57 protein-coding genes (1 of these 57 cut by a window edge) are annotated in these 57,535 nt (G+C 52.7%); 20 read left to right on the forward strand and 37 right to left on the reverse strand.

Annotated features, from left to right (window positions below):
* On the reverse strand, window positions 1-3,320 hold a 3,320-nt coding region (locus PBA01S_RS10985), incomplete at its 3' end, for a DNA polymerase III subunit alpha (protein ID WP_127575993.1).
* Window positions 3,321-3,431: 111 nt separating this feature from the next.
* On the opposite strand from PBA01S_RS10985, the gene PBA01S_RS10990 reads away from it, so the two are divergent.
* The 3 genes from PBA01S_RS10990 to PBA01S_RS11000 all read left to right on the forward strand — a co-directional run bounded on the left by PBA01S_RS10990 (window position 3,432) and on the right by PBA01S_RS11000 (window position 4,678).
* Complete coding sequence (locus tag PBA01S_RS10990) at window positions 3,432-3,761, forward strand: YtrH family sporulation protein (RefSeq protein ID WP_009226738.1); 330 nt, start codon at window positions 3,432-3,434, stop codon at window positions 3,759-3,761.
* Window positions 3,762-4,262 (forward strand): sporulation membrane protein YtrI, encoded by a 501-nt coding sequence (locus PBA01S_RS10995; RefSeq protein ID WP_016312850.1) that lies wholly within the window; start codon window positions 3,762-3,764, stop codon window positions 4,260-4,262. It abuts the gene before it with no gap.
* Window positions 4,263-4,378: 116 nt separating this feature from the next.
* Entirely contained in the window at window positions 4,379-4,678 is a 300-nt protein-coding gene (locus tag PBA01S_RS11000; RefSeq protein ID WP_016312851.1) for a YtpI family protein, read from the forward strand.
* Between the two features lie 62 nt (window positions 4,679-4,740).
* Here PBA01S_RS11000 and PBA01S_RS11005 read toward each other — a convergent pair whose 3' ends face one another.
* Both PBA01S_RS11005 and PBA01S_RS11010 read right to left on the reverse strand, forming a co-directional pair.
* A complete protein-coding gene (locus PBA01S_RS11005) occupies window positions 4,741-6,075 on the reverse strand; it encodes a DRTGG domain-containing protein (RefSeq protein ID WP_016312852.1) in 1,335 nt (444 codons plus the stop codon).
* Window positions 6,076-6,127: 52 nt separating this feature from the next.
* Window positions 6,128-6,868 (reverse strand): YwiC-like family protein, encoded by a 741-nt coding sequence (locus tag PBA01S_RS11010; RefSeq protein ID WP_127575994.1) that lies wholly within the window; start codon window positions 6,866-6,868, stop codon window positions 6,128-6,130.
* Between the two features lie 233 nt (window positions 6,869-7,101).
* Between PBA01S_RS11010 and PBA01S_RS11015 the strand changes: the two genes are divergently transcribed.
* From PBA01S_RS11015 to PBA01S_RS11025, 3 genes are read left to right on the forward strand one after another with little or no spacing between them, the layout of a single operon-like run.
* On the forward strand, window positions 7,102-7,335 hold the full coding sequence (locus PBA01S_RS11015; protein WP_009226733.1) for a DUF2249 domain-containing protein: 234 nt from the start codon (window positions 7,102-7,104) through the stop codon (window positions 7,333-7,335).
* A 16-nt stretch (window positions 7,336-7,351) separates the two neighbouring features.
* Window positions 7,352-7,711, forward strand: a complete 360-nt coding sequence (locus PBA01S_RS11020) for a hypothetical protein (protein ID WP_016312854.1) — start codon at window positions 7,352-7,354, stop codon at window positions 7,709-7,711.
* Entirely contained in the window at window positions 7,711-7,947 is a 237-nt protein-coding gene (locus tag PBA01S_RS11025; protein WP_016312855.1) for a DUF2249 domain-containing protein, read from the forward strand. Before PBA01S_RS11020 ends, PBA01S_RS11025 begins: the two co-directional genes overlap by 1 nt.
* A gap of 41 nt (window positions 7,948-7,988) precedes the next feature.
* Here PBA01S_RS11025 and PBA01S_RS11030 read toward each other — a convergent pair whose 3' ends face one another.
* On the reverse strand, window positions 7,989-9,092 hold the full coding sequence (locus PBA01S_RS11030; protein WP_085279272.1) for a TIGR04053 family radical SAM/SPASM domain-containing protein: 1,104 nt from the start codon (window positions 9,090-9,092) through the stop codon (window positions 7,989-7,991).
* Window positions 9,093-10,523, reverse strand: coding sequence for a protoporphyrinogen oxidase (hemG, locus tag PBA01S_RS11035; RefSeq protein WP_255315341.1), 1,431 nt, complete (start codon window positions 10,521-10,523; stop codon window positions 9,093-9,095).
* 170 nt (window positions 10,524-10,693) lie between these two features.
* Here hemG and ilvB point away from each other — a divergent pair, with 170 nt between their 5' ends.
* Window positions 10,694-12,415, forward strand: coding sequence for a biosynthetic-type acetolactate synthase large subunit (ilvB, locus tag PBA01S_RS11040; protein WP_051416859.1), 1,722 nt, complete (start codon window positions 10,694-10,696; stop codon window positions 12,413-12,415).
* 92 nt (window positions 12,416-12,507) lie between these two features.
* Here the strand turns inward: ilvB and PBA01S_RS11045 are convergent, their stop codons facing one another.
* The 3 genes from PBA01S_RS11045 to PBA01S_RS11055 all read right to left on the reverse strand — a co-directional run bounded on the left by PBA01S_RS11045 (window position 12,508) and on the right by PBA01S_RS11055 (window position 15,181).
* Complete coding sequence (locus tag PBA01S_RS11045) at window positions 12,508-12,801, reverse strand: hypothetical protein (protein ID WP_016312857.1); 294 nt, start codon at window positions 12,799-12,801, stop codon at window positions 12,508-12,510.
* A 140-nt stretch (window positions 12,802-12,941) separates the two neighbouring features.
* Entirely contained in the window at window positions 12,942-13,286 is a 345-nt protein-coding gene (locus tag PBA01S_RS11050; protein WP_016312858.1) for a YlbF/YmcA family competence regulator, read from the reverse strand.
* A gap of 725 nt (window positions 13,287-14,011) precedes the next feature.
* A complete protein-coding gene (locus tag PBA01S_RS11055; protein ID WP_127575996.1) occupies window positions 14,012-15,181 on the reverse strand; it encodes a DUF445 family protein in 1,170 nt (389 codons plus the stop codon).
* Between the two features lie 241 nt (window positions 15,182-15,422).
* On the opposite strand from PBA01S_RS11055, the gene PBA01S_RS11060 reads away from it, so the two are divergent.
* From PBA01S_RS11060 to PBA01S_RS11085, 6 genes are read left to right on the forward strand one after another with little or no spacing between them, the layout of a single operon-like run.
* Window positions 15,423-16,790: a YheC/YheD family endospore coat-associated protein gene (locus PBA01S_RS11060; protein WP_127575997.1), complete on the forward strand. Its 1,368-nt coding sequence runs from the start codon at window positions 15,423-15,425 to the stop codon at window positions 16,788-16,790.
* 41 nt (window positions 16,791-16,831) lie between these two features.
* Complete coding sequence (locus tag PBA01S_RS11065) at window positions 16,832-17,944, forward strand: YheC/YheD family endospore coat-associated protein (RefSeq protein ID WP_127575998.1); 1,113 nt, start codon at window positions 16,832-16,834, stop codon at window positions 17,942-17,944.
* A 23-nt stretch (window positions 17,945-17,967) separates the two neighbouring features.
* Window positions 17,968-19,344: a YheC/YheD family endospore coat-associated protein gene (locus PBA01S_RS11070; protein WP_016312861.1), complete on the forward strand. Its 1,377-nt coding sequence runs from the start codon at window positions 17,968-17,970 to the stop codon at window positions 19,342-19,344.
* A complete protein-coding gene (locus PBA01S_RS11075; protein WP_127575999.1) occupies window positions 19,341-20,465 on the forward strand; it encodes a YheC/YheD family endospore coat-associated protein in 1,125 nt (374 codons plus the stop codon). The genes PBA01S_RS11070 and PBA01S_RS11075 overlap by 4 nt, the downstream gene beginning before the upstream one ends.
* Window positions 20,466-20,502: 37 nt before the next feature.
* Window positions 20,503-21,057: a GNAT family N-acetyltransferase gene (locus PBA01S_RS11080; protein ID WP_164744146.1), complete on the forward strand. Its 555-nt coding sequence runs from the start codon at window positions 20,503-20,505 to the stop codon at window positions 21,055-21,057.
* Complete coding sequence (locus tag PBA01S_RS11085; RefSeq protein WP_016312864.1) at window positions 21,014-22,123, forward strand: YheC/YheD family endospore coat-associated protein; 1,110 nt, start codon at window positions 21,014-21,016, stop codon at window positions 22,121-22,123. Before PBA01S_RS11080 ends, PBA01S_RS11085 begins: the two co-directional genes overlap by 44 nt.
* 39 nt (window positions 22,124-22,162) lie before the next feature.
* On the opposite strand, the gene PBA01S_RS11090 is transcribed toward PBA01S_RS11085, so the two are convergent.
* The 8 genes from PBA01S_RS11090 to yfcE form a co-directional block, all read right to left on the reverse strand.
* On the reverse strand, window positions 22,163-22,861 hold the full coding sequence (locus tag PBA01S_RS11090; protein ID WP_127576001.1) for an HAD family hydrolase: 699 nt from the start codon (window positions 22,859-22,861) through the stop codon (window positions 22,163-22,165).
* A gap of 71 nt (window positions 22,862-22,932) precedes the next feature.
* Window positions 22,933-24,030, reverse strand: coding sequence for a GerAB/ArcD/ProY family transporter (locus PBA01S_RS11095; RefSeq protein ID WP_028538252.1), 1,098 nt, complete (start codon window positions 24,028-24,030; stop codon window positions 22,933-22,935).
* Between the two features lie 18 nt (window positions 24,031-24,048).
* The gene (locus PBA01S_RS11100) at window positions 24,049-24,258 is read right to left on the reverse strand and encodes a hypothetical protein (protein ID WP_016312867.1); all 210 of its coding nucleotides are present in this window, start codon (window positions 24,256-24,258) and stop codon (window positions 24,049-24,051) included.
* Window positions 24,255-25,427 carry a Ger(x)C family spore germination protein gene (locus tag PBA01S_RS11105; protein ID WP_028538251.1) on the reverse strand — a complete coding sequence of 391 codons (1,173 nt, stop codon included), beginning with the start codon at window positions 25,425-25,427 and terminating at the stop codon, window positions 24,255-24,257. The genes PBA01S_RS11100 and PBA01S_RS11105 overlap by 4 nt, the downstream gene beginning before the upstream one ends.
* Before the next feature lie 5 nt (window positions 25,428-25,432).
* Entirely contained in the window at window positions 25,433-26,911 is a 1,479-nt protein-coding gene (locus tag PBA01S_RS11110; protein WP_127576002.1) for a spore germination protein, read from the reverse strand.
* 147 nt (window positions 26,912-27,058) lie between these two features.
* Window positions 27,059-28,762, reverse strand: a complete 1,704-nt coding sequence (locus PBA01S_RS11115; protein ID WP_255315342.1) for a cellulase family glycosylhydrolase — start codon at window positions 28,760-28,762, stop codon at window positions 27,059-27,061.
* A gap of 100 nt (window positions 28,763-28,862) precedes the next feature.
* The gene (locus tag PBA01S_RS11120; RefSeq protein WP_127576004.1) at window positions 28,863-29,951 is read right to left on the reverse strand and encodes a GIY-YIG nuclease family protein; all 1,089 of its coding nucleotides are present in this window, start codon (window positions 29,949-29,951) and stop codon (window positions 28,863-28,865) included.
* A complete protein-coding gene (gene yfcE, locus PBA01S_RS11125; RefSeq protein ID WP_016312872.1) occupies window positions 29,948-30,496 on the reverse strand; it encodes a phosphodiesterase in 549 nt (182 codons plus the stop codon). Before yfcE ends, PBA01S_RS11120 begins: the two co-directional genes overlap by 4 nt.
* A 93-nt stretch (window positions 30,497-30,589) precedes the next feature.
* Between yfcE and PBA01S_RS11130 the strand changes: the two genes are divergently transcribed.
* Entirely contained in the window at window positions 30,590-30,796 is a 207-nt protein-coding gene (locus tag PBA01S_RS11130; protein WP_016312873.1) for a hypothetical protein, read from the forward strand.
* Window positions 30,797-30,844: 48 nt separating this feature from the next.
* Here the strand turns inward: PBA01S_RS11130 and PBA01S_RS11135 are convergent, their stop codons facing one another.
* Window positions 30,845-31,927 carry an FAD:protein FMN transferase gene (locus PBA01S_RS11135; protein ID WP_016312874.1) on the reverse strand — a complete coding sequence of 361 codons (1,083 nt, stop codon included), beginning with the start codon at window positions 31,925-31,927 and terminating at the stop codon, window positions 30,845-30,847.
* A 200-nt stretch (window positions 31,928-32,127) separates the two neighbouring features.
* The gene (locus PBA01S_RS11140; protein ID WP_036625371.1) at window positions 32,128-32,361 is read right to left on the reverse strand and encodes a hypothetical protein; all 234 of its coding nucleotides are present in this window, start codon (window positions 32,359-32,361) and stop codon (window positions 32,128-32,130) included.
* Window positions 32,362-32,617: 256 nt separating this feature from the next.
* Between PBA01S_RS11140 and hcp the strand changes: the two genes are divergently transcribed.
* On the forward strand, window positions 32,618-34,312 hold the full coding sequence (gene hcp / locus PBA01S_RS11145; protein WP_255315343.1) for a hydroxylamine reductase: 1,695 nt from the start codon (window positions 32,618-32,620) through the stop codon (window positions 34,310-34,312).
* A gap of 74 nt (window positions 34,313-34,386) precedes the next feature.
* Here the strand turns inward: hcp and PBA01S_RS11150 are convergent, their stop codons facing one another.
* Together PBA01S_RS11150 and PBA01S_RS11155 are read right to left on the reverse strand one after the other, a co-directional pair.
* Window positions 34,387-35,748 carry an alpha-L-fucosidase gene (locus tag PBA01S_RS11150; protein WP_232228297.1) on the reverse strand — a complete coding sequence of 454 codons (1,362 nt, stop codon included), beginning with the start codon at window positions 35,746-35,748 and terminating at the stop codon, window positions 34,387-34,389.
* A 159-nt stretch (window positions 35,749-35,907) separates the two neighbouring features.
* Entirely contained in the window at window positions 35,908-36,813 is a 906-nt protein-coding gene (locus tag PBA01S_RS11155; protein ID WP_028538246.1) for a LysR family transcriptional regulator, read from the reverse strand.
* Between the two features lie 124 nt (window positions 36,814-36,937).
* On the opposite strand from PBA01S_RS11155, the gene PBA01S_RS11160 reads away from it, so the two are divergent.
* Entirely contained in the window at window positions 36,938-38,422 is a 1,485-nt protein-coding gene (locus PBA01S_RS11160) for a carboxylesterase/lipase family protein (RefSeq protein ID WP_028538245.1), read from the forward strand.
* 26 nt (window positions 38,423-38,448) lie between these two features.
* Window positions 38,449-39,192: a sulfite exporter TauE/SafE family protein gene (locus tag PBA01S_RS11165; protein WP_036699534.1), complete on the forward strand. Its 744-nt coding sequence runs from the start codon at window positions 38,449-38,451 to the stop codon at window positions 39,190-39,192.
* A gap of 61 nt (window positions 39,193-39,253) precedes the next feature.
* On the opposite strand, the gene PBA01S_RS11170 is transcribed toward PBA01S_RS11165, so the two are convergent.
* From PBA01S_RS11170 to PBA01S_RS11220, 11 genes are all read right to left on the reverse strand, one after another.
* On the reverse strand, window positions 39,254-39,802 hold the full coding sequence (locus PBA01S_RS11170) for a CueP family metal-binding protein (protein WP_127576005.1): 549 nt from the start codon (window positions 39,800-39,802) through the stop codon (window positions 39,254-39,256).
* 73 nt (window positions 39,803-39,875) lie between these two features.
* Window positions 39,876-40,955, reverse strand: a complete 1,080-nt coding sequence (locus tag PBA01S_RS11175) for an AI-2E family transporter (RefSeq protein ID WP_028538242.1) — start codon at window positions 40,953-40,955, stop codon at window positions 39,876-39,878.
* Window positions 40,956-41,223: 268 nt separating this feature from the next.
* Window positions 41,224-42,195, reverse strand: coding sequence for a quinone oxidoreductase family protein (locus PBA01S_RS11180; protein ID WP_127576006.1), 972 nt, complete (start codon window positions 42,193-42,195; stop codon window positions 41,224-41,226).
* Between the two features lie 352 nt (window positions 42,196-42,547).
* On the reverse strand, window positions 42,548-42,745 hold the full coding sequence (locus PBA01S_RS23125; protein ID WP_036625379.1) for a hypothetical protein: 198 nt from the start codon (window positions 42,743-42,745) through the stop codon (window positions 42,548-42,550).
* A 42-nt stretch (window positions 42,746-42,787) separates the two neighbouring features.
* Window positions 42,788-43,357 carry a manganese catalase family protein gene (locus tag PBA01S_RS11190; protein ID WP_028538240.1) on the reverse strand — a complete coding sequence of 190 codons (570 nt, stop codon included), beginning with the start codon at window positions 43,355-43,357 and terminating at the stop codon, window positions 42,788-42,790.
* A 51-nt stretch (window positions 43,358-43,408) separates the two neighbouring features.
* Window positions 43,409-43,687, reverse strand: coding sequence for a spore coat protein CotJB (locus PBA01S_RS11195; RefSeq protein ID WP_016312893.1), 279 nt, complete (start codon window positions 43,685-43,687; stop codon window positions 43,409-43,411).
* A gap of 4 nt (window positions 43,688-43,691) precedes the next feature.
* Window positions 43,692-43,910, reverse strand: a complete 219-nt coding sequence (locus PBA01S_RS11200) for a spore coat associated protein CotJA (RefSeq protein ID WP_085279223.1) — start codon at window positions 43,908-43,910, stop codon at window positions 43,692-43,694.
* A gap of 182 nt (window positions 43,911-44,092) precedes the next feature.
* Entirely contained in the window at window positions 44,093-45,445 is a 1,353-nt protein-coding gene (locus PBA01S_RS11205) for a hemolysin family protein (RefSeq protein ID WP_036625381.1), read from the reverse strand.
* Between the two features lie 44 nt (window positions 45,446-45,489).
* Window positions 45,490-46,629 carry a radical SAM/CxCxxxxC motif protein YfkAB gene (yfkAB, locus tag PBA01S_RS11210; protein WP_127576007.1) on the reverse strand — a complete coding sequence of 380 codons (1,140 nt, stop codon included), beginning with the start codon at window positions 46,627-46,629 and terminating at the stop codon, window positions 45,490-45,492.
* Between the two features lie 160 nt (window positions 46,630-46,789).
* Window positions 46,790-47,617, reverse strand: coding sequence for an undecaprenyl-diphosphate phosphatase (locus tag PBA01S_RS11215; RefSeq protein ID WP_127576008.1), 828 nt, complete (start codon window positions 47,615-47,617; stop codon window positions 46,790-46,792).
* A 36-nt stretch (window positions 47,618-47,653) separates the two neighbouring features.
* Window positions 47,654-49,087: a bifunctional metallophosphatase/5'-nucleotidase gene (locus tag PBA01S_RS11220; protein ID WP_127576009.1), complete on the reverse strand. Its 1,434-nt coding sequence runs from the start codon at window positions 49,085-49,087 to the stop codon at window positions 47,654-47,656.
* 136 nt (window positions 49,088-49,223) lie between these two features.
* Between PBA01S_RS11220 and PBA01S_RS11225 the strand changes: the two genes are divergently transcribed.
* The 3 genes from PBA01S_RS11225 to PBA01S_RS11235 all read left to right on the forward strand — a co-directional run bounded on the left by PBA01S_RS11225 (window position 49,224) and on the right by PBA01S_RS11235 (window position 51,571).
* Window positions 49,224-49,976: a molybdenum cofactor biosynthesis protein gene (locus PBA01S_RS11225; protein ID WP_009227092.1), complete on the forward strand. Its 753-nt coding sequence runs from the start codon at window positions 49,224-49,226 to the stop codon at window positions 49,974-49,976.
* Window positions 49,977-50,058: 82 nt separating this feature from the next.
* A complete protein-coding gene (locus PBA01S_RS11230) occupies window positions 50,059-51,090 on the forward strand; it encodes an HD-GYP domain-containing protein (RefSeq protein ID WP_028538233.1) in 1,032 nt (343 codons plus the stop codon).
* Window positions 51,091-51,232: 142 nt separating this feature from the next.
* A complete protein-coding gene (locus tag PBA01S_RS11235; RefSeq protein ID WP_085170202.1) occupies window positions 51,233-51,571 on the forward strand; it encodes a L,D-transpeptidase in 339 nt (112 codons plus the stop codon).
* Window positions 51,572-51,722: 151 nt separating this feature from the next.
* On the opposite strand, the gene sufB is transcribed toward PBA01S_RS11235, so the two are convergent.
* From sufB to PBA01S_RS11265, 6 genes are all read right to left on the reverse strand, one after another.
* Entirely contained in the window at window positions 51,723-53,120 is a 1,398-nt protein-coding gene (gene sufB, locus PBA01S_RS11240; RefSeq protein ID WP_127576010.1) for a Fe-S cluster assembly protein SufB, read from the reverse strand.
* Window positions 53,121-53,142: 22 nt separating this feature from the next.
* Entirely contained in the window at window positions 53,143-53,565 is a 423-nt protein-coding gene (sufU, locus tag PBA01S_RS11245; protein ID WP_036646693.1) for a Fe-S cluster assembly sulfur transfer protein SufU, read from the reverse strand.
* The gene (locus PBA01S_RS11250) at window positions 53,565-54,785 is read right to left on the reverse strand and encodes a cysteine desulfurase (protein ID WP_127576011.1); all 1,221 of its coding nucleotides are present in this window, start codon (window positions 54,783-54,785) and stop codon (window positions 53,565-53,567) included. The genes sufU and PBA01S_RS11250 overlap by 1 nt, the downstream gene beginning before the upstream one ends.
* Complete coding sequence (gene sufD / locus PBA01S_RS11255) at window positions 54,782-56,083, reverse strand: Fe-S cluster assembly protein SufD (RefSeq protein ID WP_127576012.1); 1,302 nt, start codon at window positions 56,081-56,083, stop codon at window positions 54,782-54,784. Before sufD ends, PBA01S_RS11250 begins: the two co-directional genes overlap by 4 nt.
* A gap of 19 nt (window positions 56,084-56,102) precedes the next feature.
* Window positions 56,103-56,885, reverse strand: coding sequence for a Fe-S cluster assembly ATPase SufC (gene sufC / locus PBA01S_RS11260; RefSeq protein ID WP_016312906.1), 783 nt, complete (start codon window positions 56,883-56,885; stop codon window positions 56,103-56,105).
* Window positions 56,886-57,163: 278 nt separating this feature from the next.
* Window positions 57,164-57,535: the 3' portion of a Dps family protein gene (locus PBA01S_RS11265; protein ID WP_009227084.1), read on the reverse strand. Its footprint extends 102 nt past the window's final position; 372 of the gene's 474 nt are visible here — the last part of the coding sequence; its start codon lies off the right edge, out of view; it ends in the stop codon at window positions 57,164-57,166.

Here is a 57,535-nt window from a genome sequence, read left to right on the forward strand (position 1 = left end):
GCAGCGGCGCTGGGCCCGCGCCCGCGCGCAAGGCCGCGGCGCAGCCGGGCCAGGCTTTGCTCGCTCAGCGGAGCCACTTCGTCGGCCAGCAGCTTAAAGCCTTCGTCCTGCTGCTGGACGACGCCGCGCAACGCGAGCAAAGCCCCCTTCTCGACGTGGGCGGCCGAGCGCCGCCACACTTCGGGGAACAGCACAACCTCGCAGCGCTCGATCTGGTCCTCCAGCTCCATGAACGCCATCGCTTTCCCCTGCTTGGTTGTGATCGTCTTCACGGACACGACCATCCCCGCGACAACGGTGCGGGTGTCGTCCGGGGCTTCGGCCAAATCCATCAGCCGATCGACGCCTTCGCCCTCCAGCAAGGCATCGAAATCGTCCAGCGGATGGCCGGACAAATACAGCCCCAGCAGCTCACGCTCCAAATCCAGCTGCTGGGCCGCCGTAAACTTCGGGACATCCGGGTACTCGATGTCCCAGTTCGGCGATTCTACGAAATCAAACAGCTGGATCTGCAGATCATCCCGCTCCTTACGCCACTTCAGCGCCGCATCGACCGTCTCGTCCAGCATCGCCAGCAGCTGCGCCCGATGCCCCGGCAAGGAGTCGAACGCCCCGCCTTGGATCAACGACTCTATCACCCGCTTATTGCACGTCCGCAAATCTACCCGCCGGCAAAAATCGAGCAAGCTGTCGAAAGGACGCTCCTTCCGCTCGCGCAAAATACTCTCAATTGCCTGCGTGCCGACATTTTTGATTGCGGCAAGGCCAAAGCGGATAACCCCAAGGGCTGGCGCCTCCTGTCCAGATCCAGCGTGGCCATCCTTCGCATCGCTCGAAAGGACCGCTTCCGCAGAACCAACCCCAACCTGCGGGGTAAACAGCACGTTGCTCTCGTTCACGTCCGGCGGCAGCACGACGATCCCCATTCGCCGACATTCTACGATGTACTCCGCCACCTTGCGGTGGCTGCCGGTAACCGCAGTCAGCATCGACGCCATAAACTGCACCGGATAATGCGCCTTCAGGTACGCCGTTTGGAACGCCAGCACGCCATAGGCTGCCGCATGCGCCCGCGCAAAACCGTAATCGGCGAACCGAACGATCATGTCATAAACGACGTTCGCTTCGTCCTCGGTATAGCCCTGCTGTACGCTGCCGCTGACGAAATGCCCGCGCTGCTCGTCGAGCACCTCGCGCTTCTTCTTAGAGACGGCACGGCGCAGCAGGTCCGCTTCACCCAGTGAGAAGCCAGCCATGCGAGAAGCGATCTGCATGATCTGCTCCTGGTAGACGATGATGCCATACGTATCTTTCAAAATCGGCTCCAAATCCGGATGCGGATATTCCACGGAGATTTGCCCGTGCTTGCCAGCGATGTACTTCGGAATAAACTCCATCGGCCCCGGGCGATACAATGCCAGCAGAGAGATGATATCCTCGAACACCGACGGCTTCATCTCTTTCAGCACCCGGCGCATGCCCGTAGACTCCAGCTGGAATACGCCGGTCGTCTCCCCGCGCCCCAGCATCTCGTACGTGGTCGGATCGTTGTCCGGAACCAGCCGGAAATCAGGGGCATCCCCCGACTGCTCCTTAATCCAGTTCATGCAGCGCTCGATGATGGATAAGGTGCGAAGGCCGAGGAAGTCCATTTTCAGCAGACCGATCGCTTCCAGGTTCTCCATCGAATATTGCGTTAACGCCGTATGCTCGCTGCCTTCCTGCAGCGGAACGGCATCGGTTAACGGATCGCGGGAGATGACCACCCCGGCCGCGTGGGTCGAGGCGTGCCGCGGCATACCTTCGACTTTCATCGCCATGTCCAGCAGTCGCTTCACCCGCTCAGACCCGTCATACATCGCTTTGAGATCCGGGCTTTCCTTTAACGCGCGTTCGATCGTCATGCCCAGATGTCCGGGAATCAGCTTCGCGACTTTGTCTACTTCGCCAAATGGCACATTCAACGCCCGCCCTACATCGCGGACCGCCGCGCGCGCCGCCATCGTACCAAACGTGATAATTTGCGCGACATGCTCTGCCCCATATTTGTCAACCACATAGGCAATGACTTCATCACGCCGCTCATCGCTGAAGTCGATATCGATATCCGGCATCGTCACCCGTTCCGGGTTCAAAAACCGTTCAAACAGCAGATTATATTTGATCGGATCCACATCGGTAATCCGCAGCACGTAGGCTACCAAGCTGCCCGCTGACGAGCCCCGTCCCGGACCAGTGGCGATCCCGTTCCGGTGAGCGAAGGCGATGAAGTCCCACACGATCAGAAAATAATCCGAGAACCCCATGCTGGCGATGATCTCCAGCTCGTACCGCAACCGTTGCTCCAGCTTCTCCCGCTCCGCCGGGTTACGCCAAACATCCAGCTCGCCATAGCGGTCCACCAATCCTTGTTGACATAGCTCTGCCAAGTAACTGCCTGCGGTATGCCCTTCCGGAATCGGTCGATATGCCGGCAAAATATGTCGGTCGAACTCCAACTCCAGCTCACAGGAATCGGCAATTTTCGCGGTATTGGCATACGCCTCCGGCAAGTGAGGGAACAACTGAGCCATTTCCTCCGCGGTTTTCAGATAGAGCTGATTGGTGTGCATTTTGAGCCGGTCCTCGTCATCCACCGTTTTCCCTGTACCTACACAAATGAGCACGTCCTGAACCTCGGCGTCTTCTTTACTTAGATAATGGGCGTCATTGGTGACAACCAGCTCGGCACCGATTTCTCCCGCCAGTTGGACTAGAAGCGGATTCACCTTCTTCTGCTCCGGGATGCCGTGATCCTGAAGCTCCAGGTAGAAATCCTCGCCAAACGCCGCCTGATAACGCAGCGCCGCTTTCTTCGCTTCCTCATAATGACCGCGCAGCAGATGGAACGGAACTTCCCCGCCCAAGCAAGCGCTGAGGCAGACCAGGCCCTCGCGATGCCGCTGCAGCGCATCCCAGTCGATTCGCGGCTTATAGTGGAAGCCTTCGAGATGACCGATCGAGCACAGCTTCATCAGATTGCGGTAGCCGGTTTCATTCTTAGCCAGCAAAATCAAGTGATGGATCGGCTGATCCTGCCGGCTCCCCCGTTCCTTGCGCGAGCCTGCCGTAAAATAGACCTCACAGCCGATAATCGGCTTGATGCCGTGTTTTTTACACAATTTATAAAAAGGAACCGCGCCGTACATGACCCCATGATCCGTCAGCGCCAGCGCCTTCATGCCGGATGCCGCCGCCTTGGCGACGAGATCCTCAAGCCGGGCTGCTCCGTCCAGCAAGCTGTATTCGCTATGTACGTGCAAATGAACAAAGCTGTCCATGCGATCCCTTCCTTTCCATCGATTTATCTCTAATATTTTATCATACATAGGCATTGCCCGCCCATAGAATGGTAGAAAGACCGGACAAACCTCGGAAAGGGGCAAGCGCGCATGAGCACGTTTTTGACCAAAGCGGTCATGGATTTCTTTATCGCCTTCGGAATTGTGGTGGGAGGCGCCATGGTTGGCGGCATTGGCGCAGTCGTATCCCTGCAGCCTCCGACGCAGACGATGCTGGACATTGCCGACCGCATTAAAATATGGGCGCTGGCGGCCGCAGTTGGCGGAACCATCGACCCGATGCGGGTCATTGAAAGCAATTTTTTTGACGGGAACCTGTCTCCGGCCATCAAGCAGATCTTGTACCTGTTGTTCGCCTTTCTTGGGGCGCATATGGGTTCGGAATTGGTGCGCTGGATGTGCGGGGGAGGACGGGGATGAATGAAGGACGACGCGAAACAACCGAAGCTTACGGGCTTTCGCAGGTTTATGCAACTCACCGCCGTGTTTATTCTTGGCATGGTTACCGGCAGTATCGTATATAACGTCATTTATCAGACCAGCTACAATTTGCTGTGGATCCAGAACAAAGACCTGACGATCCAGCTGCATCAAGCCGAAGAGGATATTCGGACGCTCAAAAAATACAACAACCGTTCCACGGTCATCAAAGAGATCAAGGTGCGTGTGGAGGAACGTGATCCGCCGCTCGATTCGCTGGCAGTAAAGGAGGTCACCGAGCAGCTTCATAACGAGCTGGAGGTGTTGCGGGGGCGGAATATTTTTGACATCGACTCGGATGCCAAAATGGCCCGCACGCTGTTGAACCGGAAAATCTATGTTGTTCGTGACAAGGAATACACCATTCAAATCAAGACGATGCTGGTGAGTGACGGGGTACTTCAGGTTTGGGTGGACATGCGGCCCTATATTCGTCTCTAGTAAATCATGCTAAAATAAGAGAGATTTCACTTGAGACAGCAAGTTTTGCAGGAATCGACGTGTGTTGCTGTCCAAGCACGTATCCACTCTATTGATTAAAGGAGTACGGACCTCTTATGATCCAAACGATCCAAACCATTCTTTACGTGATTTTGATCATCAGCTGTGTAGGCTCGGTCTTCTTCAGCTTTAAGTCCCGGCGTTCGCTTGATCCGAAGACGCGGGGAATGGCGGCTGCCAAAATGAACATCTGCATGGGTTTGATGTTGATCGTCCTGGCCCTCATTCAAATGTTCCTGTTTAGCGGTTCGACGCTGCGGGTTGTCATCGGCGCTGTGTTTATGGTGCTGGGGGCGTTTAACATTTTCGCCGGCATCCGTAACCATGGCTTATATGCCCGACGCAAAGAGGGATAACCTTGCGGCCCAAGCCGTCAGGCTATCCCTCTTTGTACTGCAGGATCCTTCGCTTCTCCTGCTCAGGCATGGTCAATGGACTGCAGCGTCATGACCGCCTTCGAGACCAGCGAATCCTGATAGGTTAATATAATCTCCAGTTTGCAAGCCCGGCGGCTCATCTCCAATAACACAGGGGTGATGACCACCGGGTTTTCAATTTGTACCGGGCGAACGAAATAGGTCGTCAGGTTATCGACCACAAAGTCGCCGCCACTGGCGTCTTTGGCCGCACGAAGTCCGGCTTGCGTCATCAGCGAAGTCAAGACCCCATGCGAGATCGTCCCCAAATCGGTGGCCATCTGTGGTGTAATCATTCCGCGGAAGAACAATTTCCCCTCTTCGTCCCGTTCCTCGGCAAACCCGTTCCACATTAAGTGCTCAAACGTTTCGCCCAGCTGCGGCTGATTTCGTACGTCCCGCATCGCTTGCAGCACCTCGCGGCGCGTCACCGACGAGACCAGCTTCCGGTTACGGTCCACGACAGGCAAGAAGTCGATCCCTTCCCAGACCATGATTTGCGCGGCGGAAGCGAGCGAGGTCTGCAGGCCAACGGTGATCGGATGGCGGGTCATGCATTTCTCAATCGGCTGATCGCCGCTTAGCTCTTCGACGTTCTTGCGGCTGACGATCCCGATAACTCGGTTCCACTCGTCCACCACCGGAAAATGCTGATGTCCCGTCTCCAATGACAACTGGTCAAAATCAGAAATGCTGCTGGTCGCCTTCAGCATACTCACCCGCGGCTTGCGGCTGACGATGTCTTCGACCAGCATAATTTTCTTCTTGATCAAACGGTCGAACAACGCCCGGTTAATCATCGATGCGACGGTAAACGTGTCGTGGCGCGAGGAGATGATCGGTAAGGCCAGCTTGTCCGCCAGCGTCTTCACTTCACGACTCGTTCCGAAGCCACCGGTGATCAATACCCCGGCGCCTTGTTCCAAGGCAAGCGAATGGGCATTGTCGCGGTTCCCGATGATCAGCAGGCTGCCAGCGTCGATGTATCTGGCCATGGCATCGATTTTCATCGCGCCAATGACATATTTGTTCAGCGTTTTGTTGAGTCCTTCTCCGCCGCCCAGCACATGGCCTTCGACGATTTCCACCACATCGCCAAAGGTCAGCTGATCCGAGATGTTGCGCGGCTTCTTCTCCACGCGAACGGTGCCGATCCGTTCCTTCGTGATCACGATCCCGAGATTTTCCGCTTCTTTCACCGCCCGGTAGGCGGTGCCTTCACTTACCCCCAGCGCTTTGGCCAGCTTGCGCACGGAGATTTTCGTTCCAATCTTAAGTCCTTCGATATGTTGGAGCAGCTGTTCGTGCTTTGTTACGCTTTCTTCCGGTCCCTCCAACTGTTATACCCCCCTGCCCGAATCTGTACTATTCTGTATTCATTATACACATTCAGGCGTAGGTCATCCAGAAGGCGGCAAGAACGATAACAGAATAGACAATTTCCAGCATGCCGGACTGCTTGGCGGTAATCCCCGTTCGCGGGAACCAGGCCGCTCTGGCCAGCAGGATCAATGCGGCAATCCACAGCGCCGGTTGGAGCTGCCATACGGCCAAGGCCAACAGCAGAACATGGTAGGCTACGGAGTAAACATAGAATCGCTTATTATTCCGTTCGCGAATGATGGTTTTCACGTAAAAAGCAGTGCCTACAAAATACAACGTGCTGATCAGGAACAGTTCCGTGGCGAGCCTAAGATCGGTACCTCCTCCAAGCTGATACGAGATAAACACCATTAAGCTGAACTGCACAATTGCCGCAATGTCGTTCAATAATGCACGTTCACGCTTTTGCTTGGCATAGATGGCATTCACCACAAACAGCGGCACGAACAGCAGAGCCAATTTCAGCACCTCGGGCCGAAGCAGGATTAATGCGAGCGCCGCAGGGACCAACAGCGCACCATAGAACAGCAAAGGCTTGCGGTATCGGTCGGCTTTGACCTTGGTCTTGGTTGTTCCCATCCGAATCCATTGCAGCAAAGGAAACATAAACAGATAAATGAGCAGCCAGCACACAAACAACAAACTGTGGATCGCCCCGGGGGTAGAGGCGAGCATGCCAAACAGAAACGGAACGATCAGCATAGCCCAGGCACCATGTTGATTCGGGATGTAATCACGGACGCGCATGTTATCAGTTCCTCCTTCTCATCGTGAGCCGTCAACTTCAAATTACGCACATTATAATCGCTGGGCATCAGCACCTAAGTGACAGAAATCACTTGATTCATGGCAGCTTCCGGACAAATCCGCCGAGAAATTTTTGGCGGGTTCTCATCTTGTGACTGATATCACAATCCCGCCTCGGTCCGTTGCTATAATGGGGGCGAATCGTAAAATTTAAACATTTAGGAGGACTTCCCATGAGTCAATTCAAAGCTACTGTCAACGCCACCGAATATCCGCCCCAGCTCAAGCATAAGACCATTTTCGCAACCTTTAATTCTCTGGAGCCGGGGGAAGCGATGCTGCTGATTAATGACCATGACCCGGTACCGCTCCGTTTTCAGTTCGAGGCCATGCATCCCGGCGGCTTTACTTGGGAGTACATTGAGCAAGGACCGGAGATGTTCCAGGTGAAAATCGGCAAAAACTAAACGGGGGGAATGCCCTATGGCAACAATTACGGTTGTCGATGAGAAAACGATTCAGATCGCCGTCGAGCTTGAGGATGCGCTAAGGATGATCGAGGAAGCCGAAAGCAATCTGGAACGCTATGCCAGTGAGATCCTCACCATCGCCGAAAAAATGCCGGAGTTTCAATATACCTATTTCTGTTTCTATGCCTACGACACCTCCGCTTTGTTCGAAAAAATGCTGGGGATCGATCCCAAGCAGTATTTGTCCTTCTCGCTGGATGCGCCGGATTCGTTTTTCTATACGCTGTACGGCGGCATGAAGGGACTTAGCGGCGCAGCTCGGCTCTGCCAAGCGTTTGCCGCAGAACGGACGGACCTGGAGGTGAATCTATAATGGCCAACCAAATCGTTGAACTCGACGTTCGGCCGATTCTTCGCCGCGGCGAGGAGCCGTTCAGCGTCATCATGGACACCGTTGGGAAGCTGCAGGAAGGCGACAGCTTGGTTCTGCACGCCACAATGAAGCCGGTCCCGCTTCTGAAGGTGCTTGAAGGTAAGGGCTACCGTCATGAATGCGAGCAGCTGGCAGAAGATCATTGGAAGGTGACATTTGAACCGATGCAAGCTTAAGTTTTTGCAGAACAAGAAAAGGAGGCCGCTCGGCCTCCTTATTATTTTTGTTGTTGTGAAAATCCTCGTGGAATATATGCGCAATACGGATCGCTCTCCAAATAATCGCCGGTAACCGCATAAGCCCTCGCTCTTGAACCTCCGCACAGCTCCTTAAATTCGCAGACGCCGCATTTTCCCTTCAGCAAGGATTTGTCCCTCAGCTCCCGAAGGATCGGTGAGTTCCGATAAATATCCACCAATGAAGCGTTCCGGACATTCCCGCAGCTAACAGGCAGGAACCCGCTTGGATACACCTCGCCAATGTGACTAATGAAGACGAACCCGTCTCCGTCATTTACACCTTTCGGCGAGCGGCCGAGCAGATCTTTACGTTTGGGCGCTGCCTCCCTGCTTTCTCCAGCCAAGGCGTCCAACTTCCGCTGCTGCATAAAGACTCTGCGGTAGTGAGGCGCTTCCGTCGCTTTGATCCCGTAAGGCATCTCCCGCTGCAATCGGGCCAACCAAATCATCACCTGCTCATGCTCTTCCGCAGTAATCATGTCCTTAACCATCCCTCGGCCTGTCGGGACGAGGAAGAACACACTCCATAGCACGGCGCCCATCTCTTTAACCGTATCCGCGATCCGCGAAAGATCGTCCAGGTTATAGCGCGACACCGTCGTATTGATCTGAATCGGGATGCCTAACTGCTGCAAATATCCAATCCCTTTCATCGTCATCTCATAAGACCCACGCGTCCCGCGAAAATGATCATGGATCTCTGCGGACGAACCGTCGAGGCTAAAAGCCCAGCGGGAAAGACCGACCTCCTTAGCCTTACTTACAGCGGAAAAGGTAACTCTCGGCGTAGCGCTCGGAGTCATGGATACGGGCAGGCCTTTCTCATGGATCGCATATCGCGCCAGATCAAACAAATCTGGACGCATCAAAGGATCGCCGCCGGTAAATACAAACAGCGGATTGTTCATTTTTGCGATATCGTCGATCAGCCGCTTGCCTTCCTCGAAGGTCAGCTGTCTGGGGTCAGGTCGATACTGGGCTTCCGCGCGGCAATGCAGGCATTTTAGTGCGCAAGCTCTCGTGACCTCCCAGATGACAATAAACGGGTTCTCGTTATAGTCCTTGAATTGATTTTGCTGCATTTACCGTTCATCTCCTAACCAGGTTAACATCGCTTCCGCCGCTTCCTTACCTTGACGAATGCAATCCGGAATGCCGACACCGCCGTATCCCGCACCGCATAACAAGACGCCGGGGATCGTTCGTTGCATCTCTGCCCGCAACGCCTCCACACGCTCCACATGACCAACCGGATATTGCGGCATCGAAGCTGGTAACGACGACATTTCGCAAAAGAGCGGCTTGGCCTTGATCCCCATCAACTCCCTCAGTTCAGCAGCCACGCGCCGACGGACTTCCTCTTCGGGCAGCTGGGTCCAAGCTTGATCCCCCAAACGACCGATATACGCCCGAAGCAACACCCGATCTTCCGGCGCTGAATGCAGCCACTTGGAGGACGTCCAAGTGATTGCTGTTATCATCCGCCCTTCGCCGCGAGGGATAAGTACGCCAGACCCGTTCAACGCATGCTGAATTTCCTTGCGCCGGTAAGCAAAAGCTAGGTTGGCCACTGAGACATAACGGATTTGTTCCAGGTAGCCCGCCGCGGAGATCTGATCCTGAAGCAGACGAGCCGCTGCATAAGCCGGTGTCGCTAAGATCACGGCGTCCGCCTCGATCCGCTCATTGCTGCTGAGCTCCAGCTGGTAACGGCGGCCCTGCCGTGTCAGCCCAACCACCGCTTGTCCCGTGATCACCCGCTCTTCCTGTAAGGCAGCGGCCAAAGCGTCCGTCATCACGGTTAACCCGCCTTCCAACGTCAAAAACATGCTGTTGTACGCCGCCTCCGGCAATCCCTCCCGCGGCTTGGGGGCGGGTTGCTTCTTGCTTGCCAGCAGGCCAAGGATCAAGCTGCGATGCTTCCGCTCCATTTCCCTAAATTGCGGGAAAGTCGCCTTCAAGCTAAGCTCCGCCGTATCCCCGGCATAAATGCCGGCGAGCAGCGGCTCCGTCAGGTTCTCCAGAACTTCACGGCCCAGCCGCCGGCGGATAAATCCGCCCAGCGATTCATCCGTTTCGTCACGCTTGGCAGGCAGAAGCAGGTCCAGACCTGCCCGCAGCTTGCCGACAGGCGACAGCAAGCCCGTCTTCACCATCGGCCACATCTGGGTAGGAATGCCCAGCATCAATCCCGGCGGCATCGGATGAAATCGGCCCTGATGCAGGATGAAATTTTGTTTGGCCCGTGGATTCGTTCCCACCAGCAGATGCTCCAGACCTAAGTCCTTCGTTAACTCCAGCACCGCTGTTTTTCGAGCGATAAATGAATCCGGGCCTTGCTCTATCGTAAAACCGTCCCGGCGCAAAGTCCGAATCTTCCCGCCCAGCCGATTCGTTTCCTCAAGGATTGTAATTTCGGCATCGATCCGCCGTTCGCGAAGCCATTTCCGGGCGTAATAAGCCGCGCTTAACCCGGTAATACCTCCGCCGACCACCGCAATGGTTTTTCTCACTCGGATTGCTCCTCCTTTAGGCGGCTTGACTCGCTAGAGAATCAAGCTATTTCTTGTGGATTCCTAGCTAATCGTAACCCCAGCTTCCGGCACGAATTATGACTGGGATCACTCCACAAGCGAATCTCCCGCGATAAAATAGTCAAAATTCCACCGGGAGGTCTGACCTAATGAGAAACATCCAAGAATCCAAGTTAACCTCCGCCCGAAGCGGAGCGGAGTTGTTAATCGATTGCCTGCTTGCGGAACAGGTCGATACGATCTTCGGATACCCGGGCGGGGCAGTGATTCCCATTTACGATGCGCTGTACGATTGCCGAGAGATCCGGCATATTCTGACCCGGCATGAGCAGGCAGCCGTACACGCGGCGGACGGCTACGCCCGCGTGACGGGGAAGGCGGGGGTTGCGCTCGTCACCTCCGGACCAGGGGCAACCAATGCGGTCACAGGGATCGCCAACGCCTACATGGACTCGGTCCCGATGGTCGTGCTGACCGGTCAGGTGTCGACTGATCTGATCGGTCGGGACAGCTTCCAGGAGGTCAACATTTTTGGCATGACGATGGACGTGACCAAGCATAATTATTCCGTAATGGATATCCGCGAGTTGCCTAGAATCATCAAAGAGGCTTTTCATCTCGCTGTTACGGGACGACCGGGGCCGGTCCTGATCGATCTGCCCAAGAACATCATGACCGCTCAAACCAACTTGAGTCCGGCTGCCGAAATCCACATCCGCGGTTACGTGCCTTCAACCCAGATCGATGAGGAGGCCGTACGGCTGATTGCGAGCAAGATCGAAAGCTCCGAGCGCCCGGTGCTCGTTGTCGGGGGCGGCGCCGTGGCATCCGGTGCGGCCGAGCCGCTGTTCCAGCTTGTAGAAACCGCGCAAATTCCGGTGGCGACTACGCTGATGGGCATCGGGGCCTTCCCTGCCCGCCATCCGCTCTATCTCGGGATGCTCGGGATGCATGGCACGTATGCCGCCAACCGGGCGGTGCATCACGCCGATCTGCTGATATGTCTAGGAACGCGGCTCAACGACCGACTTTCCGGGAAGGCTAAGTCGTTCGCTCCCCATGCCTGGAAGATCCATGTGGACATCGATGATGCTGAGCTGGACAAGAACATTCTTGTTGATCTGGGGCTGTGCGGAGATATCGGGGACCTGCTGCGGAAGTTAAATGCGTGCGCGATCCCGCCCAAGTCGACCCGCTGGGCTGAGGAGACGGCCGGATGGCAGCGAAAGGTGCCGCATTATAACGAGTCGGTGGCTCCAGGATCGCTGAATCCGCAGGAGGTCATTCGGCTGATCGACAAGCATACCCAAGGCCATGCTGTGGTGGCAACCGATGTAGGTCAGCATCAAATCTGGACCGCCCATCACTACCAGTTCTCCCGGCCCCGTTCTTTCCTGACCTCCGGTGGACTTGGAACCATGGGCTTTGGCTTCCCCGCCGCCATCGGTGCCGCCATCGCGTTGGAAGGTCCGTCCGCTCCGCCGATTGTCTGCATCACCGGGGACGGCAGCTTCCAAATGAACCTGCAGGAGATGATGACAGCCGTGGATTACGGCTTACCGATCAAAATCGCCATCCTGAACAATGGTTATTTGGGGATGGTGCGGCAATGGCAACAGCTGTTCTATGAACGGCGCTACTCCTCCGTCCACCTCACTTCGCCGGATTTTGTAGCGTTTGCCGGCGCCTACGGAGTACCCGGGCTGCGGGCGCAAACGCCGGAGGAAGCCGATGCCGTGATCCGGCAGGCGCTAACGCACCCCGGCCCCGTTCTGATGGAATTTAACGTACGGGAGGAGCAAAACGTCTACCCGATGGTCCCGCCTGGAGCCAGCAACGATCAAATGCTGACCGGCGAAGACGAGAAGTAGTACCGCGTATTCAGCGAGCTTAGACGAAAAAAAGACGGTTCCGGAAGATCATCAACCTTCCAGAACCGCCCCTGTCCATTTTGGGCACAGGCTTATGCTTGTTCACCGTGTTTTCCGTCCGCGCCCCATTGGAGCTCCCATTCCCGGTATTTCTCCCGCCGGATTCGGTCCAGCTCCCGCTGCTTCTCTTCATTGACACCAAGAAGAAAATGGAGGTGAGCCCCGATGACGAGGAAGGCAAACCCTGCCCACACTGCGCCAAACACCGAAACCCAGCCGGCTCCAGGCTCAAACGAAATCATCGGCAAGGCATAAACGAGCATCGCTAATGCCAGAATCAGATAAACGGCATGCTTCCATTTGCTTGGTTTTTTTACGACTTTCATCCTCTGCAGCTCCTTTATTTTCATAGATTACGAGAACCGTTGATTAGGTCTTCTCCTTGTCTCTTCTATCTCTATGAACGGGGCTGCAGAAATATGATAGATACTTGTGAATCCAAGAATGCGGTCGTCTAAGCGCGAAGTTAGATCCCCGCTCCATACAGATGGGCCAGGCTGTCCGTAATAATCTTGTTGACGTCCTGAATGATCACACTAAGGCGGCGTTCAGCATCAAACAGGCGACGGATATTCAAGTTCAGACTCAGCACCTCGAACTGCTTCTCCATTTGCTCCATTTCCTCTTGCGTCGGCATCTCTCCGGTCATCATCCGCTGCTGAACTTCATTTTGTCGAATCCGGAAATCGTCCAGCATCCGTTTACTTTCAGGATCGGCCTCCACTAGCTTCATAGCTGCTGTAATTTCGGCTACCTCCTGGCTGTCCTTCAAGGCTGCCGCCAGTTCATGTGCTTTGTCGTAAATGTTCATTAAATTAAACCTCCAAATTTGTTTTAGTGGGATCCAAGCGGGCGTAAGGCGGGCTTGTCCCTTGCTTGCTGGTGCATGAAAATTGCTTGACTTCGGATTGCTGGCAACTTACTTGTTTGCTTGTTCTAACTTACTTAGTCACTCACTTGTCTGCAAACTTGCTTGCTAACTTACCTTACTTGCTGACTTGCTAACTTTCTTTCCCCACTCTAACGCTGATCAGGAACCTTATTTGCCTCAAAAATTAGGGATCCAAATTCTAACGCTGATCACAAAGCTTATCGACCCGAAAACATCGCTGTTTAGCGCAAATTACGAGAAATAAGCTCTGTGGCAAGCGTTAGAATTTTATTTCCCTCTTTTCGGCACCAATAGCGCTCCTCACAAGCGTTAGAAGAAGTTGCTCGGCCTGGCTCACCCTTGCTCATAAGCGCTAGAGCAACCTGCTTCACTCTAACGCTGATCAGGAACCTTATTTGCCTCAAAAATTAGGAATTCAAATTCTAACGCTGATCACAAAACTTATCGACCCGAAAACATCGCTGTTTAGCGCAAATTACGAGAAATAAGCTCTGTGGCAAGCGTTAGAATTTCATTTCCCTCTTTTCGGCGCCAATAGCGCTCCTCACAAGCGTTAGAAGAAGTACCGCGAGGACTCATGGCCCGCGACAGCAGACAACCGACAACCGTCAGACCCTACACCGACAACCTACAGCCGCTAGCCATCAGCCTACCCCGCCCAATAGCAGCAACAACGACTGCAACAAGCCGATGATCCCGCCAAGCACCACGCCAAGCCAAGTAATGGCGCGAAACTCCTTGCCGGAGACGCTGAGGATAACCTCCTCCAGCCGTTCGATCGGGAATCTCGACACCTGTTCCTCGACGAGACCCGGCAAATCCACGGCCTGCATCGCCGCCGGAATGCCTTTGGCAATCAGGCGCAGCGTTCGCTCGGTCAGCACCGGAATGAAGCCCAGCACCGACGCTTTCCACAGCTCGATCAACGAGCGAACCGGCCGGTTCTCCGCTTGCTCGAGCCAACGCTCCAGCGGCAGCTGCTCAAGCTTGCCGTTCAGCCAGCCTAGCGCCTCTTCGCCGGTTAAGAGCGCCAGCAGCTCCGCCACCGGCTTCTCGCCATACAGCTCCAGCCGCGTCTCGATCGCGTGGGCGGTTTTGTTTAAAGCGTCCTCGCCCCGCAGCGTCTGAACGAGCGCTGGGGTCATTTTTTGCACCAGCTTGTCCTCATCCACAAAGATCGCGGCCATCGTGCCCAGGAATCCGCCGGCTCGGTCCATCAGCCCTGCCGCCATTTTCGACAGCATACGCTGGCCGCTCGCCGACAGCAGTTCCTCCTCCACGACACCCAATAGCGCGCTGGCCAGCGCGGCGCTCCAGGCTTTGCGGTTCTCCTCGGACCAACCGGGAACAAGCCGCTTCACCGGCAGGCTGCTAAGGTCCGCCTGCTCCCATAAGCGCGTCAGACTCCGCATCGCCGTAGCCCTTGCCCCTGCCGTAAGCTTAGACTTCAGTGCTTCGAACTCCTCCTCGCTCCACACCCGGAGTGCCGCTTCCCGAAGCGTTAACTCGCTGGAACTTACGCGTTCCACGAAGCCGCGCAACGTGTCCTCCGCTTTATTCCGGAACGCCGGACGCAACACCGTTTCCTGCAGTCCTTCGGCCGTTACCAAATACTCAGCTACCACCTGCCCCAGTGATGCGGCGATATCGTCACGGCGTTTTGGGATTAGTCCCGGCGTAAAGGGAACATGAAATTTGCCGATATGTATAGGTTTGCGCGGATGAAACAACATTTTAATTGCAAAATGGTTGGTTACGCCGCCGACAAAAGCAGCCACTGCAACGCTTACCAACACGTAAAGCCAATCGGGCACCCTCTCTTCCTCCTTCTTTCTCTTAGGCTGCTGCCCTAACTATCTTCCGCGATATCCGTCCTCGGCCCGCGCCCGGCCAGGAGTAGAACGCTTCATTCCTTCGCCCGGATGCCGCCGAAAACGGGCATAGGTTAATCACCAAGGATTCTATGTCCTCATATGATGCATTACATGCATTTTACGCAGATGATCTTTACTTGCATCCAAGACTCTAGCTTAGCTTGGAAGGAGATCCGCATTCATGCCCTCCAAAAAAATTACGGTACAAATCATGAGTCCGGGCATTCTTGAAGACGACATGATCGTGCTCGGAGACATGCTGATCAAACAATGGAAAATCCCAACGCATCTTCCGCTTCTACTCACTTTCGGATCATTTCGGCACCGCGTGAAGGTCATCCCCTTATCCAGATCCGATGGAGTTCGCATGAGCTCGGGTCTGGCCAGAAAAATGGGCATCCAACCGCGGTCGCCGCTGCGACTCATCTATCGGCCGCAATCCTCGACCCTTCAACTGGGTCCGCTGTTAGGAGTTCTGCTCAGTCAGGATTTCCCCGGGAATCCGGAACGGCCGTTTGGCCAAATGACCTTGTTCTGCAGAGAGCTCGTGAACGCTTGCTCGCGCCAAGGGGTATTCGTTTATTTCTTTACCCCCAATCATATCGGCAACAGCGCAAGCCAGGTCTCGGGCTGGGTCTATGGCAACGGGTGGAAGCAAACCCAACTGCCCGCCGCAGATGTATTCTACAACCGGCTGAATTCGCGGAAATTGGAGAACAAACCTAGCGTACAGCATTTTATGAAAGAAGTAAAATCCCGCTACGGGAGCCATTTTTTCAACGAGAAATATCTCGACAAAACCGAAGTGTTCGACGCGCTTAGCCGAGATGCCTCCGTGCAGCGTTATTTGCCGGAATCGCATCTGTTTCGCAACTACGCGATGTTGAAAGCGATGTGCAGCAAATATCCCGTCGTCTTCCTGAAACCAATCAAGGGAAGCTTGGGCAAAGGCATCATCCGGATCTCGCGGCTTGAAGGCGGGACCTTCCAGACCCTATCGACTCAGGTTGGAGGCGCACGGCGCCAAGTTTATCCGAGCCTTGCGAAGCTGTTCAACGCATTGTCCGGCAAAATGAAAACAACTCGCTACCAAATCCAGCAAGGGCTGAACTTGATTGAGGTGGATCACCGGCCAGTTGATTTTCGGGCGTTGGTTCAGAAGAACCTGTACGGCAAATGGAATACGACGTCCATCGTGGCCCGGATCGCCGGGAACCATCATTTTGTGTCCAATCTGGCTCGCGGCGGCTCGCTGAGCAAGGTGAAGGACGCGATTGCCCGAAGCTCGCTGCCAGCGGGAATCAAGAGCAAGCTCGCCTTAAAGCTGAAGAAGGCTGCCTTGGATATCGCCCAGAGCGTCGATGCACAAATCCCGGCTCATTTCGGGGAGTTCGGGATTGATTTAGCGGTGGAAACGAGCGGGCGAGTGTGGCTGTTGGAGGTCAACTCCAAGCCGTCCAAGAACGACAATACCCCGATCGGCGAAGGGAAGATCCGCCCATCGGTCAAGCAAGTGATCGAATATACCCGATATTTGTCCGGCTTTTAGAGGTTGCCCTTGGAGGGTCTCTTGGAAGGAGGGAATCAGCCATGTACAAAACACCACAAGGGAACGTCGGCATCCTGGTCTCCGAAAGCAGCGGACCGCTCCCTTTCGCGGAAGTTGCGTTCTGCCGCAGATTATGCATCATCGGGGCAAGGCATGGGCTTCACGTGTATGTCTTCTGCCTGAGCTGGATCGCATCGGGGAACGCTGCCGGCATTCCCGCCTATACCTTCGAACGCGGAACCTGGATTCGCAAATGGTGCCCCCGGCCGGACATCATTTACGATCGCTGCCTGGTCCATGACCGCAAGCAGCAGCTGCGCAAGCACCGTTTGCTCGAACGGCTGGCGAATGAGCATCCCTTCGTTTATTTGGCCCGGGGCCTTGCGGGAAAATGGGCGGTATACCAAGCTCTGCTGGAATGCCCGGAGGTTGCCGAACATTTACCAGAAACGGCGCTGTACCAAGGGCGGGCTCAGCTGGACCAATGGCTGCAGGCCCATGACGGGGAAGCCTTCCTGAAGCCGCGGAACGGCACGCACGGCAAACGGACGCTATACGTTAAATGGCATCTGCCGCGTGATGAAGTCAGGGTTGTCGGTCGCAGCGGGCGGAATACGATCTTTCGGCGTCGCTTTTCCACCAAGCAAGCAGGGCTGGTTTGGATTGACCGCTTTACCGGGAGACAACCGTTCTTGATTCAGCCCTATTTACAGTTGAACAGCTCAGACGGTGAACCCTTTGATGTCCGCGTCCTCATGCAGAAAGACGCCAAAGGCGAGTGGAGCTTGACGGGGATGGCGGTCCGCGCGGGCCGTAAAGATTCACTCACCTCCAACTTGCATGGAGGCGGTACCGCCCATCGGGCACTGCCTTTTCTCATCCGCGAACTCGGAGAGTCTGAGGGCAAAGCCGCTGAAGCCGCAATCCGCAAACTGTCACTCTTGATTCCGGCCTATCTGGAAACCCGTTTCGGCAGGCTGGCAGAGCTGGGCCTGGATTTCGGCGTTGACCGCCAAGGCCGCGTATGGGTGCTGGAGGTCAACTCCAAACCGGGACGCTCCTCGTTCTTTCGGATCGGCGATCCGGATACCGCCAGAAGGTCGCTGGAAAATCCGATAGGCTATGCCCGCTATTTACTGCTGAGCAAACCCTGATCACTTTTAGGAGGATAAAATCCATGAGTTTGACTTTTTGCAACGTCCATTTCACGCAAGCCCCCGACCGGGTGGTTTACGTGTCAGGGGCTCTTATGAAGAATCTGAAGCTATCCGGAAGAAAGTCGGTTCATCTGAGACTCGGGGGGGAACGGGTCCCCGCCGCCATTAAACGGATTAATAAAGCGGGAAATCATCTGTACCTTGCCAGCGGCGTTCGCAGGGGTATTAAAATCCCCAAGCCCGGCGGCGTCTACCTCCGCAGCCAGCAAGAGGGAGAAGTGCAGATCGGCCCGCTCATCGGCGTGCTGTCCGACGGACCCACGTCCTCACCAACGAACCCTTTTGGCTCGCGCACCGCATTCATCAAGCAACTCCTTCGGCAGGGAAGCCGAGTTTCCTATATCTTCGCGTTCACCCCGCGGGATATCCATTGGGAAGACGAAACGGTGAACGGCTATTTTCTGAACGAAGCGGGGCGGTTCGTGCGGAAGCGGGTACCGCTGCCTGACGTGGTTTATAACCGTCTCCCCAGCCGCCGAGCCGAAACAACCAGCTCAATCAGTCAGCTTCGGGAACGGTTCGTCCGCCGGAGGATCCCTTTCTTTAACTGGAGTTTTTTTAATAAATCCGATATTTACCGTCTGCTGGAAAAAGACCCCACAGTGGGCCGCTACGTTCCGGAATCGATCATGAGTCCGACGCCGGAGCAAATCAAGGAGATGCTGGATCGGCACTCTCTGGTCTACTACAAGCCGAACAGCGGCAGCCTGGGCAACGGGATCTATCGTTTATCCTATATTCCGAGAAGCGGTTATTATGCCAGGTATCGGAAAAACGGACGGAACGCCTTGCTGCGCTTCTCTTCCTTCAACAGCCTGATGCGTACGCTGCAAGCCAGACACGGTCGGGCGCTCCGCGGATATGTGGCCCAGCAGGGGATTCGTCTCATCGAAATCGACAACTGCCCGATCGATTTCCGCTTCCACATGCATAAGAACGGGAAGAACCAATGGGTTGTCGTGGGGATCGGTGCGAAAAAAGCCGGCAAAGGCAGCGTCACCACGCACTTGAAGAACGGCGGCTCCCTGCTTACGCCAGAGCAGGCGCTTTCCCGCGCATTTGGCTCGCGTGCCGATGAAGTGCTGCGGAACGCGAAATCCGTTGCGATCACGTTAGCTGAAGCGATTGAATCCCATCAACAGCATCTGATCGGCGAGATCGGATTTGATATCGGGATCGACCGGGATGAGAAAATTTGGATGTTCGAAGCCAACGCCAAGCCAGGCCGTTCGATCTTTAAGCACCCTTCGCTTCGGGCTGAAGGGAAGGCATCGGTCGATCACATCCTGGATCATTGCCTCTATTTGAGCAAATTCCGGAGGAGAGATGGCTCATGATCAATCCAGTATTGAGCGAGAAGAAGCCCGTTGTCGCCGTACTGACCGTGGATGATAACGTCCGAATGTTCCGCGGGAATCGCAGCAACTTCAGAGATCTCGTCAAAACCGGGCAAGAGCTGGATTGTCCCGTGTATGTTCTGACAGCCAAAGACTTGAAGCTTAGCGCCAAACGCGTTCAAGGATACTTGTTCCACCCGGAGGAGAAGGCGTGGAAGAAACATTGGTTCCCCTTGCCCGACGTCATCTACAACCGCATTCCCCTCCGGGAGGATGAGAAGAAGCCGGAGGTACGACGCAAAATCGATGAGGTCATCCAACATGAATCGATTCATCTATTTAATCCTTTTTTCTTCAACAAACGACGGCTCTTCGAATGGCTGAAGAAAGGACGGGCGACTAAAACGCTGGTGCCGGACACGAAAAAAATGTTAGGGCCCAAAACGCTAACCACGATGCTGGAGAAATACGGCTCCCTGTACCTTAAACCGGAAAGCGGCAAAGCCGGAAAAGGCATTATGCTGCTGCGGCTGGATGTAAATCATCCGAGACCATACCGGCTGACGATCCAAGGGAAGAAGCGCCGAAACATCATTTATCGAACCGCTAAGCTGCCCTTGCTGTGGAAAAGAATTAAAAAGGAGGCTGGCGCAACGCCCTACATCATGCAGGAGGGCATCGAGCTGACCTCCTATCACGGCCGCCACTTCGACATGCGCGTGCTCGTGCAAAAGAACGGCAAAGGCATCTGGATGGTAACCGGGATCGGCGCCCGCCTGGCCGGACCGAAACGGATTACAACCCATGTTCCGCAAGGCGGCAGCATTGAAGACCCGGAGAAGATGCTTCTCCCCGCCTTCGGGTCCGATATGACGACACTGCTCCTCAGCCGGATTAAGTCCAGCGCCCTCTTGATCGCCAAGCAAATCGAGAAGGAATCGGGCTTCCTGCTTGGGGAGATGTCCATGGATCTTGGGGTGGACACCGACGGACGCCTGTGGTTTTTCGAAGCGAACGCTAAGCCGATGAAGTTCGATGAGCCGCATATTCGCAAGAAATCGCTGGAGCGGATTTTTCAATACAGCCAGTATTTATACCGCCAGCCGAAACACAAACCGTGAAACGAACGAATATCAACACGAAAGGAGGACGGTCGTGATGGAGATCCGAGCCGTGACCGTGGACGATGAGACTCCTTGGGAGTTGCAGCACAGCGAAATCTTAGCTTTCATTCGTAAATATAACTCCGGCCGCGTTCCGCCCACCGTCCTTCGAAATCTGCTCCGGTTGACGCCAAGCGACTTACTGCAGCCGGGGGGCTCCATGCTCGTTGCCCGCATCCGGGCGGAGGATGGAGAGCGGCTGGCCGGCGTCTCTTGCGTCATGGATTACGGCCGCACCCTGTGCGTTGTCGTTGTCCATCCCCTGTACCGCGGCTGTGGGCTCGGCGCAGGGCTGCTTCAAGCCCAGCAGACTCGGCTGAAGCAGCTTAGCTGCCAGGTGGCGTTAAATCAGATTCAGAGCTTGCGCCTGTGTTTTCGTGCAGGGATGTACGCTTCGGGCCTGACCCGGGATCCAAACGGGAAACCGCTGCTTTTGCTGGAGACCCGGCCCGTTTCCCCAACGTCTGCAACGTCGGTCTCCCATACCAGCAAAGAAGGTGATATCGTTGTCACAACCCGTCCTGGGCATCCTAACCTTGTACCTCAATGACAAGAAGCTGCTGGAGGAACGCCATATCTACCAGCGCATGATCACAGAGGGAAAAAAAATGGGCCTGGACATTTTCGTGTTCACCCCAATGGACGTGAATGACCAGAAAAAGCAGATTCTCGCCCTCGAGTATGACCCCAAGGGCAAGAGATGGTTTCGCAAATGGCGCAGCTTCCCCGACCTAATCTTCGATCGCTGCCGAATCCAGCGCAGCAAGCGGTTCGAGCAGCTGCTGAAGTTCCGGGCGCGTTATCGTCATCTGACTTTCCTTAACCGGCCGCTGCGCAATAAATGGACGATATATCAAACATTGTCTCGCAAAAGCCGATTCCGATCCAACCTCCCGGAGACGGTATTATTTCAGAGCAGCAGCGATGTGTTTCACCTGCTCAAAAAGTATTCCACCGTCTATGTCAAGCCGATTAACGGCACAGGGGGCCGCGGCATCCTGCGCGTAGAACGCCTGGACAGCGATCACTTCCTGATCCAAGGGCGGAGACAGAACCGCAGGATCATCGCTCCGCAAAAAATCCATAAATCCCGGCTGGGTACGTTCCTGCTAAGCTGGAAAGGAAGCGGACGCTTCATCGCCCAGCAAGGGATCCAGATTAAGCTGCCCAACGGCCGCGTACACGACTATCGGATGCTGGTACAGAAGAACGGTGAAGGAGAGTGGGAAGTGACTGGCTGCGCTGCCAGGGTCGGTCCTCCCCGCAGTGTCACGTCCAATCTTCACGGCGGTGGTCATGCCGTAGCGATGAATACGCTGCTAAAGCAGTGGATCTCAAATGAAGAACGGCGGCAGGAAGTGCGCCGGGCGGCGGAGAAGCTCAGTCTGGAGGTCGCCGCCTACCTGGAGAATACGTTTGGGGCGTTGTGTGAGCTGGCGCTGGACTTGGCCATCAACCGCCACGGACAGATCTACCTGCTTGAGGTGAATCCCAAGCCTGCCCGCGAAGTGTTCCATCAATCGGGTGACTCCCAAGCGTACCGCGCAGCGATCGTCAGGCCGCTGGAGTATGCGTTATGGTTGCATAAACAGAAAGCCGCTTCCCCCTCCAATTAGGAGGGCAGCGGCTTTTGTTATGCTCCATGGGAGGTTTGGCTATTTCACTTCCTCCGCCTGCTCATACAACGAGATCAATTCATCGAAAGAGTGAATCCGCACGTCGGAGCCGGCCAGCTCCCGATCATCCCCGAAGCCGGCATAGGCGCAGCCGATTGCAACGAGTCCGTTCCGTTTGCCCGCTTCAACGTCCGAGGAACGATCCCCAACCATCCATGCGCGGGTGATGCCGTGCTGATCCAGAAGCAGCTTCACGAGATCGACTTTCGTTGCCGTTTGGTACTCCCCTGCGCTATAGAGTCCTTCAAACAGCGAAGCAATTCCATGCGCCTTGGCCACGCCTTTGACGTAATGCTCCAACCCGTTGCTGGCCACGAACAGCCGTACACCTCTGGCACTAAGCTCCCGCAGCGTTTCCGCCACCTGGGGATACAGCTCGGTCGCCAGCTGTTGCAGACCTTCCAGTTCATATTCCAGCAGCAGATCATCGGCCCGGCGGTGCACCTGCTCATCATGGTCCGGAATGACTCGACGCCAAATGTCCGGCAACAGCATCCCCAAGCAGCTAAGGATCAGCTCTTCCGGCGGTGTATCCCCGGTATACAGACCTTCTTTACGCAATTGATCAAACACCTTATGAAAAACTGGGACGAGCAAGGTTTCCGTTTTGAACAACGTCCCGTCCATGTCAAAAATCATCGCTTCCGGCTTAGAAAGTTTGACAGCCTGTCTCTCCATCTCCACATTCCTTCCGTATGTATGATATAGCCTCATGATATGTCAATCGGCATTCCTTGTAAACCGAACCCTTATCCTGATTTCTCCTGAGTTCTTAGGCGTCTCTTGATCTCGGCCCCAAGCAGCAACAGAATCGGGAAGATCACCTGAAACGGAAATGCGTAGAAAGCATAGGTCTTCATGGCAAAATTCCACATTTCCATAATGTCGTCATATAACGAGTAGGCAAAATACGTCGTTAAGAGCCCTAATTGGAGAACCACACTCCGGTATGTCTGTAGGTTAAACAGCTTGGCGATCCCTTGACTTGCCGCAAGCAAGCATACGCTGACCTTCATAAAAACACAAATGACGAATACGATGGACACCGTGCCTTCGATCCGTTGAATAAACGAGCCGACATTGATCCGACCTACCGCAGCATAAGAGGGGAAGGACACGTTGCTCATCGTGTAGGTCCCTAATACGCAAATGTTACGAAACGTAATAAACACAACCAGTGCCCCGCTAATGAGCAAGCCATACAAAAAGATCCGAACAAACGATTTTCCATCCTTTACATTGGAAAATATCCCGGTTAACAAAACCGTTTCGGCAAAAGGAAACGAAAAGGCATAAAACGCGCCTTTCCAAATCGGCATCCAGCCATGGTCCATTATTGGAAAAATATTTTCCACCTCAATTCGTCCGATCGTCAGCAACAACACGAAAATCACCGTAGCTATACAGATGTTAAATAACAGCCTTGCGCTTCGCCCCATGGTTTCAATGCCTTTGATCACGGCGAAGATGCACAGCAAGGCAACGAGCAGCATCGGGACGAGCATCGGCGTTTCCGGCATCGCTTCAGATTCCATAAATTCGCCGTAATTCCGAAGTACGAGCGCCGCCAAATGGAGAGCATACCAAACGTAGATCAGGATCAACACTCGCCCAGCCCACTTCCCGAATACCTGTAAGCAGATGTCGAACAAATTTTGCCCAGGATAAAGGGCGAGCAAACGCGCATAGATCAACACGAGTGGTACGGTTAGGATAATGCCGATCAGGATGGCGAGCCAGGCATCATTAAGTGCATTACTCGCAGCCCCCATAATCATCGTGCTGCCCATGACATATAGCATCAGAATCGCCCGAGCTTCACCTCCGCTGATCCTTTCATTGCTCATCGCAAGTACACCTCCGTATTACAAATCAAGTAGCAAACTCACCATGCGTTCAATTAACGGTGAAGGACTCGGCAGCCGCTCACCGGTGGACACCACCAATGCCGCTGCGAACGACAATAACCCAAGTACGCAGCTAAAGATAAAATCCTTCTTGGGGGCGGTTCTATAAGTCTGAACTTGATCCAACAATACGATAACGGCGTATAAGAGAATCGTAAGCAGGATCATCGAATCTCTTCCTCCATTTTCAGCGAATGTTTGGTGGATGCCGTGCCTTTGATGAGCACGTCCGCTTGTACCGTCACCTTTAATCTGGAAAAATGCTCGTCCCAGTCCGGCTCTAACCTTTTCCACAATTTTGGGAACTTCTTATGAATCTGATTGCCAAATCCGAAGATATCTTGTTGATACTGTTTTTGGGCGATCTGAATGACTTTCTCCATTTCTTTGACCATCTTCTCTTCCATCCGCTGTTCCAACTCTACCCGCCCTTTAGCCGATAGAAAATCGACCATGTTCTCTTGCGCTTCGTCTATGAAGGTAGTGGTGTGCGTCTTAACTCGGATTTCGACCTCTCCATCCACGAGGACCGGTTCTACTTTTGTTTTACTCCTGACAATTTTCAAGGAAATGCCCGGCGGATGATTATATCCGCCCAGCGTTAAGACGCCTCCACGAATTTCATCGCGTAGAAACAACACATATTTGGTATCTTCCTCACTGATCGTCCCGAGCATCCGATCTCGGTCAAACACAGCCAATCCGCCAATCGATGCCATCTTCCCCTTCTCATGCTCCTTCAGGTAAATCAGCGGAAGTATGCTGCTTATGCCAGGCGTATTCACCGTATCAGAGAAATCAAACAACTCCATGACCGGGGCGGAGGAAAACAATTTCTCATTATCCAGCATTTCATTCAGCTTAAAGGACAACGGCATATCCATGTAGCTGTCGCTTCGAAGCACGTCAGCAGCGTTTTCATTTTTGGATACCAGAATATGGATATCCGCCCGCGTCTCTGTATCGCGGATATACCAATCAATAACTTTGGCGGCTCCTTCCCGTGCGATGTCCTGACTCAAAATAATCACTTTGGCGTGCGCCCAGTACAATTTTCTGCCCGTCTCCGCAATCATTCGACGTACAATGTCAAACATCGTCTCGCCTGTTAAAGAAATATGACTATAACCAACCATCAGCACGTCTTGTCCGCCGGACCCGTCGACCGTCTCGAGCGTGAGCCGAATTTCCCCCTCCTTCTCGCCTTTGTCAATTGCAATTCCGGCGATGGTGGTCATTTTCTCGATTTCCCGATAATTCCAACAGCCGGTTAAGGATAAAACCATCAGGCTGCTCAACATCACGGTCAGCAGCTTGGCCCCAAGTTTGATCGACATCGTTCTCACCTCATAACCTTACGAATCCGCCGTTTCGTTTGGATGCGGAGGGTTCCCACCCTCGATGCCCACCAAGGGCCTCGGATTAAGGTATCCTGAATGTCATCATCCTTGATGGAACCTATGGTGAGCATGTAAGGCACACCAAAACTCCGCAAGCTCATCAAGTGGACGACCACACCTATTAAGCCAAATAAATATCCGTAGATCCCCATAAACGTGGCTAATGTCAGCAAAGTGAAACGTGTAAAAATAGAGGCGGCTTTCATCTTGACGTTAATCAACGTTGTGATCCCGGTAATACCAACGACAATCACCATCGGAGCACTGACAACTCTCGCATCTACGGCTGCTTGCCCCAGAACCAAAGCTCCAACGATACTGACCGCCTGACCGATGGAGTTGGGAATTCGGGTCCCTGCTTCACGGAGAATTTCAAACACGAGTAACATCAAGAAGCATTCCGCCACCGTCGGCAGCGGAACGGATTGTCTAGCTGCTGAAATGCTGAGTAGCAGTGGAGTTGGGATCATCTCCTGATTGTAAGTCACCAAGGACACGTAGATGGCCGGAACGCTGACCGCTAGAAATTCGCCAATGAACCGAATCATCCGGTTAAACGAACCAAACAAGTAGTTGCTGTAGTAATCTTCACTCACCTGGAAGTATTCATTAAATAAAAACGGGACCGTGAGTACAAACGGGCTCCCATCCACCAGCACAGCAATACGCCCCTCCATAATTTTGCCTGCCACGGTATCAGGGCGTTCCGTATTGCCCACTGTCTCAAACGGAGTCAGGATGTCATCCCGAAGCAATTCCTGCAGTTCCCCGGAATCGACAAGGGCATCGATCTGAATCCGCGCCAAGCGCTTCTTCAGCTCCTCCAAGATTTTCAGGGAAACCGAGTCCTCCAGATAACATAGACAAACCGACGTATTGGTTGTTTCCCCCAGCTCCATGAATTCAAACTTTAACTTTGGGTTTTTCACCCGTCGACGGATCAGCGACAAATTGGTAATCAACGTTTCGGTAAACCCTTCACGAGGCCCAATCACCGACTTTTCCGTTCCCGGTTCCGAAACTCCTCTGCTTTGTAAGCCTTGCGTCTCAATGAGCAGCGCCTGATCATGCCCCTCCAGCAACAACAAGGTATTGCCATTCAGCAGCTCGCTTAAGAGGGCATTCATGTCGTTTGATAATTCGAGCATGCTGACCTCGATGATCCCCTCCATCAAGAGCTGTAAATAGGGAATACCACGGTTTTCCTCGGAAGGCTGGAAATGAAAGATCGGCCGGAGGATGTAGTTGCTTAACGTCTCCGTGCTGACCATACCTTCAATATGAATTAAACAGCCGCATAACGACTTCACTTGAGGGTGTTGAAATCTACGAAATTTGATGGTGGAATCATTGGGAAAGATGCTTTTGAATAATGCGATATTCTCATCAACTGAAGAATGAAGGCTTTCCTTGATCTGCAAGGGAATTCCTCCTTTCACCAAAGGGTCTGGATATGTTATTCCCAATTCAAGCAAAATTTATCAATGAACCTTTCCTGATTATGCATAAAAAAGACAACGGGGACACCTATTCTTCCCCGTTGCCTTTGTCAGAGCTTAGGCTGCCGATCACTGGGTAATCAGCCAAAAGGCCTCCCAAGCCCCCCCGACCTGATCCCGGTTCGCCACCAGTCCAGCTCCGTTATTCAATTCCACGCTCACGTACTTGTTGTTAGCCAAAGCGAACAGGGCGATCGCCCCGTCGGGCAGCTGTTCCTTCCGGAACTTCTCCCAGAGTTGAATGCTCTCGCCGCGGGCGATCAGCTTGCCGCCGTCGTTCAAGTCTGCGGTGACGTATTTTCCATTGATTTTGGATTTAAGCGAAATCGTTCCATCACTATTGTTGATCACTTCGAACAGCTCCCAATCCTGGGCGGTATCGCGATTGGCGACCAAAGGAGCGCTGCCAGCGTTCTCTGCGCTGACAATCTTCTTATTCGCTTCCGAGATCAAATAGACGAACCCGGTAGGCGTCGGCGACGGTGTTGTGCCCGTCGTATATTTTTTCACCAAATTTTGCAGGGTCGTGTTCGGTCTAAAATTCTCCGTAGTAAACTTGCTCCATTTAGCGGCGATTGTCTCTGGACTGTCGCTGTAGATGTTAGGTACCGGATTGGGGTTGTTGTTGAAATACCCCCAGTTCCCGTAGTTCGAGCTGACCTTATACGTCCAGTTCGTCCAGGAAATGTTGGAGGCGTTCATTCCGGCCAGGAACTTCTCCCACAGATCGGTAAAATCAAACAGGCAAAATTCTCCGACATACACCGGTACGTTCCACCGGGCTTGGTGGTCGCGCAAGCCTTGCAAGGCGGTATTCACCAGACGGTTCTGCGCATTCCAATCCGAAGCCTCGTTGCCGGCCATCGCGTAATAGTGCATTTCGTACACTACGTTGGTCCAACCAAAGGTGTCCGGGTCATAGAGCTGGTTCCAGTTCCAAGCGGCTTCGATAAAGATCGTATGATCAGGGTCGATCGCGCGGATCGCCTTATACAGTCGGTCATAAAAAGCGTTTAACTGCTCCTTGCTCACCCGGTCAGGTTCGTTTAACAGATCGTAACCTGCCACGGTCGGATTACCTTTAAAATGGGCGGCAATCCCTTCCCACAACCGAACGGTTCGATCCTGGTATTGCTGGTTCTTCCAGAGCTGCGGGTCCGAGTTGACCTCACCAGAGTTATCAAAGGTGTTCTGGGCGCCAAACGTACCGTGCAGATCGAGCAGGACATAAATGCCCCGTTCCCCCGCTTCACGGACGAGCCAATCCAGCTTGCTCCACGGATCCGCCTTCCAGTTGCCATACTTGTCCATCAGCTCCAGGTAAAGAATCGGCACGCGGACCATATTCATCCCCATGTTTTTGATATTGTCCAAATCCCGTGTAGTCAGCCAGGCGTCTTGATACGTTTTGATCAAGCTTTCCGCCGTTTGCGCGCCGTGCAGGTTCGTTAACGTTTCGCGCAGCGTCCATTCATCCTTCACGCCAAGCGGTGACATCCAGCTCTCCTGCAACAGCCAGCCGCCAAGATTGGTCCCCCGCAGATTGACGATATTCCCTGTGCCATAGTTGTCCCGCAGCACCGCACCACTAGCTTTCAGGAAGCCGCTCTGCTCGATTCTTGACACGTTCGTACTGGAATCTCCCTCCGCAGCTTGAGCCGAAGGTGCAAACATTGAGTTACTTAAGGTCATAGCAGCAAGTAGCATCGCGAGTAGGATGGTTCGGAGTAATCTCTGGATGTCACGGACAGCATTCGGTTGGTTCATGATCATCACAAATCCTCCTTAATGACAATAATGGTTTATATTTCCATATCAAACATAAACTATTATTGTAAGCGCTGTCAATAGGAAGATGATTTCATAGATTTTGTTAGAGAATCTCTTCGATCAGCTGTGCAATCCGCGCCTTATCCAGAGCATCAATCCATGCCTGTGGAATCTGCGCATAGCGGCAGTCGCTGCTTTGTAAATAACGGTAGATGATCCGCGCCTCATCAATTTCATCCCGAGTAGGTTTGCCTATCAGAAAAGAACGCTGTCTTAGATAGACCACTGCCTGCTCCGCCATTTCCAGAGACATAGAGGCTTGGGAGCTTTCTCTAAGTAGCTCAACTTTCTGGCTATACAGGATCGTATTTCGCTGCAAGATGAACCATTTGGTCTCCCGCTCACTCAGACGCTCCACAACTACGAAATTCTCGTTCTGCTCTATAAATCCGGCAATCTCCTCCTGCCTCGCAAACAGATCGATGGCATGAAGAGCATCCCTGAGCTTGGCTGCGGCTTCAAAATCAAATCGTTCGGAGGCGTCCTGCATTCGTCTCTCCAACTCCTCCCGGAGGCTGGAATCCGAGCCATCCAGCAGCGCAGTAAACCGATCCATCATGCGGTTGTTGCGCTCAACCGCTTCCCCGCCTAAGCATGCGCCGAGACATAAGCCCAGCGAATGGTTCAAACAGGGAAATCCAATCGGCGCTGATCGTGGACGGCTGCAAGCGATACGCAAAGCTTCGCGAACGCTTTGGACAGCCGCCTCAACAGCATAGCGACTCGCTGAATACGGTCCATAAACTTGGCGGGTTCCCGGGGCGTCCGGCACATCAGCAACTTCCAGATCCCAGATCCCGTCTGTGTCGCGGATCGCTAAATAAACATAACCGAGTGGACTCTTCATCTTTTTGTTATATATCGGCTTCAGTTCTTGAATCAGCCGGCACTCCAGCATCAGCGCTTCAAATTCGGTGTCAGTCCTGCGGATTTCCAGATCCTTCACATTATGCGCCAATCTCTCGACCTTCTTGGAGCGGTGACGGGAGACATGAAAATAAGAACGTACCCGTTGCTGCAAGTTCTTCGACTTGCCAACATAAATGACGCCTCCTGCCGCGTCCTTCATCAAATAAACCCCCGGCGCTGCTGGAAGGGTGCGAAGCTGCAGCTCGATCCGTTCGTTGGTCATGGAGCAAGCTCAATCCGTTTGATGACGTTACCAGTAAAGTCTTTTACCCTAAACGCTCCTGCTTCCAAGAGGCCATAGGAATTGGGGAAGTTCTCCTTCGGCAATGCGATGGACCCCGGATTCAGGACGTAGATGCCGTCTTTGATATCGGCTACTGGCACATGCGTATGCCCCTGAATAAACACGTCGCCCGGCGCCAATGGCGGAAGCTGATCGATGCTGTATCCGTGCCCATGCGTGACGTAAATACGTCGTCCCTCCAAGTAGAGCATGGCATAATCCGCCATCATCGGAAATTCCAGCAACATCTGGTCCACTTCCGCATCACAGTTCCCGCGCACAGCGATGAGTTGATGCTTATGTTCGTTCAGCGTCGCCGCGGCCCGCTTGGGATCATAACCGTCAGGCAGCGGATTTCGCGGTCCGTGATACAGGAAATCCCCCAGCATAATGATTTGGTCTGGCTGCTCCTCGGCTACTTTGGCCATCGCCCGGTCCAGCCAAGCGCTTGATCCGTGAATATCCGAAATCAACATCAATTTCATCGAAACCAACTCCTTATCTCTTTCGTTTTAGTATATAAGGAAGAACATCTGGCTAAATACAATCGAAATCTTGATCAATCGGAGGTACCTTGCATGAAGTCCTTCAAAAAATGGGCGGTGATCCTTCTTGTCTTTTGGGGCATATGGAAGATATTCTTTTTCCTCCTTAAGGATGTTCTGTTTGCAGTGCTAACGTTTCCTGATCCTTATGCCAATATCCTTCAGATGGTCGGTATGGGAATGATCCTGCTGTTATCTCTTATCTTCACTGCGCTTCTCGTCAAAGACAGCGCCCGATAAGCAAGAAAGACAAGAAAGACGTCCAATCGCTTGAACGTCCAGAGTTCACTATTCTTGGATCAGCGTATACAGCTCGTTGGTCACTTTAAACTGATCCTTAAGTCCCGATGTGACATAAATTTTGTCGTCCTTCGTGATGAACAAGGCTTCCGTTACCTCATTATAATTTTCAACAAACTCCATCCCTTTCTCCAAGCCCATCACAAAAACCACAGTAGATAGCGCATCGGCATCCGTCGCATTATCCGTTAAGATGGTTACGCTCTTCAGCTCGTTTTGCGCCGGCGCGCCAGTTCTGGGGTCAAGAATATGGTGATACATCACCCCGTCCTCAACAAAATACCGTTCATAGACTCCCGAGGTATTAATCACCTGATCGTTTAAGCGAATAGTCCCCATCGTCGTCCCGCGCGAGCTGTCAGGATCCTGAAGTCCAACGATCCAGTCGTCACCGTTCGGCTTGCTTCCAACCACGATGATACTGCTGCCGCCAAGGTCAACTAATGCGCTCTTTACGCCTTCTTCACGAAGATAAGCTGCGATTTTGTCTGCCGCATACCCTTTTCCGATGCCGCCGAGATCCAGAATCATCCCCGGTGTTTTCAGAAAAATCGTTCGCTTGGTTTCGTCCATCACCACATTTTGATAACCAACCAAGCTAAGCTCCCGCTGCAAGTCCTCCGGAGCCGGAACATGGGCATCTTCATGTCCAATATCCCAAAGATCAACCAATCCGCCAACGGTTGGGTCAAACAGCCCATCCGTCTCCTTGGCATAATTCAGCGAGCGTTTTAATACCTCTATCGTATCTTCGGATACTTCAACCGCCTCTACGCCTGCCTCCTGATTCACTTTGTAGAGCTGGCTTGTCTCCAAAGTCCGGCTAAGCTCCTCGTCCAACGTTTTCAACATCGCATCGATATGATCCAAATGCTCTTCGCCCTTCGGGTCCTCATACAATTTGATGTTAACCACCGTATCAAAAATATAATATTGTCTTGAGGTCGGCTCTGCGGCCGCCGTTTTGTCCTTCGGATTCGCCTCGCCTCCGCACCCGGATAAGAGGATCGTCAGCATTGCCGTCAAGCCGAAAAGTACAGCCCGTTTGCGCCATTTCTGTGTTCGTTGCATCGTTTCACCTCATTTGAAAGTTCACGCAGCTCGTGGTTAACTTCCCGTATTGTATAATTTTCATCACACTTCGTCTAGGAAGAACATCACGGTGACTTGAGTACTGCAAAGAGGAACACGAACCTAAATGCAAAAAGAAGCGAGATAGATCTCGCTCCCACAATGATCAAGCCTCAAACCGAAGTTGATCCGAAATTCGTTTATCTTAATAAGTCATCTTCTCGAGTGATGTTATCGTATGAACGGTTATACCGCCGATAATCGTCTAAATACTGCCGCTCATGATTTTTTACATAGTAGAAGGTACCCCATCCGCTGAAAACGAGGAACAACACCAGCATAATTCGGTAAGCCAACGTAAAATGGTCTGTGGCAAACCCGATCACAATACCTAAGATCGCTATACCCAATAGTCCCCAAAGGATTGATTTCATGATCTTTTTTACCAATTTCCATATCCCCCCTTATCTATTATGAATTGGATTATAGCATATTTTTCCTAGGTAAAGAGATTCTGTTATTTGTTTGCTATTTTGTGGAAATGACTGTGATCCCAGTCACTCAATCGCTGCCGATCGAGCGATATGCTTCTGGCAGAAACGGAGGTGCAGTGTCTCAAATCTAACTACGTGAAAATCAACACAACCTTCAGCACCTCCTGTCTTCGAAATCAATCAAGGAGGTTTCTCGATGAACCAAAGTCAAATCCCAACCGATACGCGTCACGAGCCGTCCATGTTCTGTTACCAATGCCAAGAGACCGCGGGTGGAACGGGCTGCACCATCACAGGTGTTTGCGGAAAGTCTGAGGAGGTTGCGAATCTGCAGGATTTGTTGGTCTATGTCCTCAAGGGGGCGTCATTCCTTGCCTTAGACAGCGACCTGCCGGAGCCGCTTGACCGGCAGCTATCCGTATTTACCATGAACTCCTTGTTTGCGACAATAACGAACGCTAATTTTGATCGCAACTATTTCGTGAGCCATATCCGGGAGGCTCTTGCCTTGCGAGATATTGTTAGAAGCTACTGGATGAAGAAGCACTCTGACGATGAGGCTGTCTTACCCGATGCCGCGCTCTGGGAGCCTAGAGATGAAAGCCAGTTCGCAGGTAAAGCCCAACAGGTCGGGGTCCTCTCTACCGCCAACGAAGATATTCGTTCCTTACGTGAACTATTAACCTACGGACTTAAGGGGATGGCCGCTTACACCTACCATGCCTATCAATTGGGTTATACCGACGGAAGGATTCATCACTTTATGCGCCAGGCGCTGGCTGCAACCTTGGACGATACCTTAACGACCGATAATCTTGTCGCCTTGGTCCTGGAAGCGGGCAAATATGGCGTCGAAGCCATGTCCTTGTTGGATCGAGCCAATACAAGCACCTATGGTCATCCGGAAGTAACCCAGGTCAATCTCGGTGTACGGAATCGCCCAGGTATATTGATCAGCGGTCATGATTTGAAGGATTTAGAAGAGCTGCTGCTCCAAACGGAAGGCACCGGCGTGGACGTGTACACTCACAGTGAAATGCTCCCAGCCCACTACTATCCGGCATTCAAAAAATACAGCCATTTCGTCGGCAACTACGGCAATGCCTGGTGGCAGCAAACGAGGGAATTCGAAGCCTTTAACGGTCCGATTCTCATGACGACCAACTGTATCGTGCCGCCAAAGGATAGTTACCGGGATCGACTTTACACAACGGGGAACACCGGTTATCCTGGAGCACGTCATATTCCGGATGGCAAGGACGGGAAGCCAAAGGACTTCTCAGCACTCATCGCGCATGCCCAAAATTGTCCGCCGCCAACCGAGCTCGAAAGCGGGCAGATTGTCGGCGGCTTTGCCCATCATACTGTGACTCGTTTGGCGGATCAGATCGTTCAGGCAGTGAAGAGCGGTGCGATCAAACGGTTTTTTGTTATGGCGGGGTGTGACGGACGAATGAAATCGCGGAACTACTACACCGAGTTTGCTAAGGCACTTCCTCGGGATACCGTGATCCTGACCGCCGGTTGTGCCAAGTACAAATACAATAAGCTGGACCTGGGGGATATTGGCGGGATACCCCGCGTCCTTGATGCGGGTCAATGTAATGATTCCTATTCACTCGCCGTCATTGCACTGAAACTAAAGGAATTGTTCGGTCTTGAGGATATCAACGAGCTGCCGATATCGTACAATGTTGCCTGGTATGAACAAAAAGCCGTCATCGTCCTGCTCGCTCTGCTCCATCTCGGTGTCAAGAACATTCACCTCGGCCCTACTTTGCCGGCCTTCCTGTCCCCCAACGTAGCGAAGGTCCTGATCGACAAGTTTGGCATCGGGGGCATTACGAATGTAGAGGAAGATATGGCCATGTTTCTTGGAGCTTTGGCGTAACGTGTGCAAATCGAAAGGACCCCCTATCACGTGATGTGAATGAGGGGGTCCTTTCGATTCCAGTCACTATATCGTTACTCGCTTAATAATGAGAGTTGGATTGCCGCCAAAGTCGGATACTCACGATACTGTTTAAAAACAACCTTCACCCTCCGGGCTGTCGTAACCGGAAGGATGACAATCTTCTTGTAACCGATTATCGAACCTTCTCCAATCAAACGCCATTCACCGAGAAGTGCAGTTTCCTCGTTGGACTTATCCTCGGTAAGTTCCGATGCCCACAGCTCAAACGCCTCTACCCGCTGTCCTTGTTCAATCTGTTCCTGTAAAATAACCGCGTTAAATGCTCTCGCCTCCGGTAAAACGATTTGTACCCAAGGCTCAGCATCCGACGCAGACGGTCTCCAAGCGCGATCCGGTGTGGCCTCGGCAAGAGCTTCGGCCGCCTCCTCCTGGGAAGCGGCACTCGATCCTATCCATACGGCCCCTTCGTTCAGCCTTGGATCATTTAATTCCTGGATTCGGCGTCCCAGCTTGGCCAGAACTTCACGATCCGGCGCTGCGATCACCCCATCCCGGTTAGGCGGGATGTTAAGCAGGAACATGGCATTACCGCCAACGGATTTCAAGTAGATGTCGAACAGTTCACGGTCGCTCCGCACCTGCCCGTCCTCTTCGGCATGGTAGAACCACCCCGGACGGATGGACGTGTTCACTTCAGCCGGATACCACACCCATTCTCCGCCATACCGAGCAATCGCCCTCCTGCTGCCCAGATCCTCTTCCATCGAGTTGATCGAACGAGCGAAGGACGGGTCATCGGTTTGTTGCGATTTTTCCGCCGTTTTCTCCGCATCTTGCAAAGCCCGAGGTACAACGCTCCATTCTTCCCGCCGCGTATGCCCCGCCTCGTTGCCAACCCAGCGGATATCCGGGCCGCATACGCTGATCACGCATTGCGGCTGCAGCCGGCGAATCGTCTCATAGTAACGGTCCCAATCGTACTGCTGCCGCTTGCCGGAGGGGCCTTCTCCGTTGGCGCCGTCCAGCCACACGCAGCTAATCTCGCCATATTGAGTAAGCAGCTCCGTCAGTTGATTCACGTAAAAATCGTCATACGCGGCCCCTTCCCCGTAGCTGGCTTCGGTCCGATCCCAAGGCGACAGATATACTCCGAATTTCAGCCCGGCCTTCTGGCAAGCGTCCGAAACTTCGCGAACCACATCCCCCTTGCCGCCTTTCCACGGGCTGGATGCGACCGTATGCTTCGTGTATCGGCTGGGCCAGAGGCAGAAGCCGTCATGATGTTTGCAGGTCAGTATGACGGCTTTCATGCCGGCTTGTTTTAAGATGGCCACCCATTCCGTGGCGTCGAGCTGCTTCGGGTTAAACAGCACCGGATCTTCATGACCCGTCCCCCACTCTCTGCCGGTCATCGTGTTCATCCCAAAGTGAATAAACCCGTAAAACTCTAACTTTTGCCAAGAAAGCTGCCTGCTCGAGGGCCTGATATTAAAAATTTCGTTTAGATTCATCAGAACAATTCCTTTCCAGTGGCATTTCGTTCGAGTAAAAAAGTTCTTAAATGAACTCCATTATGGAGTGTAATGTGTCCCAGCTCTCCCAGCTTCCGCCAACCTCGCGAAATATCGAATGGTAAAATCACGGAATCGGGCCGCGATTTGCTTCATATAGCGATCCTTCGGCCAGGACAAGGAAATGGTTCGCTTACACCAGCTTTCTTCGAGTCTGAGCAAGCGGACCCCCGTACCAGTGGATCCGGCCCAAGTAAGGGCGGGCAGGAAAGCCACGCCTTGTCCCGCACGAATGAGTCCGCGTACGGTGGCCGGATCGTCGCTTTCGAAGCGAATCCGGGGCTTGAATCCGGCCAGCCGGCAGAAGGCATCTGTCGTTTCCCGCAACGACTTGCCGGAAGGAAGCATGATGAAATCTTCCTCCCGAAGCTCTTTTAAGCTTACCTGCTGCCGCTGAGCGAGCGGATGGTCAACCGGAACAGCCACCAGAATATCTTCTTCCAGCAAGGAGACGGTTGCCGCTCCCGGAGGGGACTCCGCTCCGTCCGAGAGGCATAAATCGTAGTTCGTCCGAGTGTCCAGCGGGGAAACATGCTGCAGCAAGTTGAATTGAGCCTGTGGACATTCCGCGCGAAAATCCGCCAACAAGTCTGGCAGCAAATGCGAGGATACCCGGACGTCCAGCGTAAGAACGGGAGAGGCGAGTCCGCTGGCATCCTGCAGCTGGCGCTTCCCATCCTCGAGCGCGTCCAAAGCAAGATCTACCTGCTGAAGAAACCTTCTGCCATGCTCGTTTAAGCGGATTGTCTTGCGTTCCCGGTGGAACAACTCGGTCCCAAGCTCCGCTTCCAGGGATGCAATCATTTTACTTAGTGCCGGCTGCGAGATATGCAAGCTTTGGGCTGCTTTCGTCATATGCTCCAAACGAGCCACTGTCTGAAAATACTTCAGCTGCAACAACTCCACTCCGATCTGGCCTCCTGCTTCATAACCAATCAGTTATGATCTTTATAAACAAATATATATTATGGTTCATCAACATAAGCAAGCTATAATAGTCACAACAACGACAGGACAGGAGAGAATCCTCTTGATTGTACAGACGTTATCAGGCAAGGTTGAGGGCGTTAAGCTAGATGGCGCCTACGTTTTCCGTGGCATTCCTTATGCCGCTCCAACGGGAGGATCACGAAGATTCAAGCCGCCGGCTCCCCCGCTTCCCTGGCAAGGCGTACGGCGATGTGATCGGTATGGTCATGCTGCCCCTCAGAATCCTGCTCAGGAAGGCCTTCTAGCGGAGCTAACGCAGTCCGAAGATTGCTTGGTTCTGAACGTATGGATGCCGGAGGACTTCGGCGATGAGCTGAAGCCCGTAATGGTCTATATTCACGGCGGCGGATTCGTATCGGGAACCGGCGCGGATTGTGACGGTTCCAAATACGCGTCGGAGGAAGGGATCGTCTATGTATCGATCAACTATCGGCTGGGGGCATTGGGTTTCTTGGAGTTGAGTGAGTTACTGGGCGAAGAATACGCGAGCTCGGGCAATAATGGCATGCTTGATATTGTCGCTGCCCTGCGGTGGGTTCAGCACAATATCGCCGCTTTTGGCGGCGACCCGTCGCGCGTCACGGTGATCGGGAACTCCGCTGGCGCCAAATGCGTGGCTTCGCTGTACGTCATGCCCAAGGCGCGCAGCCTGTTTCACCGAGCCATCGCCCAAAGCGGAGCCACGCAAGCGATACGCGATCGCAAGACGGCTAACATAACAACACGAAGACTACTGGAGCAGCTAAACATATCACCGGCAGATGCGCACCGATTGTTCGAGCTTCCCGCAGAGAAACTAATTGAAGCCCAATCGGCGGTTGGCTTCGATACCTCGCGCGGTCTGCATATGTTTGGCCCAGTGGCCGATGGGTTCATGATCCCTATGGATCCGCTGGCGAGCCTTGAAGGTAGTGAGGGGCTGCCGCCGCTCTTGATCGGGTCCAACGAGGATGAGGCAGCGATCTTTATCCATAATGATCCGTTGCTAAGATCTCCGGACCGGGAGACGCTGGAGAGATTATTTGGAATCAATGCGGAAGTGGCATGGATGGCTTATCAGCACTACCAGACATTGATGACACCAGAAGCTGCATGGAATCGAACGTTAACCGAGCACCTGTACGCCATAGGGGCCATGCAGTTCGCGGAAGCGGTAGCTTCAGCGGGAGCGCCCGTATGGATGTACCGGCTTCGGTGCGGCGGAAGACTGGGAGCGATCCACGGGTTTGAAGGAAGCCTAATCCAAACGGCCTTAGCCGCAGGTGACCCCGGCTCCATCCCTGCGCTCCCCTCCGACGATCCGTATTTGGTGACAGCTGAAATGAATGGACTTGCCCGCGGGATGAGGGCGGCTTGGTGTGCTTTTATCCGCAATGGTGACCCGAATACGGATCTTTTACCCGCGTGGCCTGTCTACGGAGCAAATCATGCCACCATGGTGCTGGACCTCGTAAGCTCTGTGCATCAGGACTTGCCGGCTCCTGCGGGGATCTGCGTTCCTCACCCGGTTTGGAGGATGCCTTGATTCCGCTGCTCGAAGTTGCCTTGGTCATGTTGGCGCTTGGCCTGCTCCTTGGCTTCGTAGGCGCCGGCGGATCGGGATTTATTATTTCAATTCTAACCGTTGTGTTCGGTTACCCGATTCATACAGCGCTAGGGACTGCACTCGCGGCCATGTTCTTCTCATCCTTCTCCGGTTCGATCAGCCATTACCGGGAAGGGAATATGAAGCTGCGGCCCGGGGTGGTCGTCGGCTTAACCGGTGCAGCGGGTGCGTGGATCAGCTCCGGTTGGTCCTCCCTGATTCCCGAAGATCAGCTGGGATACTTGACCTCCGGCATGCTGTTTGCTTCCGGATTCGCCCTATGGTTTCGCATGGCCTATGTCTCCCGGCGACCGCAGACGCCCGAGAGCATGAACGCCGCCTCCCCCGTCCAAGGCTGGCGGTTCTGGGTGAATGCACCGCTCGTTGGCTTCCTGACCGGCGCTTTATCAGGGCTGTTCGGCATCGGGTCGACCCCTTTCATCCAACTGGGGCTGATGTTGCTCCTTGGAATGTCCATGCGATATGCCGCCGGTACAACGATGCTGGTCATCATGCCGATTGCCCTCGCCGGAGGGGCCGGTTACTTTACCATCGGTTACTTGGATGTGCATTTGCTCGCTGCCGTTGTCATCGGTACGATGAGCGGCGCGTATATTGGCGCCACGTTCACGAAGCGCGTACCTGCGGCTTGGCTCAAAACGTGCATGGTGCTCACTCCGATGCTGGGCGGTGCCATTCTCTTGCTATAGACCGTCGATCCCCAAAGAAACGAAGGACCCTCTGATGAGGGTCCTTCGTTTTTGGATTAAATTAGCTAAGCTGCAGTGTCGTAATGCACGTTTGATCTCCATCAAACGTAGAGATTTCCGATTCCGCGGTTTTACCGTCCTGACTGACTTGAATCAAGTACGTTTGATCGCGCGGCAGCCACAGGTCGATAAATCCGTTTGCTTGGGACGTCATCTTCTGGTCCACCACGGTATTCCCCTTTGCATCGGTGACAGTGACTTGAAACTCTTGCTCGCTCATCTCACCGCGGCATCCGGTCAAGCTATGGATCTCACAAGGATGGGTCTGATTCTCGTAAGGCGCGATCGAGACGAAAAATTCGTCCTTCGGCAGTTCATACGTCTTCGAGTCTCCCTTATCCCCGTCTACGATCAAATGGCTGGACGTAATCGAAGCGGACTTCGCGCTGAGTTTCCCTATGCTGTAATCATGAACCATCTGCTTGATGATCTGGGCGTCTATAGCGTTCGATTCCGTTTGCTTATCGGCTTGACCCGTGAGGAGAAAATAGCTTCCCAACGCGGCAAGCACTATGACCCCGGCCGCTGCCAAGATGGTATTGCGTTTCATTTATCGGCACCCTTTCGTTCTCTCGTATTCAATTGCTTGTTCCTTTTTGAACAATCCAATTATAGCATAATCTTCACAATGTTTCCCATTGTGATCGGAGGAACAGCTTGTAAATCCGCCTCCAGGCAATTTTCAACAGCATATACACCGGAATGACGATCAACATTCCAATGATTCCAAACCAATTACCGCTACCCAACACGAGCAAAATCGTTGTCACTGGGTGGATGTCCAGCTTTTTACCGAACACGTAGGGGGAGATCACATTATCCTGAATCTGCTGCGCCACCAAAATAATCACCAACGCCCAAATGCCGGTAGACGGCGACTCAATGAGGCCGATAATAACAATGGGAATCGCCGAGATAATCGCTCCAAACAGAGGGATAAAATTCATAATCACCGCAATCGTCGTCAATAACAACGCATACGGCAGCCCGATGATCAAGAAGCCTATAAACATCAGCACACCCAAAGCGGCATTGACGATCACCCGGCCGATAATATAATCATTTAACGCCTTATCCATTTCAGTCGCAGCGCGATACACTTCTTTCCGATAGCGAATGGGCGAGAGCTTGACCAGACTGCGTTTGAAGCGATGCCCTTCCTTCAGCATGTAGTAGAGCAGGATCGGGAACGTAAACATCACAATCGCAAACTGGGACAGGAAAGAGAAGAAACTGCTCAAGTAATTGGTCAAAAAGGTGATCCCCTGGCTCAAATACTTTGAAAAATCAGCGGCTAATCCGGAGTCTGAAGGAAGAATGGACGCTAGGAACGGCAGATCTCCCCATTCCTGCAATCGCTCCTCAAGCAAGCTGATAAACTGAGGGATGTTTTGTACTAAATTAATCAATTGGGCTTGCAACATCGGCCAGACCACCGCGATAAAGGCCATCGCCAAGATCGCCAAGACGACATAAAGAATCAAGATCGCCAAAGACCGACGGATCTTATGTTTCTCCATATACTGAACCAGAGGGCGAAGCAAATAGTAAAAGAATCCGGACAGCAAGATCGGAATCATCAGGGCCCCGATCACAGCCTCCATTGGACGGAAAAACGGCCTCACGAGGGAGAATACATACACGATGGCCAGCAGAATTAAAACGAACTTTGCTCCACGTGTCCACCTTTCCAACAAATTCATTCATCATCACCTATCTTTGTATAATTCGTTGTGAAAAAGTTCTCTATTCTATATTATTGGTTTTCAGATCAAAAATAAAATTCGTTGGAATGAACCCCCGATCGATCGAGGTTGGGAGAGCTTTACGTTCATGTTAGCGATAAACGTTATGATGTGAACAAGAAGATAAAATGGGGGGATTTCGACTAAAAAGTTCCGCTATCTAAAATAGGAGAAGAGCGGTCCTAGCCGTCTTCTCCTATCTCTGAAATCGAAATGCCGGATTAGCTTAATTGATGGTAAACACAACACGTGGTTTACCAGAAGAGTCACCCCAAACACTTTCAACCGATGAAAGTGGTACAACTTTTGTATTAACCTGTAGATTTGCTGTCTTAACTATTTCATAAACATTTCGAATTGCCTCAAAAAACTTAGGCATGATTACGCTACCCAGACCACTACCCAGTATTTGGACAGCTGATGAACGAAGCACTGAGCTTGGCAAATCAATATTCTCTTGGCCACTAGACGCGCCAACATTCACAAAACGTACGATATGCCCCTTAGGGATACACTTATAAACGGTCATGATAATGGATCTAGCGCTTTCTCCCCACAAATAGTCGATAATCACATCGATACCTTCAGCAAACTGTTCCTCTAATGCCTTTTCAAACTTCTGAACGCCCTCCGTGCCATCCAACTGAAATGGGACAACGACATCAGCACCTAAAGCATGTAGCTCTTGAAGTTCACGTTCATTTCGACCCGTTGCAATAACTTTCTTGGCACCAAGATGCTTCGCAATTTGAACAGCAAGCCGCCCCGCAGTGCCTGTAGCACCGTTAATCAAAACCGTTTCATTCGGTTGTAAATGGGCGCGGTCATTCAATGCGACCCAACTTGACATGGCTGGATTCGGAATGGCAGCTGCTGTAATATCATCGACTGTATCGGGGATCTTCACCATGTAATCTGGTCGAACAAGGGTCTGCTCGGCCAGTGCACCATATGGAGCTTCTGGCAATAAGAAATAAACACGTTGACCATCAGCCGTAATTCCAACCCCTTCGGCACCTGCAACCTTAGGATAAACGGCATCTGCACTGTAGTGGTTCCCTTCTGAGAGAGCTCTGCTCAAATTACTTAACGCTGAAGCCTTCACATGAACTAATACCTTACCATCGGTCGCTACTGGGGTGTCAAATTCACCATAAACCGGGGATTGCCCTTTTGCATGAATGATTGCTGCTTTCATCCGGCATGTTCCTTTCTTTTATATAGTCAACTTATAAACAGTTTATATCTTACTTTTTTATACCGACTGACATTAAGTAAGAAATATTCCGCCATAATTATACTTGCTAGTTTGTTAAAGCACAAAACTTCTCAAACCTCGTTTGGGCTCATTTTTTTAAAAATTTCGTTAAAAAGCGGTATAAACCATCCACCTTCTAAATAAACCACGGATCTGCTAACAGATCCTTAGTTTCAGCTCCTTATCTGCGGGTTAGATATTAGTATTTCCATAATGAGTGATAATGTAATACAAAAAGAGAAGAGCGGCATAGCCGCCCTTCTCCGATTTCATTCCCTGCTCCTCCTTCACTTCAACCCGCCTGCTGGCCGGCTGCATCAATTCTGGCCTGCGAGGCATTCGAACACTTCTTACAAACTTTCAGTTGTTGCCCTGAGCTGGTGTTTTTGACGTACAACAGCTTAATTCGCGTGCTTCCACACACTGGACAAGTGCCGCGACCGCGCGAAGGTAAATTCCAAAGTGATTTTCCACGTTTATTTTTGGCCATCATCTAATCCCCTTCAACGATAAAATAAGTTCATTTCCGAAACTAGAAGATTTTCTTATGCTCCCGATCCTCTTTCAGAATTTCCACGGCCTCGCGGAACCGCAGGCTGTGCACGATCTCCCGCTCACGCAGGAACTTCAGGCTGTCTTGGATATCCACGTCGTCGGTCATGTCGATGAGCCACTGGTATGTAGCCCGCGCTTTCTCTTCGGCCGCAATGTCCTCGTACAGGTCGGCGATGGGATCGCCTTTGGCCTGGATGTACGTCGCCGTCCACGGTACTCCTGCCGCGTTCTCATAAAACAGCGCCTTATCGTGGTTTACATAATACGGGTCTAATCCCGCCGCCTTCAGCTGCTCTGGTGTCGCATCTTTGGTCAACTTATAGACCATCGTTGCGATCATTTCGAGATGGGCGAACTCCTCCGTCCCGATGTCATTCAAGAGTCCAATCACCTTGTCGGGGATCGTGTATCTCTGATTTAGATAACGCAGCGCTGCTGCCAGCTCCCCATCAGCACCGCCGTATTGCTCGATCAGCAGTTTGGCCATCCGCGGATCGCATTTGCTGACGCGCACCGGGTATTGCAGCTTTTTCTCATACACCCACATATCGCCTGTTTAACCTCCTTTAGCTTCCCGTCACAGATGGAAGGCAGGTTGCTACACCTGCCAAGGCCAAGGGCTTTTCGACCATTCCCACGGGAATTTCGAATACGCGCGCCCGAAGTTTTGCAGCGGGCCGTACAACTGTTGAAAATGATTTGCGTGCTGCGTCCGCTCTTGGGTCAGCTGATTAAACTGCTGGATCGCGGCCAGATCATCCGGATGCGTATCCAGATACAAATTCAGCTCTACCAGTGCGAAGTCCAGCGCTTGCAGCTTCTCAAGCTTCTCGTAATACTCCTGATCGAACGGTTGGTTGTTCGGATTTGTCGACATGGGCTCACCGTCCTTTTCCCCATTTGGATTCATAAGGGCTGTACAAAGCTGGCCATAACGTTCCGTGCTTTAAGGCGTCCATCGGGCTAAACTGCGGCAAATTCGGAGGTTGGAAGTGGATAAACAGCTGCGGAGGGGTGCTGTAGGTTTTTTGCGTGATCGGCGGACACGGGTCGAATGGGCCGATAAACGGGGTCCACACACGTTCCTGAGGATGGTTCAAAGAAACTTCCTCCTTACTTCAAGCATGATCATGCAGGCAAGCCACCAAATTTTCCCTGCATCCTACCTATAACATATGACAATCGCCCAAATAATGAACCGAAATAGACGTATTTTTACAAAAAAAATCACGCTGCCCCTGAACCCAGAGACAGCGTGATGCCGGATGAAGCTTGTCCGGCGTTATTCCTCTTCAATTTCCTCATCCGGCTCCTCGACGACAAGACGGATGACCTTGACGCGCGTGATACGCAACCGGCTGGCCTCTTCAACCTCAAATAAGAAGCGGTCGACTTGCTTTCTTTTACCTTTGGCCGGGGTTCCTTCCAACTCCTTGAACAACCAGCCGCCGATGGAGTCCACTTCGTCGTCTTCGATGTCGCTGCCAACCAATTCGTTAACTTCTTCAATTAACAAGCGGCCGTCCACCGAATAGACATCGTCGGTGATTTTCTCGATATCCGGACGTTCATCCTCGAACTCGTCATGGAGATCGCCAACGATCTCCTCGAGAATTTCTTCTGCCGTCAGCAGGCCGGCTGTTCCGCCGTATTCATCGACGACCAGCGTGACCTGAGAATGCTTCTTCTGCATCAATCGAAGGACCTGGCTGATCTCCATCGACTCCGGTACGTTCAGGATCGGTCGGACCATCTCCTCCAGACGAAGCGGCTTCTCGGGATCAGGCAGCAGCAGGTCGGTAATATGTACGAACCCGATGATCTGGTCCTTATCCTCGACGGCAACCGGATAACGCGAGTGCTTCGTGTTGGCGACGATGTTCATATTCTCTTCCCAGCTCAAATTCGTGTATAAGCAGTCCATATCCGTCCGCGGCAGCATTACCTCACGGGCCAGCATGTCGGAGAAGTCGAAAATATTGTCCATCAGCTTCATTTCATCTTGATCGATGACGCCGCTTTTGGCGCTCTGATCCATGAGAATGCGGATCTCTTCCTCCGAATGCGCCGCTTCGCTCTCACTGGCCGGTTCAATTCCAATCAACCGAAGCGCACCGTTCGCCGCCGTATTCAGCAGCCAGATCACAGGAAGGAAAATGCGATAAAACATCAACAACGGCCAAGACAGCCATAGGGACGTTGCTTCCGACTTTTGGATCGCCAGCGATTTTGGTGCCAGCTCCCCCATGACAATATGTAAAAACGTAATGATCGCAAAACCGACCGCTACCGAGACCGTGGAGATCAAGGTAGGATCGGTTGCGCCCATCTTATGCATCAGCGGTTCAATTAACAGCTCAGACACTGCGGGTTCTCCGACCCACCCGAGACCCAGTGAAGCTAGCGTGATGCCAAGCTGTGTTGCCGACAAGTAAGTGTCAAGCCGTTTATTGACCTTCAGCGCGTAGTTCGCCCGGCGGTTGCCCTCCCGGGCCAATTGGGTCAGCCGGGATTGGCGAACCTTCACGAGCGAAAATTCAGCAGCCACAAAGAATCCGTTTAAGAAGACGAGAATCAGGACGATCAGTAAGTTCCATATTAGCTTGCCGATTTCAAAATTGGTATGAGCATCGATGGCTACCGGCATGTCATACGCCTCTTTTCTAGTTTAGTTCTACCTTATAGCGCAGCCGCTTTGCGCGATTTGAATTCAATGTCTTGATAATACATATCCGCGACCAAGAGATTCGGACCGCAGCAGCCGGCCGCATCGCAGTGGCAGTTGACTTTCTGATTTAATGGATGCTCTGTCAGCCAACGGCTGAAGATCTCATCCAGCTTCCCTTCCCGCACATTCCCAAAGGCTGGGATGGCGGCAAAATCCGTTACAAACACATCCCCGGTGAACATATTCACATTTACGCGGTTACGTCCATCCGGATCATTGCGAACAGTCACGTTAGGCTCTTTCCGCAGTCTGCGTAGCAACGCCAAGTCTTCCTCATTCCCGTTACAAGCAAAGAATGGCAGCGTTCCGAACAGCATCCATATGTCCGGATCCCGAGCGTCCAGCAACGAGTGGATCGCCGCTCGCATCTCGCTTAACGCGAGCACCGGCAACCCTTCAGCAAAATCGGCCGCATACATCGGATGGACCTCATGTCTTTTGCAGCCCATTTCTACAATCATACGATGAATCTCTGGAAGCTTGCGGTGCGTTCGATAGTTAATCATCGATTCGGCCGACACGAACATGCCCGCATCGCTTAATTTGCGCGTATTCTCAATCATCGTCTCGTACATTTTATAAGCGACCTCCCGCTTAACCGGGTGCCCGCTGCGGGCGAATCCGATCTCATGGAAATCGCGTTCGCTTGTATAGTTAAACGAGATGTGCATCACATCCAAATAAGGAAGCAACTTCTCGTAACGTTCATAGTCTAAGGTTAGATTGGAATTGATTTGCGAACGAATCCCGCGCTCCTTGGCATATTTCAGGATCGGGATAATTTTCTCCTCCACGGTTTGGCGCCGAAATGTCGGCTCGCCGCCCGTGATGCTGATCGTCTGTAAATGCTCAACTTCATCTAACGCCTTCAGTATCAGAGGCAGCGGAAGCTGCTCCGGCTCCTTCAGGACGAGACTGTCACCAACCGCGCAGTGCTCGCAACGCATATTACACAGATTCGTTACCGTCAGCTCAACGCTGGTTAAGGCATGCCGCCCGAACTCCCGCAGGGACAAAATCGGATCCCACGGATCATAACTCGGGCTGATTGGCCGAGTGCCTTCATTTATCACTATCGTCTGTTTTCTCATTTTCCACTACCACCATTCTAATCCGTCCGCTCCCGCAATCCAGCTGGAGAGCGAAAAGCGGACATATCTACTGTGTAAGAAGACGTTTCTCCCGTCCTCATTATAAATCTTTTTCCTGGATTTCATTCCAGCTTGAAATATCGTCGGTCTTTGAACAGAATTAACGCATAATAAAGATCCAGAACAAGGCCGCCAAAATAAACCGATAATAAGCAAAATGGCGAAGCTGTACCTTTTGGATGAGTTTTAAGAACGCCAGTACAACCACATAGGCTACCACAAAAGCAACCACAAAACCGATCAAGAAATACCCGATCGTTTCAGATGTTAAATAGCGGTATGAATCCAGCATTTCGTAAGCGGACACTGCACACATGATTGGGATCGCAATAAAGAACGAGAAGTCCGCAGCCGCCTTGTAGCTGGCACCGCTCAGCATGCCGCCGGCGATCGTGGATCCAGACCGGGAGAAGCCGGGCCAGAGCACGGAAATACATTGATACAACCCGATCAGCAGCGCTTGCTTGTAGGTCAGCTGATCCATTTCTTGCGCGGTAACCACCGCTTTGTTCTTATTAAACCATTCGGCAAAGATCATGAATATGCCGCCAACAACCAGCGCCCACAATACCGTCTGCGAGCTGAACAGGCTTTTGATAAAATCGCGGAAGAAAAAGCCGACCACCAATGCTGGCGCAATCCCCAGCAGAACATGGATCAAGTTCAGACGGCCTTTTGGGGCGTTTAGGTCCACAACCGTTATTTTTTTGCTTAAGCCCAGAAGATTTAAAATCCGTTCCCGGTAGACCCAGGCCATGGCCAAGATCGCACCCAACTGAATAACGATTTCAAAGGTTTTCATTTCCGGCGACTGATCATCGTACCCCATCAGCTTGGCAGTTAAGATCATATGTCCCGTTGACGAGACCGGAATAAACTCGGTTAAACCTTCGACAATGGCTAAAATAATCGAGACAATAAAACTCATTCGTTCCTCCTGATCGAGTGTGACTTCGCGCTATAGCTATTCTACTTTTTTCCAACGGGATTGAAAACAGTTATCCACTGCACCGGCCGTCTGCAGCTCAAAGCGGAGCAAATCGCGCAAAAATTCAGGGAGCATATAACGCTTCTCCGTACCTCGCTTTAATCGTTCATAGCCGACGCCAAAGGTGAACATATCCAGCGTGCCTACGAGATACGTCTGGTCGCTCCGCAATGGCTTGCCCGCAACGCTTGCCCGGATGATCCGTTCGAAGGGAGGAGCGTCAGGGTTGTATTCGATCTCCAATCCGTCAACGCAAATGCCGCCAAGCACCTTCCCGCGAAAGCCAAATCCCATAATGAATTTGCCCATCTTCTCCTCAAGCAGCGATTCCTCCAGACTCGCCAAAATATCTTCGCCGGACAGTCGCATCGTACATGGGTTAATCGGCGAAGGGCACCGTTCATGCAGCATTCCTTCGCTGATCTCTCCAGCTGGCAGGCTGGCGAGCAGCTGACCGCTGTTCACCAGCGAGAATTCGCTGCCGGTATGGCGGCGCACAGCTTGAGCCAGCAGATTGCCAAACGGCGATTCCGCCTCATAAGACACCGGCAATTCGCGATCCGTCACCGCAACCGTGCGATTCAAACGGAGCTTGGCTGCTTCTCGCTGCAGGGCGATGGCCGTCTCTACCTGCTCCAGCTTCGGCCCTTCCCCGACAGGCAGGCAAATGCCGTCCATCGATAAACGGCCGGTTCCGGCCTCCCGGTGAACAACAACCTTACCTAAGTAGTTGCCGAACTTCCCGGCAGCCGTGATCACCGTCGATCCGATACGCAGCGGCTCCTCCAGCAGATGATGGGTATGACCGCCGATAATCAGGTCGATGCCCGGAACCGTCTCAGCCAGCTGCCGATCCATCGGCAGGCCTAAATGGGACATCACGATAACCAGATCGACCTCATCGCGCAGCTGACTTACATCCCTGGCGATCGTGTCCAACGGATTCAGGGATTCCAGGCCCAGCAGCTCATAAAACTCGGCAAACGCAGCTGTCGCAGCCACCAGCCCGATCTTAAACCCCTGCTTGCGTATAATGAGACGGCTCTGCATCCACGCCGGGGGCTGCCCTGTCCGCATCTCGATGATATTGCCGCATACGACAGAACTATGCAGGCCAGCGTAGGCCTGGCCCAACATTTCCGGCGTAAAGGTCAGCCCTTCATTATTGCCGATCGTTACCGCATCGTATCCCGTTAGGTTCAACACGTCCACGTTGGCCTGTCCTAAAGTCCCTTCCGTTTCGAGCGCCGCCCGGTCCATATGGTCGCCGATATCGAGAAGGAGCGTAGAAGCCGGCGCCTCGGCACGCAACTCATCAATCATCGCCGCGATGCGCCCCATCGTTTCAAAATGGCTGTGAATATCGTTGGTGTAGAGTATCGTTAACGTTTCCTGGTTCATCTCCGGCATAAGCACTACCTCCTTGCCCTCTCAATCTATTCGGCTTATTCTAAATTTTAGAGTTCAATGTGTATTATATACCTTAAAATTGATCGTTGTCTTGTTATAATGTATATTACTTACAAACTATTCCGAGGAGACTCCTATGAATATTCAAATTGCTCTTTTTGCCGGGTTGGCGGACCGGATCGGTACGTCAACCTTAAGCTTTGCATACCCTTATCCAGAACGTCCAATTACAGCAGCCTCGTTAAAGGAAGCGTTAGCTGAGGCTTATCCCTCAGCAGCTGCGCTGATTTCCGCCTCCTTCGTTGCGGTAAATCAGGAGTACGCTGCAGGCGATACGCCCATCCATGCGGAGGACGAGATCGCACTGATCCCGCCGGTATCCGGCGGAGAATGGAGTTCGAACGATGCTTCGGATCCGGCGGACGATCAACTGTACATCATCACGGAAGAACCGCTGTCCGTGGAGGAGATCACGGCTAAGGTTATCACCCCCGACCATGGCGCCGTTCTAACGTTCACCGGGACTACCCGGGAATGGACGCAAGGTCAACGGACCGTCCATCTCGAATACGAAGCCTATGTGCCGATGGCCTTAGCCAAGCTGCGCCAAATCGGCGCCGAGATCACGGAGCGCTGGCCAGGAACCCGCTGTGCGATTAGCCACCGGATCGGTCGCGTGGATATCGCGGAAATCAGTGTCGTCATCGCCGTATCGGCACCTCACCGGGCCGGATGCTACGAGGCCAGCCGCTACGCGATTGAACGTCTTAAGCAGATTGTCCCGATCTGGAAAAAGGAAATCTGGGAAGACGGTTCGGAGTGGAAGGGCCATGGACTTGGTCCGTGGGACCCTCGTGTACCGGGAGAACACCTCCTTTCGGGTGATTGACAAACCTAACAATTTCGTTGTCAACCCATTTGTTTCCTGATATGATTAAGAAAAACAGGAAGATTACGAGGTGTCATCGTCTTTGAAAGTACATATTATGGAGCTCAGTCCAGGCGACCGTCTCCAACATGACGTATTTAATCATTTCGGCGTTTTTGTTTTGCAGAAAGGCTGTGAATTGAGCAGCGATTCCATCGTTAAGCTAATGCAGCATGGGATCGACTACGTAGATATCGAACCGCAAACCTTAGACGCCGAATTCCCTTCGGATCCTGCCTTCCGGGCCAAGCCATATATGGATGAAGCCGTTGACGGTTTCGAGGAACTGTTCCTGAAAGCGCTAACGAACGGGACGATCGACGAAGCGAAAGTGGACAAGCTGTTAGAGCCGATGATCTCAGAACTGGATAACCAGAAGGACGTCGTCTCTTTATTGCTGATGATTGGTGACGGTGACAATTATACTTACCATCATTCCATGCAAGTCGGCATGCTCAGTTATTATATCGCCTCCTGGTTAGGGTATCCTAAGGAAGAAGCCTACAAGGCTGGGAAAGCCGGCTACTTGATCGATATCGGCAAGAGCAAGGTCCCACAGAGCATTTTATCCAAGCCCGGCAAGCTGACGCCGGAGGAATTCGAAGAAGTGAAGCGTCATTCCGAATACGGTCATGACATTATTCTCAATTCTACCGGAGACGAGCTTTCGGCCTTGGTGGCGCTGCAGCATCACGAACGGGAGGACGGCAGCGGTTATCCGCATGGCTTAACAAGCAAGGATATCCATCCGTTCGCCAAGATCGCCGCGGTTGCAGACGTGTATGCGGCGATGACCTCCAACCGGGTCTACCGCTCGAAGCAGGAGCTGCTGTCCGTGCTGCGCGAGTTAAACAGCCTTAGCTTCGGCCAGTTGAGCCCGGAGCCAACGCAAGCATTGATCCGTCATCTGTTGCCGAACTTCATCGGCAAGAAAGTGATGCTGAGCACCGGCGAGATCGGTTCTATCGTCATGACGAATCAAACGGACTTCTTCCGTCCGCTGGTCAAGACGGATTCCCGATTTGTCGACCTGTCCAAAGAACGCGAAACCTCAATCGCAGAAGTCTATCTCTAATACGCTTTTTCTCCCGGGCCTGCATAGGTTCCGGGTTTTATTTTGCCCAGAATTCTTGAATCAGGAACGCTTACGCATTCGCCCAATCCACTCTTGCCTACCCGTCATACATTAGCAATAAAACAACGGGAGGCGCGCTCACATGCCCAATTACCGCATTATCGTAGATTTATCGGATCGTATGCTGTATCTGCTCGATAACGACATCGTCGTTCGTGGCTTTCCGGTAGGGATCGGAAAAATGCTTACGCAAACCCCAGTAGGAACGTTTGCGATCGTCAACAAGGCCCCCAATCCCGGCGGGCCGTTTGGCGCCTATTGGATGGGCTTGTCCAAGCCCCATTACGGGATCCACGGCACTGATGATCCTTCCTCCATCGGCAAAGAGGTTTCACACGGGTGTATCCGAATGTATAACCCGGACGTCATCGAGCTAGCCCGGATCGTGCCGATCGGAACCAGCGTAACGATCCGTCAATAAGTACAAAAAGGAGAAGTCCTGCTCAGGGGGCTTCTCTTTTTCATTGTGACTTAACAACGTTCGGACTGTTTTGATATCATGCCCAAGGCAGATTCGAGCAAAATAAAAAAGAATCCGCAGAAAATTCTACGGATTCTAAGCAGTCTTATTCTTAACCGATCGAGCCTTCCATCTCGAACTTGATTAAGCGGTTCATCTCTACTGCATATTCCATCGGCAGCTCTTTCGTGAACGGCTCGATAAAGCCCATAACGATCATTTGCGTTGCTTCTTCTTCGGTCAGACCGCGGCTCATCAGATAGAAGAGCTGCTCTTCCGACACTTTCGATACGGTCGCCTCATGCTCCAGCGTGATGTTGTCGTTCATAATCTCGTTGTACGGGATCGTATCCGACGTCGACTCGTTATCGAGAATCAGCGTATCGCACTTGATGTTCGATTTCGCGCCTTCCGCTTGACGGCCGAAGGAAGCGAGACCGCGGTAAGTTACCTTGCCGCCATGCTTGGAAATCGACTTCGATACGATCGTCGATGTGGTATCCGGCGCCAAGTGGATCATTTTCGCACCGGCATCTTGCAACTGACCTTTGCCGGCAACGGCGATGGACAGCACGCTGCCTTTCGCGCCGCGGCCTTTCAAGATAACTGCCGGGTACTTCATCGTCAGCTTCGAACCGATATTGCCGTCAACCCATTCCATCGTAGCATTCTCTTCGGCTACCGCACGTTTAGTAACCAGGTTATAGATGTTTGGTGCCCAGTTCTGGATCGTCGTGTAGCGAACACGAGCGTCCTTCTTCACGATGATTTCCACGACCGCGCTATGCAGCGAGTTCGTGCTGTAGATCGGTGCCGTGCAGCCTTCGGTGTAGTGTACAAAGCTGCCTTCATCGGCGATGATCAGCGTACGTTCGAACTGACCCATGTTCTCGGAGTTGATCCGGAAATATGCCTGAAGCGGCACTTCACATTTCACACCTGGCGGCACGTAAATGAAGCTGCCCCCGGACCATACGGCGCTGTTCAGAGCTGCAAACTTGTTGTCCGCAGCAGGAACTACCGTCCCGAAATACTCTTTGAACAGTTCCGGATACTCACGCAATGCGGAATCTGTATCCATGAAGATAACCCCTTGATCTTCAAGGTCCTTCTGAATGCTGTGGTATACGACCTCCGACTCGTATTGCGCGGAGACGCCGGCCAGGAACTTCTGCTCGGCCTCTGGAATCCCCAGCTTATCAAACGTTTCTTTGATTTCTGCCGGGACTTCTTCCCACGTCTTACCTTGTTTCTCAGATGGTTTCACGTAGTATTGAATATCGTTAAAATCGAGCTCGCTCAAATCTCCGCCCCAACGCGGCAACGGCATTTTCTCGAACTGCTCAAGCGATTTGAGGCGGAAATTAAGCATCCACTCCGGCTCGCCTTTAATACGGGAGATTTCCGTTACGATTTCACGGGTCAAGCCTTTACCGGATTGAAAGATCGCCTTGTGTTCATCCCGGAAACCGTATTTATACTCTTCTAATTCCGGTGCTTTTTTGGCCATGTTCGGCTACCTCCTCAGGGGATTAGATTTCCGCTTGGATTCCTTTTTTCAGCGCATTCCAAGCTAACGTAGCGCATTTGATGCGGGCAGGAAATTTTCTAACGCCGGATAAGGCCTCAAGATCTTCATAGTCGTCAAACTCCACCGTTTCTCCCATCATCAGCCGGGAGAACCGTCCAGCTAGCTCCATCGCGTCCTCGATCGTCCGTCCTTTGACGGCCTCCGTCATCATCGAAGCCGACGACATGCTGATGGAGCAGCCTTCCCCGGTAAAGCGGGCGTCCTTGACGACGTCTCCTTCCACAATCAACTGCAAGGAAATGCGGTCGCCGCAGGTCGGATTGTTCAAATCGACCGTCAGCGCGCCTTCCTCAAACTTCCCGCGGTTCCGCGGATTTTTATAATGATCCATTATGACACGGCGGTATAAATCGTCTAGTTGCATCACCCAAAATACTCCTTTGTTTGGATTAAAGCTTCCGCCAGTCGGTCGATATCCTGTTCCGTATTGTATAAATACAGGCTTGCTCTAGCCGTTGCGCTTGCTTCAAGCCAACGCATCAGCGGCTGGCAGCAGTGGTGACCCGCCCGGATGGCGATCCCGGAAGCATCAAGCACGGTCGCAACATCATGCGGGTGAATGTCCTGCAGATTGAAGGTAATCAGCCCCACTTCGCGCTCGCGCGGTCCATATAGGGCCAGCCCTTCGATCTCTGACAGGCGGTTCATCGCATAAGTGGCAAGCTTGGCCTCGTGCCGGTGAATTTCCTCAAGCCCGATGCCTTCAAGGAAATCGATGGCTGCCGCCAATCCAACCGCACCCGCGATAATCGGCGTCCCGCCTTCAAATTTCCACGGAAGCTCCTTCCAGCTTGATTCATACAATCCGACATCGTCGATCATTTCTCCGCCGTATTCGATCGGCTCCATGGCTTCCAGCAGATGCTTCTTTCCATAGAGTACCCCAATTCCAGTTGGTGCGCACATTTTGTGGCCGGAAAAAGCATAAAAATCAGCATCCAGCTCCTGTACGTTAACCTTCATGTGCGGGGTGCTCTGCGCGCCGTCAACAACCATAACCGCCCCGTTGCGATGAGCAATCGCCGCGAGCTCCTTGACGGGATTAACAACGCCCAGGACGTTGGATACGTAGGCGGTCGCCACGATCTTCGTCTTGGGAGTAATCGTCTTCTCCGCATCCGCCAAATCGATATGACCGTCCGGCTGCAGCGGGATATATTTCAATACAGCTTTCTTCTTCAACGCCAATTGCTGCCAAGGAATCAAATTGCTATGATGCTCCATCGGAGTAATGACGATTTCGTCGCCTTCACCGACATTCGCCGCTCCGTAAGAGGATGCAACCAAATTCAGCGACGTCGTTGTGCCCCGGGTAAAAATAATCTCTTCCCGGCGCGCAGCCCCGATAAATCGGGCTACCTTCTCGCGAGCGTTCTCGTAAGCATCGGTCGCCCGGCTGCCCAGCGTATGCACGCCGCGATGCACGTTCGCATTATCCGATTCGTAATAATGCTTTAATGCTTCGATCACGACGGCCGGCTTCTGCGAGGAAGCCGCGCTGTCGAGATAAACGAGCGGATGCCCGTTTATCTCTTGCTGCAGAATCGGGAATTGCTTCTTGAGCTCTTCAGCATGGATACTCATTGTCCCAGCTTCCTTTCCACCAGACCTTGCAGTTGCTTCTGCAACGGTTCCAGCGGGATATCCGAAACCACCGGCGCCAAGAAGCCGTAGATCACCAAGCGTTCCGCCTCTGCACGGGTAATCCCGCGGGACATCAAGTAGTAAATTTGTTCCGGGTTCACCTGCCCAACGGAAGCGGCGTGTCCTGCGGAAACGTCATCTTCGTCAATCAGCAGAATCGGGTTGGCGTCACCGCGGGCTTTCGGGCTCAGCATGAGCACTTTCTCGGTTTGCTGGCCGTCCGCTTTCGTGGCACCTTTCTCAATTTTCGTGATCCCGTTAATAATCGCCGTAGCTTCTTCCCGCATCACCGCGCGGGTAATCATTTGGCTGTTCGAGCTCTTCCCGTAATGTACGGCCTTCGTCGTATAGTTCAAACGTTGTTTCCCCGAACCAACGGCGATGACCTTCGCATCAGAGTTCGAGCCGTTCCCTTTCAAGATCGACAGCGTTTCGCTTGCCGAATCGCCATTGTTCATCTCGCCGATGATCCATTCGATGCTGCCGTCATTCTCAACAACGGCGCGGCGATATGTCACATCCGTCGCTTGCTCGGCCAAATGGTGCACCGTCGCGAATTGGACTTTGGCGCCCGGCTTCACGATTACTTCGGCTGCACCGTTATGCACGATGTTTCCATTGAGATTTACAGAAATATAGTTATCCACGTAGGTAACTTGGCTGTTCGTGTCCGCCACGATCAGAACGTGAGGCGTGAACGAGGAGCTCGCGTCATCCAACAGGAAAATTGTTTGCAGCGGCGTATCAATCACCACGTTCTTCGGAACGTACAGGAAAACTCCGCCATTCCACAAAGCTGCATGCAAAGCGGCCAAGCGATTCTCATCCGGCTTGATCACGCTGTGCAGGTGCGCCTTCACCAGATCCCCATGCTCCCGCACGGCGGTCTCCAAATCGGTGAAGATCACGCCTTGGCTTGCCAGCTCCGGTGCCAACTTGGTAAATACAGTATCTGCATTCCGTTGAACAAGCAGATTGCTCTGCTCATTCAATTCCACCAGCGATTGAATGCTGTCAGGTAACTGCTGCGTATGTTCACCCCGAGCTTCAGCAAGTGTTCCGAAGTTGCTCAAATCCCAGCGGTCAATCCGCGTCTTCTCCAATTTGGGCAGTTCCAGTTCCGCCGCCAGTTGCAGCGCCTTCGTCCGGCTGTCGGTCAGCCAGTCCGGTTCGCCGCGCTTCGCGGACAGTTGTTTGAGTTGCTCCGCTTCTACCGGAAGTACGGTTTGTGTCGTCATTCTTTACTCCTCCTTCCGATTAGGCTTCTTGACCAACTGTTTCGTCCACGATACCCAGCTCTTCTTTGACCCAATCGTAACCTTCCGCTTCCAGGCGTTCGGCAAGCTCAGGACCGCCGGATTTCACGATACGGCCTTGCATCATCACGTGAACGAAGTCCGGTTTGATGTAGTTTAACAGACGTTGATAGTGAGTAATAATCAAGAAGCCGCGGTCTTCGCTGCGCATGGAGTTAACACCATTGGCCACGATCCGCAAAGCGTCGATGTCAAGACCAGAGTCGATTTCGTCCAGAATAACGATCTTCGGATCAAGCAGCAGCATTTGCAAAATTTCGTTCCGTTTCTTCTCCCCGCCGGAGAAACCTTCGTTCAAATAACGGTGCGCAAACTCTGGATTCATCTCCAGCACTTTCATTTGCTCTTCCATTTGACGAATGAATTTGATCAGGGAAATTTCATTCCCTTCACCGCGGCGGGCATTAATGGCACTGCGCAGGAAGTCTGCATTCGTTACGCCAGCGATCTCGCTCGGATATTGCATCGCGAGGAACATCCCAGCGCGGGCGCGTTCGTCAACGGCCATCTCCAGCACGTCTTCCCCGTTCAGCGTCACTTTACCATCCGTAACTTCATACTTCGGGTGACCCATCAGCGCAGAAGCCAGCGTACTTTTCCCGGTTCCGTTCGGACCCATGATGGCGTGAATTTCTCCGCCTTTTATCTCAAGGTTAATCCCTTTCAGGATCTCCTTCTCCTCGATTGTTGCTTTCAAACCCTCAACTACAAAATGCGTTGCCATGTAACTGCTCCTTCCATTCACGAAAATTACGGTATTTGCTTAGGGCCGCCGCCCTCGTTCTTGCCATTATATCATAACAATTATCACATTAGAATAATTCTAAGTGATTCTCACTGATTCTCACTTCATTCTAACCTACTTTATTGGCATAAGCAACGTATGGCGGCGGATGTTCACCGTTATGCAATATCGTTGTCACAGAATGCAAAAGGACCCGGCCCGCGTTTGCGGCCAAGCCCTCTTGGAATGCGTGCTGTCTTCGACTCCGGTAAGAGCTATCAATCCAAATACGCCCGGAGCATCCACATGTGTTTTTCCCATTTGCCAAGATAACCGGTTAACAAATCGCTGGTGACGTTATCCTCCACCTGATCCGCGAGACCAATCCCTTCGTTGTACGCCTCCGTTAAGGTCGCCAGGTCCTCAAGCACATGCTGAACCATCGCCTGCGGCTCCTCCTTCCCGGTTGCCTCCTGAATGGTGGCCAGGTCCAGATACTCTTCCAGCGATGCTGCCGGGTTCCACTTCAGCGCCAGCATTCGCTCGGCAATGGCATCCATTTGTTCAGTAACTTCATTATACAACTCCTCAAATTTGGCGTGCAGCCGAAAGAAATTTGTCCCTTTCACATACCAATGGTAGTTGTGCAG

Origin of the sequence: Paenibacillus barengoltzii NBRC 101215, assembly GCF_004000745.1 — a bacterium.
Lineage (GTDB): Bacteria > Bacillota > Bacilli > Paenibacillales > Paenibacillaceae > Fontibacillus > Fontibacillus barengoltzii.

Excerpts from the sequence above, each read along its gene's own strand:
- PBA01S_RS10990 (WP_009226738.1), top strand. The coding sequence starts at position 3,432 with ATGAGCACGTTTTTGACCAAAGCGGTCATGGATTTCTTTATCGCCTTC.
- PBA01S_RS10995 (WP_016312850.1), top strand. The coding sequence starts at position 3,762 with ATGAAGGACGACGCGAAACAACCGAAGCTTACGGGCTTTCGCAGGTTT.
- PBA01S_RS11000 (WP_016312851.1), top strand. The coding sequence starts at position 4,379 with ATGATCCAAACGATCCAAACCATTCTTTACGTGATTTTGATCATCAGC.
- PBA01S_RS11010 (WP_127575994.1), bottom strand. The coding sequence starts at position 6,868 with ATGCGCGTCCGTGATTACATCCCGAATCAACATGGTGCCTGGGCTATG.
- PBA01S_RS11015 (WP_009226733.1), top strand. The coding sequence starts at position 7,102 with ATGAGTCAATTCAAAGCTACTGTCAACGCCACCGAATATCCGCCCCAG.
- PBA01S_RS11020 (WP_016312854.1), top strand. The coding sequence starts at position 7,352 with ATGGCAACAATTACGGTTGTCGATGAGAAAACGATTCAGATCGCCGTC.
- PBA01S_RS11025 (WP_016312855.1), top strand. The coding sequence starts at position 7,711 with ATGGCCAACCAAATCGTTGAACTCGACGTTCGGCCGATTCTTCGCCGC.
- PBA01S_RS11030 (WP_085279272.1), bottom strand. The coding sequence starts at position 9,092 with ATGCAGCAAAATCAATTCAAGGACTATAACGAGAACCCGTTTATTGTC.
- ilvB (WP_051416859.1), top strand. The coding sequence starts at position 10,694 with ATGAGAAACATCCAAGAATCCAAGTTAACCTCCGCCCGAAGCGGAGCG.
- PBA01S_RS11045 (WP_016312857.1), bottom strand. The coding sequence starts at position 12,801 with ATGAAAGTCGTAAAAAAACCAAGCAAATGGAAGCATGCCGTTTATCTG.
- PBA01S_RS11050 (WP_016312858.1), bottom strand. The coding sequence starts at position 13,286 with ATGAACATTTACGACAAAGCACATGAACTGGCGGCAGCCTTGAAGGAC.
- PBA01S_RS11060 (WP_127575997.1), top strand. The coding sequence starts at position 15,423 with ATGCCCTCCAAAAAAATTACGGTACAAATCATGAGTCCGGGCATTCTT.
- PBA01S_RS11065 (WP_127575998.1), top strand. The coding sequence starts at position 16,832 with ATGTACAAAACACCACAAGGGAACGTCGGCATCCTGGTCTCCGAAAGC.
- PBA01S_RS11070 (WP_016312861.1), top strand. The coding sequence starts at position 17,968 with ATGAGTTTGACTTTTTGCAACGTCCATTTCACGCAAGCCCCCGACCGG.
- PBA01S_RS11075 (WP_127575999.1), top strand. The coding sequence starts at position 19,341 with ATGATCAATCCAGTATTGAGCGAGAAGAAGCCCGTTGTCGCCGTACTG.
- PBA01S_RS11080 (WP_164744146.1), top strand. The coding sequence starts at position 20,503 with ATGGAGATCCGAGCCGTGACCGTGGACGATGAGACTCCTTGGGAGTTG.
- PBA01S_RS11090 (WP_127576001.1), bottom strand. The coding sequence starts at position 22,861 with ATGGAGAGACAGGCTGTCAAACTTTCTAAGCCGGAAGCGATGATTTTT.
- PBA01S_RS11095 (WP_028538252.1), bottom strand. The coding sequence starts at position 24,030 with ATGAGCAATGAAAGGATCAGCGGAGGTGAAGCTCGGGCGATTCTGATG.
- PBA01S_RS11100 (WP_016312867.1), bottom strand. The coding sequence starts at position 24,258 with ATGATCCTGCTTACGATTCTCTTATACGCCGTTATCGTATTGTTGGAT.
- PBA01S_RS11105 (WP_028538251.1), bottom strand. The coding sequence starts at position 25,427 with ATGTCGATCAAACTTGGGGCCAAGCTGCTGACCGTGATGTTGAGCAGC.
- PBA01S_RS11115 (WP_255315342.1), bottom strand. The coding sequence starts at position 28,762 with ATGATCATGAACCAACCGAATGCTGTCCGTGACATCCAGAGATTACTC.
- PBA01S_RS11120 (WP_127576004.1), bottom strand. The coding sequence starts at position 29,951 with ATGACCAACGAACGGATCGAGCTGCAGCTTCGCACCCTTCCAGCAGCG.
- yfcE (WP_016312872.1), bottom strand. The coding sequence starts at position 30,496 with ATGAAATTGATGTTGATTTCGGATATTCACGGATCAAGCGCTTGGCTG.
- PBA01S_RS11130 (WP_016312873.1), top strand. The coding sequence starts at position 30,590 with ATGAAGTCCTTCAAAAAATGGGCGGTGATCCTTCTTGTCTTTTGGGGC.
- PBA01S_RS11135 (WP_016312874.1), bottom strand. The coding sequence starts at position 31,927 with ATGCAACGAACACAGAAATGGCGCAAACGGGCTGTACTTTTCGGCTTG.
- PBA01S_RS11140 (WP_036625371.1), bottom strand. The coding sequence starts at position 32,361 with ATGAAATCAATCCTTTGGGGACTATTGGGTATAGCGATCTTAGGTATT.
- hcp (WP_255315343.1), top strand. The coding sequence starts at position 32,618 with ATGAACCAAAGTCAAATCCCAACCGATACGCGTCACGAGCCGTCCATG.
- PBA01S_RS11150 (WP_232228297.1), bottom strand. The coding sequence starts at position 35,748 with ATGACCGGCAGAGAGTGGGGGACGGGTCATGAAGATCCGGTGCTGTTT.
- PBA01S_RS11165 (WP_036699534.1), top strand. The coding sequence starts at position 38,449 with ATGTTGGCGCTTGGCCTGCTCCTTGGCTTCGTAGGCGCCGGCGGATCG.
- PBA01S_RS11170 (WP_127576005.1), bottom strand. The coding sequence starts at position 39,802 with ATGAAACGCAATACCATCTTGGCAGCGGCCGGGGTCATAGTGCTTGCC.
- PBA01S_RS11175 (WP_028538242.1), bottom strand. The coding sequence starts at position 40,955 with ATGAATTTGTTGGAAAGGTGGACACGTGGAGCAAAGTTCGTTTTAATT.
- PBA01S_RS11180 (WP_127576006.1), bottom strand. The coding sequence starts at position 42,195 with ATGAAAGCAGCAATCATTCATGCAAAAGGGCAATCCCCGGTTTATGGT.
- PBA01S_RS23125 (WP_036625379.1), bottom strand. The coding sequence starts at position 42,745 with ATGGCCAAAAATAAACGTGGAAAATCACTTTGGAATTTACCTTCGCGC.
- PBA01S_RS11190 (WP_028538240.1), bottom strand. The coding sequence starts at position 43,357 with ATGTGGGTGTATGAGAAAAAGCTGCAATACCCGGTGCGCGTCAGCAAA.
- PBA01S_RS11195 (WP_016312893.1), bottom strand. The coding sequence starts at position 43,687 with ATGTCGACAAATCCGAACAACCAACCGTTCGATCAGGAGTATTACGAG.
- yfkAB (WP_127576007.1), bottom strand. The coding sequence starts at position 46,629 with ATGAGAAAACAGACGATAGTGATAAATGAAGGCACTCGGCCAATCAGC.
- PBA01S_RS11215 (WP_127576008.1), bottom strand. The coding sequence starts at position 47,617 with ATGAGTTTTATTGTCTCGATTATTTTAGCCATTGTCGAAGGTTTAACC.
- PBA01S_RS11220 (WP_127576009.1), bottom strand. The coding sequence starts at position 49,087 with ATGCCGGAGATGAACCAGGAAACGTTAACGATACTCTACACCAACGAT.
- PBA01S_RS11225 (WP_009227092.1), top strand. The coding sequence starts at position 49,224 with ATGAATATTCAAATTGCTCTTTTTGCCGGGTTGGCGGACCGGATCGGT.
- PBA01S_RS11235 (WP_085170202.1), top strand. The coding sequence starts at position 51,233 with ATGCCCAATTACCGCATTATCGTAGATTTATCGGATCGTATGCTGTAT.
- sufB (WP_127576010.1), bottom strand. The coding sequence starts at position 53,120 with ATGGCCAAAAAAGCACCGGAATTAGAAGAGTATAAATACGGTTTCCGG.
- sufU (WP_036646693.1), bottom strand. The coding sequence starts at position 53,565 with ATGCAACTAGACGATTTATACCGCCGTGTCATAATGGATCATTATAAA.
- PBA01S_RS11250 (WP_127576011.1), bottom strand. The coding sequence starts at position 54,785 with ATGAGTATCCATGCTGAAGAGCTCAAGAAGCAATTCCCGATTCTGCAG.
- sufD (WP_127576012.1), bottom strand. The coding sequence starts at position 56,083 with ATGACGACACAAACCGTACTTCCGGTAGAAGCGGAGCAACTCAAACAA.
- sufC (WP_016312906.1), bottom strand. The coding sequence starts at position 56,885 with ATGGCAACGCATTTTGTAGTTGAGGGTTTGAAAGCAACAATCGAGGAG.